Raw genomic sequence first — 55,615 nt, 5'->3', positions numbered from 1 at the left:
CGGCGTGGTCACCGACTCGCTCCGGGTGCCGTATGCCGATCGGATGCTCGTGCGACTGCCTGCCGGTCTCGACCCGCTGCGGGTGGCAGCGGCGGCCGATAATCTGAGCGATGCCTGGCGATCGGTCGCTCCGCAACTCGTCGAAATCCCCGATGCGTCGGTGCTGGTGATCGGCGGCGGCTCCCGCAGCATCGGGCTGTATGCCGCAGGGTTGGCCGTCGCGCTCGGCGCATCGAAGGTCGATTACATCGACGACGACTTTGAGCGGCTCGCGATCGCGCAAGCACTCGGCGCCTCCGCCCGCGAGGTGTCCCGTCGTCGCTGGACATCCGTGTCCACGGCTGTCGACGCGCCGTATGACGTGGCGGTCGAGGCGTCGTCGACCGAGCAGGGCTTGCGAGACGCCGTGCGCGCGCTCGGCCCCGGCGGTGTGTGTACCGCGACCGGCTACTACGTCGGCACCGGGACCAGGCTGCCGGTGATGGACATGTATGCCACGAGCGCGACACTGCAGGTCGGCGTCTCGAACGTCCGTCCACGCCTGCCCGAGCTGCTGGACTTCGTGGCGCGCACCGGATTTCCGGCCGAGCGCGTCACCAGCACGCTGCTGCCGTGGGAGAACGCGCCGGAGGGGTATGACGCGCACACGACCAAACTGGTGCTGCACCGCGAGCCGATCGACCTGACTTCCTGAGGAAGGACGGCGGCCGGAGCGCCACGCTCAGGCGTCGATGCGCTCCCGGTCGAGTTCACGTGCGGAGTCGACGATGAAATCCTTGCGCGGTGCAACGTCGCTGCCCATCAGCAGCTCGAAGACCCGCTCGGAGTTCTCGGCGTCCTTGAGCGTCACCCGGCGCAGGGTGCGGTGGCGCGGGTCCATGGTCGTCTCGGCGAGCTGTGAGGCGTCCATCTCCCCCAGCCCCTTGTAGCGCTGCGGTTGCTTGACCGTGCGGCCCTTCTTCTGGAACTGGGCCATCACCTGCCGCATCTGCTGTTCGGAGTAGGTGTAGACGACCTCGCCCTTGGCGCGTCCCTGCGCGGCGGTCTCGATCCGGTGCAGCGGCGGCACCGCGGCGTAGACCCGGCCCGCCTCGACCATCGGGCGCATGTAACGGAAGAACAGCGTCAGCAGCAGGGTGCGGATGTGGGCACCGTCGACGTCGGCGTCCGTCATCAGGATGATCTTGCCGTAGCGCGCCATCTCCAGGTCGAAAGTCCTACCTGAGCCGGCGCCGACCACCTGGATGATGGCAGCGCACTCGGCATTCTTGAGCATGTCGCCGACGGATGCCTTCTGCACGTTGAGGATCTTGCCGCGGATCGGCAGCAGCGCCTGGAACTCCGAGTTTCGTGCCGCCATACCGGTGCCGAGCGCGCTATCACCCTCGACGATGAACAGTTCGCTGCGTTCGTTGTCGTTCGACCGGCAGTCCTTCAACTTGCCCGGCAGCGACGACGACTCGAGCGCGCTCTTGCGGCGCAATGTCTCCTTCTGCACGCGGGCGTGGATGCGCGCCTTCATCTCGGCGACGACCTTCTCCTGCAGCTGCGTCGACTGCGTCTTGAGGTCTCGCTTGCTCGAGGTCAGCAGGGCCGTCAGCTCACGCTCGACGATCTTGCTGACGATCTGCCGGACCGCCGAGGTGCCGAGCACCTCCTTGGTCTGGCCTTCGAACTGCGGCTCGGCCAGCCGGACGGTGATGACGGCGGTCATCCCCGCCATGATGTCGTCCTTGTCGACCTTGTCGTTGCCGACCTTGAGCCTGCGGGCGTTTGTCTCCAACTGCTTTCGGAAGACCTTCATCAGCGCCTGCTCGAACCCGGCGATGTGGGTGCCGCCCTTTGGCGTGTCGATGACGTTGACGAACGAACGCATCCGCTGCTCGTAGCCGGTCCCCCAGCGCAGCGCGATGTCGACGCCGCAGCTGCGCTCGACGTCGGTCGGTGTCATGTGGCCCTGGGCATCCAGCACCGGCACGGTTTCGCTGAAGGTCGCCTCGCCCTGCAGCCGCCAGATGTCGGTGACCGCCGGGTCGGGCGCGAGGAACTCGGTGAACTCGGAGATCCCGCCCTCGTGTCGGAAGACCTCCTCGACCGGGCCGTCCGCGCCGGGAGTGCCCTCCAGGCCGCGCTCGTCGCGGACCACGAGCTCCAGCCCGGGGACGAGGAACGACGTCTGCCGGGCCCGGCCGATCAGCCGCTCGAAGTCGAACTTGGCATCGCGCAGGAAGATCTGCGGGTCTGCCCAGTAGCGGATGCGGGTGCCGGTCACACCTCGCTTGACCTTGCCGACGACGCGCAACTCGCTGCCCGCGGTGAATGGCGAGAACGGCGAATCAGGGCCCGGCCCGGTCTTGGGGTCGTCGAAGATGCCGGGCTCGCCGCGACGGAAACTCATCGCATAGGTCTTGCCGCCGCGGTCGACCTCGACGTCGAGCCGGGCCGAGACGGCGTTGACCACGGAGGCACCGACGCCGTGCAGGCCACCGGAGGCGGCGTACGAGCCACCGCCGAACTTGCCGCCGGCGTGCAGCTTGGTGAAGACGACCTCCACACCGGAAAGCCCGGTGCGCGGCTCGATGTCAACCGGTATGCCGGCACCGCGGTCGGCGACGGCCACCGAACCGTCGGCATAGAGGGTGACCAGCACGTGGTTCCCGCGGTCGGCGAGGGCTTCGTCGACCGCGTTGTCGATGATCTCCCAGACGCAGTGCATGAGGCCACGACCGTCGGTCGAGCCGATGTACATGCCGGGCCGCTTGCGGACCGCCTCCAGGCCCTCGAGCACCTGGAGGTGCCGTGCGGTGTATTCGCTCTTGGAGGTGGTGGACGGGCTTGCGGTCACTGGTGGCGCTCTCCTGGCTGACGGCCGCGCGGCATCCCGCGCGTTAGTTGGCTTCGAGGCAGGTTAACGCCCGCCACCGACGAAGCCGCGCAGGCGCACGGATTCGTGACCGGATGGGGCTCTTCGGGGGGCGGCCGATATTCGGTTGACGACGGGAGCCCGAACCCGATTAGGTATCTTGATGTCAAGATACTTCTGATGGGGGCACCGTGCGTAGAGCGTTCGAACGAGTCCTGTCCGACGACCCGCTGATCCGGGCGATGTCCTATCAGTCCGTGCTGTCCGCGTTCGGCGAGGGCGCATTCCTGACCGGCTCCGCGGTGTTCTTCACGCAGATCGTGGGCCTCAGTGCCAGTCAGGTCGGTCTCGGCCTCACCATCGGCGGTATCGCGACCTTCCTCGTCGCGGTGCCGCTGGGGAAGCTTGCGGACATCGTCGGCACTCGTCGCAGCTGGATCATCGGCGCCTTCCTGCAGGCGTTGCTCTTCGCCGCCTGGCTGCTGATCGGTGACTTCGCGGGGTATGTCGCAGTCACCGTGGTGCTGGAGCTCGCGCAGGCCTGGATGCGCGCGGGACGCAACGCCTACCGGTTCGACGTCTTCCCCCGCGACGCACGGGTCCGGTCGCTGGCCTACATGCGGGCTGCCCGCAACGTCGGCTACACGCTCGGGGCGCTGGCCAGCGGGCTGGCGCTGGCCGCGGACAACGACACCCTCGTGCGAGTCGTCCCGCTGCTGACCGCTGCCGTTCTGCTGCTCAACACCGTCCTGGTGACCCGGCTGCCCCGGGTGGACAAGCAGACCGCTGCAGCCGGCGCGGAGTCGGCGGCGGGTCCGACGGTGCACCCGACCCGCAAGCGCAACGCCCTGCACAACCGGGGTTTCCTGCTGACCAGCATCTTCGACGGGATCCTCGGCACGCACGGCGTCCTGCTCAACACGGTGATCCCGCTCTGGCTGGTCGAACGCACCGACGCACCCCGCGTGTTGCTGGCATGGCTGTTCGGCACCAACACGGTCATGGCGGTGCTGCTTCAAGTCGTGGCCGCACGGGGCGTTGCCGACACAAGGAGTTCGTTGCGCGCCGAGCGGCGCGGCGCCGCCTGCTTCGTGCTGTCGTGCGTGGTCGTCGCCGTCACCCACGACACCGTGGGCTGGCTGACCATCGCACTGGTCTGGCTCGGCCACGTGACCGTCACCGGCACCGAGCTGTTCCAGTCGGCAGGTCAATGGGGGCTGCAGGCGGAACTGTCCGACCCGGAACGTCGGGGCGAATACCAAGGGGTGGCGCAACTCGGCTTCACCCTCGGGACCGTCTGGGCCCCGGCGGCTTACACGTTCTGGGCGATGAACTGGGGACCGTACGGCTGGCTGCTCATCGCCGCGCTACTCCTGATGGCGGCGTTCGCCATACATCCGGCGGCGCGCAGCGCGGAACGCTATCTCGCGGAGCACGGCGCAGGGGAACTTGACGTGCCTCCCGATCGTCGGACACAGCACGGTCGCCGAAAGGTCACAAGAGTGTGAAGGACGCCACACGCCGGGGATATGTTTCGACGGGAATCCCTACGCGTGATTGACTGTTGACTACTTCGACGACGGAAACCCCCGGGCGACCGGGAGGGACCCGCAACGAGAGGATGATTACCGTGACTACAACAGTTGCCCCCACCCTGACCGCATCCGATCGCTGCGACCGCTGCGGCGCCCAAGCTTTCATCCGTGCACGCCTCAGCTCCGACCAGGATCTGCTCTTCTGCGCCCACCACGGCAGAGAGCACTTGGACAAGCTGCGTGAGATCGCTGACGAAGTGATCGATGAGACTGACCGCCTGCACGAGTCCACGATCGAAGTGTGATCTCCAGCCCTACGACGACCGAGGACGGCGCACCCTGAGAGGTGCGCCGTCCTCGCTTTATTGCGGAGACAGGCTCGGCGTCGCATAGGTTCATCCCGTGGATGCTGTGACCGTGGTGGCCGGTGCGATGATCACCGTCGGGATACTCGGGCTGATCGTCCCGGTGCTACCCGGCCTGCTGTTGTGCCTGGCGGGGGTGCTGCTGTGGGCGTGGGACGTCGACAGTGCCCTGTCCTGGACGATCTTCGGCTGCTGCGTCGCGGTGGCCGCGATCGGTTGGGTCGTGCAGTTCCTGGTGCCCAACCGCCGACTCAAGGCGGCCGGTGTGCCCGGATGGGCGAAGCTCGCCGGACTCTCTGGTGCGGTCGTGGGCTTCTTCGTCATCCCGTATGTCGGAATGTTCATCGGTTTCCCGGCCGGTGTCTTCCTCGCCGAGCAGCTACGCCTGCGAGACGCTCACCGTGCCTGGGCGGCGACCAAGGCGGCCGTGCGGGCGGTGCTGACCAGCATCGGCATCGAACTGGCCGCGGCCGTGCTGGTGTCCTGGATCTGGGTCGCCGGAGTCGTGCTGAACTGATCAACTCGCTCCGATCGAGGGCTGGTGTCCTACCAGCCCTCGCCGCGGCGCCGGTCCCAGCGCTCCTCGAGGCGTTGCATGAAACCGCCCGACGTGCGCGTCTGCCGTCTCGGATGCGCGGTGTTGACCGAGCCGTCATCCTGAACGGTCCCCAGCTCGCGTTGATGGCCCGGTTTGAACGCGTAGGCACCGGCCGCCACCATCACGGCGAACCCGACGACGCCGAGCCAGATCTGGGCGATCGTCATACCGACGATGACCAGCCCAAGTCCTACGACGACACCGCAGACTCCGATCGCGACGCGGCGTCGAAGCCGGCTGCGGCTCGGATGGGCGACCATGTGCGACGCAAACTTGGGGTCCTCCACCTTGAGCGCCTGCTCCATCTGGTCGAGTAGGCGCTGCTCGTGCTCTGAAAGCGGCACGTTGACCTCCCAATGTCCTTCGGTCGCCACCACGCGGCGACCGAGCCCGCCGGCTGATCCCCGACTGATCTCTACACCCAGGATAGTTCGCCGCGCTACCTAGCGGTAGTTGCCCTACGTCCGAAGGCCGGAATCAGCCGATCGGGACGCATGACTCGCAATCCTGGACGAACAGATCAGCACTGCGGATCGGTTGTCTTCGCGCCAGCCTAAACAAGTGGACCGCGTTGCGGTGCGGGAGACGCCAATAATTACGCGACGGTCATGCGTGCCCGGTCGGAGCGACGCACGCGGTGAACGACTCGCCCATCGGCAGCCCGAGATGCGCGAGCACCAACTCCAGGAATATCTCGACCTGGCGCACCAGATCGTCGGCTTCCCGGGTCAGGACGACCACGACGCCACGGTCCAACTGGCCCCGCCGCCGGGCCGTGCCCTCGAAGAACTGGGCCCACTCCGCCAGCTCAGGAGCGACCGCCGGCAGCACCGCCCAGACATTGCGCGGACCCGACCCGGGCGTCCGACGAGCGTCGGCCGCCAGCACTGCTGCCGCGGCTCGCAGGGCTGCCAGGTGCGCCAGCCGATAACGCTCGTCCGCGGCATCGGCGTGACACGCCTGGAGCAGACCGGTGCGGGTGCGATCGATCAGCTCGAGCACGGTGCCCGCCACCGGCGTCGGCGGCGTGGGGTGGACTGATGAGCGCATGTGGCCTCCTCGCGACGAGCGGTAATCGAACTTATGTTCGATGTCAGGAGGGTAATCGGACGCACTGACAACGCGTCCTCGCAGACCGCGTCTAGACCAGGCTGCTCTGCCGCAGGTTGGCGAAGACCTCGAGGGTCGCCGTCGATTTGTTCATGGTCATGAAGTGCAGGCCGGGCGCTCCCTCGCGCAGCAGCCGCTCCGAGTGCTCAGTGCAGATCGCGATGCCCTCCCGGCGCACCGCTGTGACATCCTCGCCCGCGGCCTCGATCCGGGCGACGACATCGGCGGCCAGCGGCTGCCCGTTCAGCTCGGTCAACCGCTGCAACTGACCCACCGCCGTGACCGGCAGCAGCCCGGGAATGATCGGCATCGTGCAACCGCGGGCGACGACCAGATCGCGCAGCCGCAGGTAGGCATCGACGTCGGTGATCATCTGCGTGATCGCGAACGCGGCACCTGCGTCGGCCTTCCGGACCAGCGCATCGGCCTCGTCCTCGAGCGACGCCGACTCCGGATGCTTGTCCGGGAAGGCCGCCACGCCGACGGTGAAGTCACCGAGCGAGCGCACCAGGGACACCAGTTTGTCGGCGTGATCGAGGCCCTCGGGGTGCGCGATCCAGGGCGCCGCGGGACCGCCGGGTGGGTCGCCACGCAGGGCCAGGACGTTGCTGATCCCGACGGATGCGTACTCCCCCACGACCCGCCGCAGCTCGGCCACCGACGACCCGACGCACGTCAGGTGGGCCATCGTGCGCAGCGTGGTCTCCTGCTCGATCCGTCCGGTGATCCGCACCGTCCGGTCGCGAGTGGATCCGCCGGCGCCATACGTCACGGAGACGAAGGTCGGGCGCAGTTGCTCGAGGCGCCGCACGGAGTTCCACAGAACGGCCTCCGCCCGCTCGCTGCGCGGCGGCATGAACTCGAAACTGAAGCTCGGGCCGTCTTCCGCCAACAGCTGCGGGATCGGGCGCCCGGACTTGTCGTGACGCATCGTCATACCGCCCAGCCTACGGACCGGTCAGGCGACTACGCTCGACTCGATCACCATTCGGAAGGACAAACTCTTGCCCACCGCCGACCTTGAGGACCTGCGAGCCCGCGTCCAACGCGCTCTCGACGAGGAGCGCCGGACCCAGGCAGCGATCCTGTCCCCGCTCGGTCCGGAGATGGCCGACCTGCTCGACGCTGTCTTCGCACTGTTGAGCGGCGGCAAGCGCCTGCGCGCCGGCTTCTTCTACTGGGGCTACCGGGCCGCCGGCGGCCCGGACAGCGCCGCGCTCGTGCGCGCTGCGATGTCCCTGGAGGTATTCCAGGCCGCCGCACTGCTGCATGACGACGTCATGGACGACTCCGACGTTCGTCGCGGTATGCCGTCCGCACACCGCAGACTGGCCGACATCCATCGCGAGCGAGGACTGGCCGGCGATCCGGGCCGATTCGGCGAGGCGGGCGCGATCCTGGCCGGCGACCTCTGCCTCAACTGGACCGACGAGATCTACTCGACCAGCGGTCTGCCGGCCGACGAGTTGGCACGTGGCCGGCGCGTCCTGGACACCATGCGCACCCAGCTCATGGGCGGCCAGTACCTCGACGTCGTCGAAGCTGCGCAGACCTGGGACGGCGTGCCCACCGAGGAGCGGATCGAACGAGCTCGCAAGGTGATTCGCTTCAAGAGCGCGAAATACACCATCGAGCACCCGGTGTTGATCGGTGCGACCTGCGCCGGCGCGGACGAAGCGACTCTGTCCGCACTGTCCGATTACGGACTCGCGCTCGGCGAGGCGTTCCAGCTTCGAGACGACCTGCTCGGCGTCTTCGGCGACCCGGAGCAGACCGGCAAGCCGGCCGGTGACGACCTGCGAGAAGGCAAGCGGACCGTTCTCATCGCCTTCGCCCTGCAGGGCATGGATCCGGCTGACCTGCAACGCTTCCGGGCAGTCTTCGGTGATCCGGACATCGCACCGGAGGACGTCACCTGGCTACGGGACCAGTGCGTCCGCACCGGGGCCGTCGACCAGACCGAGAAGCTCATCGCCGCCCGGGCCGACGCCGCCCGCGCCGCACTCGACACCGCGCGGCTCACCGCCGACGGCCACGACGCGCTCGTCGAGCTGATCGACATCTCCACGGCACGCTCGTCGTGAGGTCGGGCACCGACCGGCCAAGGACTGCGGTCGTGGTCGGTGCCGGTCTTGCCGGGCTCTCGGCGGCCTTACACCTACGTGGCGCCGGTGTCGACGTCACAGTCATCGAAGAACAGCCGACACCGGGTGGCCGCTGCCCGGACGCCACGATCGACGGCTACCGGCTCGACCTCGGACCTACAGTTCTGACCGAGACCGACCAGTTGGCAACGGTTTTCGCCGCCGTCGGCGAATCCATGGATGACCACTTGACGCTGCGGGCACTGGACCCGGCATACGTCGCGCATTTCGCGGACGGCAGCACGTTGCCGATGCACTCCGACAGCCGGGTGATGCACGACGTCGTCGCCGGGTTCGCCGGTCAGGAGGACGCCGCGGGCTACGACAGGTTCGTCCGGCACGTGCAACGCCTCTACGACGTGGAGTTCCCCCATTTCATCGATCGCAACCTGGACGGCGTGCACTCGCTGATCGGGCCTGCGCTCCTGCGGCTGGCGGCGCTGCGCGGCCTCGGCCGGATGGACCACCTGATCGCGTCCTTCTTCCGTGACGAGCGCCTCCGACAGGCATTCAGCTTCCAGTCGTTGTATGTCGGAGTGCCCCCGCACAAGGCACGGGGCATGTTCGCCGTGGTCAGCGCCATGGACCTCGTGCACGGTGTCAGTTATCCCGTCGGCGGCATGTACGCGATCGTGCGGGCGCTGGCCGAGGTCGCCGGTGAGCACGGCGTCGACATCCGACTCGGTGAGCGCGTGCATGCGGTCCGAGGCAGCCGCGGCGGCTACGAGGTGGGGACCGACTGCTCCACGGAGTTGACCGACGCGGTCGTGATGACCTGCGAACCCGACCGCGCCACAACGCTGTTCACTGATCCACGGCCGATCAGGTCGGTGGCCGAGCCGTCGCCCAGTTGTGTGCTGCTGGCCGCCGGTGTCCCTGCCGGCCTCCCTGGGGACGGGCATCACCACCTGCATTTCGGAGCGTCACTGCGTGGCGCACTGGACGACATCACCGACGGCAGGCCGATGCGCGATCCCAGTTTCCTGGTGTCGGTGCCGACGCGGACCGACCCGACGATGGCGCCCACCGGCGCGGACGTCATGTACGCGCTCTTCCCGGCGCCGGCCCGTCACGGCCGCGGCATGGAGGTCGACTGGCGGAGCCTGCGCGGTTCATACCGCGATCACATGCTGCGTCGCCTGAGCGCGGCCGGTTACGCCGTCGACGACCTCGTCGGCGAGCAACTGATCACGCCACAGGATTGGGACGACCGCGGAATGCCTTGGGGCACACCATTTTCCAGCGCGCACACGTTCCGGCAGAGTGGCCCCTTCCGACAGGCGAACCTGATCGGGCCGCGGCTCGCGTTCGCCGGCTCGGGCACGACACCGGGTGTCGGCGTGCCGATGGTGCTGATCAGCGGTCGCCTGGCGGCGGAGCGAGTGCTGGCGTGACGGACGACCTGAGGGCCGGTTACGCCGTCTGCCGGGCGATCAACGCACGGCACGGCACGTCCTTCTACCGCGCGACCAGCCTGTTGCCGCCGGCCCGCCGCCCCCACGTCTGGGCGCTGTATGCCGTGGCCCGCCGCAGCGACGACCTGGTCGACTCCCCCGCGGTCGGCTCCGACCCGGCGACGTCGTTGCGCCGGTGGGAGTCCGAGGTCATGACCGCGGTCCGGCGGCAGACCCGGCCGGCCGACCCGGTGCTGCTCGCGCTTCAGCACACGGTGCGCGCGCACGCCATACCGCCGCGGCTGTTCGAGGAGTTCTTCGCCTCGATGCGCCGTGACCTCAGCACCACTCGCTACGCGACCTGGGAGGAGTTGCGCAGCTATATGCGTGGCAGCGCCGCCGCGATCGGTGAGATGACGGCGCCGATCCTCGGCAGCGGTGCGACCGGCCTGCCCTACGCGGCCGCGCTCGGTGAGGCGTTCCAGCTCACCAACTTCGTGCGGGATGTCGCCGAGGACTGGCAGCGCGGGCGAATCTACTTGCCGTTGGCGGACTTCGACGCGTCCGGGTGCACGGAGGACGACCTCGGCGCGTGCGTCGCCACCGGCTCCAGCAGTCCGGAGCTGCGCCGTCTCGTCGCACTCGAGATCGCCCGCGCCCGCGCACTGTATGCCGCCGCCGAACCCGGTCTCGCCGAGGTCGACCCGATCGTGCGGCCCTGCCTGCGCGCGGCTTTCGGCCTCTACAGCCAGATCCTGCGCGAGATCGAGAACTCCGGTTTCGAGGTGTGCCGAGGACGGACGGTCGTCCGACCGGTGCCCCGCGCCATCGTCCTCAGTCGCGCGCTGAGCGGCGGGCGTCCCTGGCGGTCCACCACCGCCAGGACACGATCGTGAGCAGGACCAGCGCGAAACCGAAGCCCAGGTCTTCGACCGGCGCGTAGCAGATGCGCCAATCACCCACGAATTGCTCATGCTTCGACCCGAGGATGGCTGAGTCGTCATACGTGACGATGCGCCGCCCGGTGAGCCACCCGTTGACCGCGAACTGTCCGAGCACCGTGATCACGTAGGCCACCCACCACTGCAGGGTGAGCACCACCCGGGTGCGAACGAGCACCAGATCGACGAGAAGAGCGATCGGGACGGCGATCATCGCCAAGAGGGTGTAGGTCATCGCCTGCGCCGACGCTGCATCAGGGCACCGACCGCCTCGTAGCTGGCGATGGCGGCGAACGGTATGACGAGGAAGAAGAACCATTCCTCCAGCGGAAGACCGAGCAACCGGACGCTCAGCACCTGACCGCCGTCGAAGTGCCACTGGCCCGCGTGGGCCGCCCACATGTCCCAGATCACGAACGGCGTTGCGCCGCAGGCGATCGCGGAAAGGAGTAGGGGCAACCGGTGCATCCGGGTCAGGCGAAAGGCCGGCACGAGTGGCACCGTCAGCGCCAGGCAGGCCACCAGCACCGCGGCATACGCCAGGTGCCTCACCGGATCAGAACGCGAGCTCGGAGGCGCGCTTGCGTACTTCTGCCTTGCGGTGGGCCTGCAACATCGTGATCGGCGAACCCTCGATCGGCAGGGTGGGGTCGATGGAGAACAACCACTCGAGTGCTTCGACCTGCGTGAGACGAGCGTCCAGCAGCACCGTGATGGTGCCCTCGATCCCGGTCAGGAGGTGGTCCTCCTCCACGAAGGCGGCCGGCACACAGAGCGCGTCGTTCGGACCGACCCGGTGCGCGAGCACGACCTTGTCGTCGACCAGTCGCCGCGCCTGCCGCTGGGTCAGGCCCAGTGCTTCGCCGAGTTCGGGGATCGACAGCCAGTCTCCGACCAGGCTCTCCAGGTCGCTCGTCGCATCAGTCACGAGAGCAGAGTCTAGGCGGGGATCGATCTGGCCACGCGAGGCGCCGCGTCATGACAGCCGGGGCCCCCGCGAAGTATTCGGAGGAGCGAACCGAGGGAGAAACTTCCTGGGGTGGCTCGACACGCCTGCTGCACTCGGGTCGGCCACCCCGCAGCCGCGAACAGCTAGCTTGGCCAGCAGTCACATCCGTCACACCTGCCACACCCGGACACCCCCAAGTCCGCCCGGCGAAGGAGACCCATGGCATTCACGACCGGCGCGCCCCCGCTCGCCACGCACGCGATCCACGCGCAGGCAGAGACGCACGCGCAACACACGAAGGGTTCCCAGGACGCAGCCCCGAGGAAGTCGAAGTCGCCCCGGCTGCACCCGCGCCGCGCCACCTCGGTCGCCAAGAAGGCCGTGCGAACCGCATCGCCATACCGGGTGCGACCCGGCGACAACCTCACGGCGATCGCAGCGCGCCAGCACGTCTCGCTCGCGGCCCTGATCAAGGCGAACGGCATCAGCAACCCCAACCGGGTGCTGAGCGGTTCGGTCCTGCGGATCCCGCACACCGCCGCACCCCACCGGGCCGCCCCGAAGAAGAAGCCGGTCGCCCACCAGCCGGCCAAGAAGTCGTCGCACAAGAGCCCGAAGAAGTCCGGCGCGCAGCGCAAGGCCGCCGCCAGGAGCAGCTCGGCGCGCTCCGCGCTGTCCAAGCGGGCGGTCCCGAGCCGCACGCAGACCAAGGCGATGATCGAGAAGACCGCGCGCCGGTACGGCGTCAACCCGCAGCTCGCCCTGGGCATCAGCTGGCAGGAGTCGGGCTGGAACCAACGCGTGGTCTCAGGGGTCAACGCGATCGGTGTGATGCAGGTGCTCCCGCAGTCCGGCGAGTGGGCGTCGTCGATGGTCGGCCACGACCTGGACCTGATGGACACCCAGGACAACATCACCGCCGGCGTCGTCATACTGCGATACCTCACGAGCAACGCCACGAACCTGGACCAGGCCATCGGCGGCTACTACCAGGGCCTCGCCGGCGTGAAGCAGCACGGGCCGTACGAAGAGACGAAACAGTATGTGCGGAACGTCAGGGCCCTCATGGAGCGTCTCTAGAGAGTCATGCAGGGCGCGCCCGGCCACCTGACCGGCGCAGGAGCACGAGGTTCGTAGACTTTGAGTGTGTCAATATCCGCACCATCGCTCGTCGGTCGCACGATCGACGAGCGATACGTCGTCCGCGAGCACCTCGCCGACGGCGGCATGGGTTCGGTGTATGTCGCCCTCGACGAGCGCCTGGACCGCGAGGTGGCGCTGAAGATCATGCGCCCGGACCTCGCGCGCGATGCGGACTTCGTGGCGCGCTTCCGGCGAGAGGCGCGCTCGGCCGCACGGCTGACACACCCGAACGTCGTCGCGGTGACCGACCAGGGCTCCGACGAGGACTACGTCTTCCTCGCGATGGAGCTGGTGCGCGGGCAGACCCTGCGCCAGCTGATCCGCCGTGACGCACCGCTGCCGGTGCGCCAGGCACTGGAGATGATGGAGGGCATCCTGCGGGCCCTCGACGCCGCACACCAGGCGGGACTGGTGCACCGCGACGTCAAACCGGAGAACGTCCTCATCGGCGCGCACGGTGTCAAGGTCGCCGACTTCGGCCTCGCACGAGCGGTCACCACCGACACTCTCACCGGCGATAGTGACGTTCTGCTCGGCACGGCCGCATACCTGTCGCCGGAGCAGGTCGAGAACGGCCGCGCGGACGAGCGCAGCGACGTCTACTCCGCCGGACTGCTGCTCTTCGAGATGTTGACCGGCGAGAAGGCGTTCCCCGGAGACTCCCCCATCAACGTCGCCTACCAGCACGTGCACGGCACGATGCCGCGACCGTCGGAGGCGGTCCCGACCGTGCCGTCCGCAGTCGACGAGCTGGTGCTGCGGGCCACCGCGAAGAACCCCGACGAGCGGCCCGCGAACGCCGGCGCCATGCTGCACGAGCTGCACCTGACCCGCGACCGCCTCGGCTCCGGCGCACTCGACGCGCCGCCCCGGACACAGCCGGCCGACCGAGGCTCCTGTGGAGTGCCGGACGGATGCTCCGGGGACCCCGCGAAGTATTCGGGGGAGCGCAGCGGAGGAGAAACTTCGTGGGGTGGGGAGCACGACACCGGTCCGATGGCGGCGGACTCGACGCAGCACTTCGACCGCGGTGGCCCACCGTCGGCCGGCCGCACCGGCCGGCGGCGCTGGCCGTGGATCGCGGGCATTCTCGTCGTCGTACTGCTGATCGCCGGCGGGCTGGGCGCTTGGGCGTTCACCGCGGGCCCGCTCGGCAAGGTCACGGTCCCGACGGTTGCGGGCGAACGACAGGGGCGCGCCGTCGACGCCATACAGGGCGCTGGACTGCATGCCCGGATACAGCAGGTCTTCTCCGAGAAGGTCGCGCGTGGCGTCGTCGTCTCGGCCAGTCCGCACGCCGGCAACGACGCACGGAAGAATTCCACGGTGACGCTCACCGTCTCCAAGGGCCCCGAGCGTTACACCGTCCCGTCGGTCGTCGGCCGCTCCGAGGCGGCCGCCCGCAACGCCATCGAGAAGGCGCACCTGCGGGTGGGCAAGGTGTCACACGCGTATGACGAGAAGGTCGCCGAGGGAAAGGTCGCCCGCGTCGACCCGAGCGGCGGCAGCGCGCAGAAGCCGAAGACGACGGTGGACCTGGTCGTCAGCAAGGGCAAGCGGCCCATCGACATCGCGGACGTGACCGGGCAGCCGAGCGCCGACGCGAAACAGACGCTCACCGATGCCGGGTTCACTGTGACGTTCGGACCGGAGCAGCACAGTGACACCGTGGCCAAGGGCGACGTGATCAGCCAGGACCCGCCCAACGGCACCGGCCACAAGGGCGACGCGATCCAGCTGGTGGTGTCCAAGGGACCGGTCCTGGTGACCGTGCCCAAGGTGATCGGCATGAGTTCCGGGGCCGCGAAGGAGAAGCTCGAGGGCCTCGGTTTTCAGGTCAAGACGAGCTATCCGCTGCTGGTGCCGGTGCTCTTCCAGGTGCAGGGACAGTCGGTCAAGGCCGACACCCAGGCGCCCAAGGGCAGCACCATCACCATCGACGTCGTCTGAGCGTCCTGTCCCGGCTCCGCTCACGGAGATTCGGAAACGGAGGATGCATCCGATAGGATGCCTAAGTGATTAGCCCCGGTTCCTCCACATCGTCGAAATGACAGGGGCAGTCTCCACTCCCTGGGCCTCGGTCGGTGGCCGCGCTCGGCGCGGCCGGCCCACGCCGCCGGGACCCCGGCGCCCGCGCTCGGAGTGGATCGACTGGTTCATCGCCTCAGATCCCGGTTTCAACCGCCTCCGTATGGCGCTCCAGGTCGTCGTCAGCATCGGGGCTGCGCTGCTGGCCGAGCGACTCTTCGTCGACCTCACCGGAGCACTGCAGCAACCACTGACCGATGCGCTCCCCGCCACCGTGGCCGCACAGGTCGCCGCCGGCAACCACGCCATGCTCGTCATGAGCATGATGGTCGGGGCGATGGTGTGCATGATGGCGACGTTCGCGGCCCCGATGGCCCCGTCCGTGGGCCGCCTTTACCTCACGATCCTGCTGATGCCGGTGCCGATGATCGCCGGTCTGGCCATCGGCCTTGCGACCGGTGCGCACCGCGCCCTGGCGCTCGCCCTGCTGACCGCGATCCTCGCCGGTGGCGCCTACCTGCGCAGGTTTGGACCGTGGGGGTTCTTCGGCGGGCAGTTGCTCTTCATGGGTGACTTCATGGGCTTCTTCCTGGGCAGCCGGGTCGACTTCTCGACCATCAAGTGGCTCGCACCCGAGGTCTGCGTCGGCGCGGTGGTGGCCGCCGCGGCACAGCTGATCCTCTTCCACCCCAGCCGCCGGCGCACGCTGCGCCGGCTCCGACGCAGCTTCGCCAGCCGTGCCCGGGCGCTGGTCGACACCGCCCTCGACGTGCTGGACGATCCATCGGACCGGCGCGCGCAGCGGCGACTCGCGCGTCGCACGGTGCGGTTGAACGAGACCGCTCTGATGGTCGACGCGGCCCTCGGCACACCCGGCGCGCTGCCTGGCGGCCTGACCGCCAGACACCTGCACCAGGTCGTCTTCGACGCCGAGCAGGCGCTCAGCAACATGGCACGGTTCACCGCGACGCTCGCCCGACTCGGTCTGGATCGGGACGACCGCGCGCTGGTGCGTATGGCGCTGACGGCCGTCGGCACGCATGACGCGGTCGGTGCACGCGATGCCGCGGCCAAGCTGTCCGACCGGCTCCACGACCTGCCGGCGGCGTCGACGTCCGACGACGTGTCGCGGCACCGGCGCGTCATACTGCACCGATTCGCGACCAGCGTCACGGACTGGTCGCAGTCGGCCGGTGAGCCGCTCCGTGATCTCGCGGCTGACGACGATCAGGAGTTCACCTCGTCGGTCCAACTCGTCGGTGGGTGGCTGCCGGGCTCGACCCTCGTCAGCGCGAGCGCGTCGAACGAGCGCGGACCGCGTCGGATCGACCGGGTCCGGCTGGCTCCGAACGTGCGGGTCGCGATCCAGATCGGTGTCGCGGTCAGTGGAGCGATCGTGCTGGGCAGTCTGCTGTCGGAGCGGAGGTTCTACTGGGCGGTGATCGCGGCCTTCGTGACCTTCATGGGTGCGAACAACGCGCTGGAGCAGGTCCGCAAGGGACTCCTGCGTGTCTTCGGCACGCTCGTCGGTGTCTTCATCGGGTCGTTGCTCGCACATGCCATCGGGCATCACACCGACCTGGCCATCCTGACGGTGCTCGTCGCCATCGGCCTGGGCATCTACCTGCTGCGGATCAGCTACGCGTTCATGGTCGTCGGCATCACCGTGATGGTGTCGCAGATGTACGTCCAGCTCGGCGAATACTCCGACTTCCTGCTGCGCCTGCGGCTGGAGGAGACCGCGATCGGCGCTGCCGTCGCGATCGTGACGGTCCTTGTGGTCTTCCCGCTGCGTTCCTGGCAGGTCGTGCGGGTGGCCGCCCGAGCTCACGCCGAGGCTGTCCGGGATCTGGCCGACGGTGCGCTACGCCGCGTCACCGGCGACTGCGCGGATGCCGAATTGCGTGCGGCAGCGCGCACTCTCGACGGTGCGCACCAGACGCTGGTCGCCGCGCTCCGGCCGTTGCGCGGTGTGCCGGGACCGGGCAGCGACGTGCATCGCGGGCTGCGATCGGCGGCCGACGCATCCGTCCACCGCGCGCGGATGATGTTGCGCGAGAGTGGGCGGATCGTCGCGGGCGCGACCGGTGGTGACGGCCTTCGGCCGGACGCCGAGCGTCTCGACGCGGCGCGCGACCGGCTCAGCGTCTCGTTGCAGGCGATCGCCGACGCGCTCACCGAGGATCATCGTGCGAGCGACCAGGTCTACACGCGATCCGCGTCGCTCTTCGACGTCATCGCCACCGGCAGAGCCGACGCCGACCAGCTCACGCCGGAGCAGTTGTTGCTGCGCGACGCCCGGCTGCTGGACGAGTCGATGGCGGCGTTCGCCGCGGCGGCGGACCTGCAGGTGCGTGCGCTGGACGCGGCCGCCCTCAACGCCGAGTGATGGTTGGTCAGCGGTGGGAGAGCATCTCCGAGACGAGGAACGCCAGCTCCAGGCTCTGCTGGTGGTTCAGGCGCGGGTCGCACGCGGTTTCGTAACGCTTCTCGAGATCGGCGTCGATGATCTTCTCGCTGCCACCCAGGCACTCGGTGACGTCGTTTCCGGTCAGCTCGACGTGCAGGCCGCCGGGCACGGTGCCCAGGTCACGGTGCACCTCGAAGAAGCCGCGCACCTCGTCGATGATCGAGTCGAACTCGCGGGTCTTGTAACCGGTTGACGACTCGAAGGTGTTGCCGTGCATCGGGTCGCAGATCCACACGACCTTCGCTCCGGTCTCGGTGACCCGCCGCACGATCGCCGGCAGCTTGTCACGCACGTTGCCCGCACCCATCCGGGTGATGAAGGTCAGCCGCCCGGGCTCGCGGTTCGGGTCGAGGCGCTCGATCAGCGAGACGACCTCGTCCGGGTCGGCGGTCGGACCGAGCTTCACGCCGATCGGGTTGTGGATCCGCGCCGCGAAATCGATGTGCGCGTGGTCCAGCTGGCGGGTCCGCTCGCCGACCCACACGAAGTGCCCGGAGACCGCGTAGGGGTTGCCGGTGCGGGAGTCGATGCGGGTCAGCGGCTGCTCGTAATCCAGCAGCAGCGCCTCGTGGCTGGCGAAGAACTCCACGCCGGACAGCGGGGTCGACTCGAAGTCGACGCCACACGCGAGCATGAACTTCATCGCCTGGTCGATCTCGCGAGCGATCGACTCGTACCGCGAGTATGCCGAGTTGGCGATGAAGCCGCGGTTCCACTCGTGCACCTGCCGCAGATCCGCGAATCCGCCTGTGGTGAAAGCGCGTACGAGATTCAGCGTCGAGGACGCCGTGTGGTAGGCGCGCAGCAGCCGCTGCGGGTCCGGCGTGCGCGACTCGGGGTTGAAGTCGAAGTCGTTGATGATGTCGCCGCGGAAGGCCGGCAACGTCACGTCGCCACGGGTCTCGGTGTCATTGCTGCGGGGCTTGGCGTACTGCCCGGCCAACCGGCCGATCTTGACCACGGGTGTGCTCGCGCCATACGTCAGCACGGCAGCCATCTGCAGGATGGTCTTGACCCGGTCGCGGATGTTGTCGGCGGTCGCCTCGGAGAAGCGCTCGGCGCAGTCGCCGCCCTGCAGCACGAAGGCGTCACCGACGGCCGCGGCGGCCAGCCGAGAGCGCAACACGTCGCACTCGCCGGCGAAGACGAGCGGCGGTGCGGCCGCGAGCTCGGCACGCACCCGATAGACCTCGTCACCGTTCGGCCACTGCGGCTGCTGGAGGGCAGGCAGCGTGGGCCATTCGACCTGCTCGCTCAGCAGGCGGGGTACGGAGGTCGCGTCTGGGGTCGTCGTACTCACGAGCCAAGGGTACGGGCGTCAGATGAATATGCCGCGCCCGGTATTACCTGGTGGTCTCCTCAACGCCATCGGCGTCGCCCGAGGCAGGTGCGTCCGGGGTGCTTCCCTCGGCGTCCGCGCCGGCCGCGTCCCCGGTCGACTTCTCGTCCGTCTTGTCGTCCTTGTGATGCTGCAACCGGTCCTTGGCCTGCGTCGCGAGCGCTGCCGCTCCACCACCGATCTCCTTGGCCTTCTGCGTCAACCCGCCCTTCTTCAGCGAGGCCGCGTAGACGTCGACATACTCCTGACCGGTCAGCAGCATGATCTCGTACATCACCTCGTCGGTGATCGAGCGCAGCACGAAGCGGTCGTCCTGCATCCCCTCGTAGCGGGAGAAGTCGATCGGCTCACCGAAGCGGACGTGCGGTTGGACGATCCGGCCGAACAGCTTGCCCTGCGGCGCGATGACGTCGGTGCCGATGACGCCGACGGGGATCACCGGCGCGCCCGACTCGAGCGCGATGCGAGCGAGGCCGGTCTTGCCCTTGTAGAGCCGCCCGTCGGGCGAGCGCGTGCCCTCGGGGTAGATGCCGAAGACATCGCCATCAGACAGGATCCGCAGGCCGGTGGCGAGCGCGCCGGCCGCCGCCGACCCGCTGGAACGGTCGATCGGCACCTGGCCCGCGCCGGAGAAGAAAGCCTTCTGCAAGCGACCCTTGAAGCCGGGCGTGTTGAAGTATTCGGCCTTGGCGACGAACGTGACCCGGCGCGGGATCACCAGCGGCATGAAGAGCCAGTCGGCGACCGACAAGTGGTTGCTGGCCAGGATCACCGGGCCACGCTCAGGGACGTTCTGCGCGCCCTCGACCGTCGGCCGAAAGATGCCTTTGAGCAGCGGGCCGAGCAGCACCCACTTCAGCAACCAATAGAACACCGTGTCTCCTTCGCGCCGAGGGCCTGTCGGGCCACTGGCACCTGAGAATGAACAAAACTGCACTGATCCCGCGTGCAGGATACGGCAGGCAGCACGGCTCACGATCGAGGTGAAACAATGGTGCCCGGACCACCACCCTGACATGCTCAGCGAAGGAACAACGATGGACGTGCTGCCAGGCGCTGAACCCTTTGCCCACGACGGCTCCAGGACCGGCGTGCTCGTCTGCCACGGATTCACCGGCACCCCGCAGAGCATGCTGCCGATCGCACAGCGTTGCGCCGACGAGGGCTACACCGTGCGACTCCCCCGCCTTCCCGGGCACGGCACCAACTGGAAGGACCTAAACCGGACCCGTTGGACCGACTGGTGGTCGGCGATCGATGCGGCATACGCCGAGCTGGAGCGACGCTGCGACCGCGTCATCGCCATCGGCCTGTCGATGGGCGGGACGCTGGCGACCCTTGCCGCACAGACACATCCGTACGGCATACAGGGTCTGGTGCTGATCAACCCGGCCTACACGATGCGCGACATACGGCTCAAGGCCCTACCGGCGCTGCAGCACGTCGTGCCCTCGATCGCCTCGATCGCCAACGACATCAAGAAGCCCGGGTCCACCGAACTCGCCTACGACCGCACGCCCCTGAAAGCGCTGCAGTCCCAGCGGCAGATGTGGGCGCAAGTGACGCGCGACCTGCCGCAGGTGACGCAACCACTGCTGCTGATGCACTCCCCCGACGACCACGTCGTGCCGCCGGAGTGCTCCGCGCTGCTGCTGGCCCGGGTGTCCAGCACCGACAAGACGGAGATCCTGCTGACCGACAGCTATCACGTCGCGACCCTCGACAACGATGCTCCGCTGATCGAGGATGAAACCGTGCAGTTCATCCAGCGGGTCGCCGAGCGGCCGGTATGAGCGAGCGGCGCGAGGAGCCGGACGAGCAGACCGACATCGACCGCCGGTTTGCCGACATCATCTGGAACATCGACCCGTCGTTCACCATCCCGGACACCCCCGCGCCCGTCGAACGCTCTAAGAACGACCGCATGGACGACGACGTGGTCGATGCCTCGGACGAGCTCGCCGAAGAGGATGACCCGGACGACGGCGATGCAGCGGCGCCCGAGTCGACCGCACCGCTCGCCGACCTGCCCGACCAGTGGCGTATGCCGCCCTCAGGCTCGGCATCGTTGCTGGACGACGACGAGGCCGATACGTTCGTCCCGGCTCCGCCGCAACCGTTGCCGAGTGGTGAGGACCTCGGTTTCTGGACCATGATCGGCTGCCTGGTCGGCGGGCCGGCCTGGCTGCTCTACCTCTTCTTCTTCGACCGCTACGCCCAGTCACTGTGGTGGCTGCTGGCCTGTGCGCTCTTCGTCGCCGGAGTCGTGCAGTTGATCATGCGGTCTCCCAAGAACCGCGACGACCTGGATGATGACCACGGCGCGGTGCTCTAGACCCGACCGGGGTCAGCCCTGCAGGGCGCTCAGGTCGAGGTCGACCACCACCGGAAGGTGATCCGTGGCTGCTGCGAGCTTCGTCGCAGAAGTCTCCAATTCCGGTGTCACGCCTAGCAGTTGGGCTGACGCGAAGATGCCGTCGATCCGCTTGTGCGGGTCCTGGGCCGAGTAGGTCGGCGTGTCGGCGGACACCTCCCGCAACTCCCTCGCGAAGTGCCGCCAGGTCCGCCCGGACGGCTCTTCGTTGAGGTCACCGCCAACCACCATCGGCGGGGTCGGGGTGCCCGCCGCTGCCAGCAACGCCTTCGCCTCCGGCAACCGGTCGGCGCCGCGCAGCGACAGGTGCGCGCTGGCAGCGACCAGCGGGCGATGCCCGGGCAGGCGGACGGTGGCCATCCCGTAACCGCGCGGCTCGTCGAACCTGCGCACCGGCAATCGCCCGTGGTGGGCGTCGAGCACGTCCACCCGCAGGCTGGTCATCAGTGTGGTGCTCATCCGGAAGCGCTTGCCGCCGAACCAGGTCAGGCCGAGCTCGTCGGCGAAGGTCGCGATGCGGTGCCCCGACACCGGATGTCGCGGGACCTCCTGCAGTAGCAACACGTCCGGGGCGATCGAGCGGATCACTTCGACCAGCGCGGAGCGGTCGTCCTTCAGCGCACGCACGTTGTATGACGCCACCCGGATGCAGTGCGCGTCGCGAGGCGGAACCGGCATACCTGCGCTCATCGCCCGTTACCTGCGGTTGCGTCGGCCCGCTCGAGGACGGCGGTGCGTGCGAGGTCCGCGGCTCCCACGAAACCCGACTCGTTGCCGAGGGCCGCCTGCACGATGCGCGCTTCGGGCCGATAACCACGTCCGGCGAGGTGTCGGCGGAACGAGTCGCGCGCCGGGTCGAGCAGCATGCTGCCGGCCGCGCTGACGCCGCCGCCGATGACGAAGGCGCCGGGATCGAAGGCGTTCGCCAGGTTGGCCAGGCCGGTGCCCAGCCAGGTGCCGATCTCCGCGAGGAGCTCCTCAGCGGTCGGATCACCGGCCCGGGCCGCCTCGGTGATCATCGGGCCGGTCAACCGACGCGGATCGCCATCGACGCTGGCGGCCAGGTCGTGCGCCAGCGGGGAACCTGCCAGGACCAGCGAACGTGCTTCTCGCACCAGGGCGTTCCCACTGGCGTACTGCTCCCAGCAACCGCGGTTGCCGCACTCGCAGCGGTGTCCACCGGGCATGACCTGCATGTGGCCGAACTCCCCCGCGATGCCGAACCGGCCGCGTTGGATCCGGCCGTTGACCACGATGGCGCCGCCGATGCCGGTGCCGAGGTTGACCATCACGACGTGGGACTCACCCTGCACGTTGCCGAAGCGGTATTCGGCCCAGCACGCGGCATTCGCGTCGTTGTCGACGAACACGGGGATGTCGAGGCGCTGCACCAGTGCCTCGCGCAGCGGCTCGTGGCGCCAAGAGAGATGCGGGGCGAAGACGACGGTCGCACGGTCCGCCGCGACGAACCCGGCCGCACCGATGCCGATGCCGATGACGTCGCTCGTGGCGCGCGCCAACAACTCGTGCACCACCTCGACGATGAGGTCCTCCACGACCTTCGGCTCGGTCGTGCGGTGCGGCGTGTCCCGGCGTACGTGGTCGACCACCGTGCCGGACTCGTTCACCAGGCCACCGGCGACCTTGGTGCCGCCGATGTCGATACCGATGGCGAGGGTGGACCCCGAATCCGTCACTTGCCCATCTCCTTCGCCTGCGCTCCTCGCATGTCAGTCGTCGTCCTCCCCGGTCACCGGGACGTCCACGCCGCCGGAGGTGTCCCGCTCGTCCTTCGTCGGCGCGTCGGCGGTGCGGCGCTGCTGTGCGGCGGTGTGTAGCCCACCGGCCACCACACCGAGCAGGTCGGCGACCCGGTCCAGCAGGTCCGGCTGCACGGCCTGTACGACGCCGGCGAGCCGGCAGACCGGGCACATGCGGCAGACCGCCTCGACTGCCGTCCCCTGTGCGCAGTCACAACCCGCTGTCGATCGGTGGCGCTCCGGGACCGGCGCCGTGTTCGCGGTGGCGTCGTCGCGTGCGCTGTCGTCCACCGTTGCTTCCGCGGCGAGCTTGCTGTTCTGGGCCCACACCGCGAACGCCTCGGCCAGGCGCATCGCTTCATCGGCGACCGATGCGGGTCCGGACTGCTCGTCGCTGGTGTCGGAGGGTTCGTCGGGTGTCACGTCAGGCTCCTGCTCGGGTGGGGCGGAATGCGACATCAAGCATGCCGTCTCGCAGGCGGGCACCCGACGGGTGGCACCGTTGCAATGCCGACGGCAGCTCGAGGAGAGACTGGTGCCCGCAAGCGCTCAACATCAGGCTGTGCTCGGACCAGCGCAGTTTCAAGTCTCGAAAATCGCTCAGCGGTAACGGCATTCGCAGTCGATAGCCCTCGGTCTCCGGGTCCGCCGAGATCCGCAGCGGCAACTCCGGCTCCCAATCGGCGCCATTGATCGCCTGGTCAGCCGCGAGGCGTTGTACGCCGGGCAGCAGGTCGCTCTTCGCGTCGTCCCAGCCGATGACGCCGCGCACGTGGACGCCGCTGAGTCCGACGCCGACGGCCAGGCGTGCGGTCTTGCCGGGGTCGGAGGCGACCAACAGAGCGCCACCGGATCCCCCACAGACCGCGTTGCGTATGACGCGTGCGCGCTGGACGCCGTCCTGTAGATGCGTAAGGAGCGCCGGGCCCGGCCGGCGCCCACCGACCGCCGCGAGCAGTGGCCGAGCGGTGCGCAACCAGCCGGTGCCGACACGGGACAGCCGCAGCAGCGTTCCCGGAAGCGTCCGGGCCAGCCGGGCCAACTCGGGACCGTGTGTGCCGGCATCGATGACGACGGTGTGCTCGGGCCCGACCTCCACCGGAATGGACCACAGGAGGCGCAGGCAGCTCGCCGTGCTCGTGTGCCGCAGCGGATCGATCAGATCGGCCGAGTCGCCCAGCGTTTCGACGAGTCGACGCGCGGCCTCGTCGTCCTTCGTCGTCCGGTGCGCCGCCGCGGTGAGCACCGACGACCGACGACAGCGGGCAGCAGCACCGTCATACGGGTCCGCATCCAGGACGGTGACCGCCCGGCCCTCCCCGGCGAGATGGTCCGCCAGCCGTGCGGCCGTGGTCGACGAGCCCGCTCCACCGGGTCCGGTGACCAGCAGAACGCGTGCCGACATCAGCCCTCGACGCGCTTCTTCAAGCCCTTCAAGGCGGTCTCGATGATGGTCTTCTCGGCCTTCCGTCGGAGCATGCCGATGACCGGGATGCTGAGGTCGACGGTGAGCTCGTAGACGACGTCGGTCTGGTCGTCCGTGCCGGACAGCCGGTAGATGCCGTCGAGCGACTTCAGGATGCTGGACTTGACCAGCTCCCACGACACGACACCGGTGCCGTCCTCGCCGACGTCCCACGTGTAGGCCAGCACATAGGTGTCCTTGATGACACCGGCGTCCAGAGTCAACTGCACCTGCAGCGGCCAGCCCTGCTCGTCCTCACTGAGGACTTCGGCCTTCTTGATCTGCCCGGTCCATTCCGGATAGCTGTCGAAGTCGGCGATCACGTCGAGGACCTCGGCGGGCGGGGCCTTGATCGAGACGGAGGACTTGGTGCTGTCAGCCATGCCGGGAGCCTACCTGTCGGCGCACGTCGGCCGGTCGCTGCGCCGCGAATCATCCCCCGGGGCGGCTCGCTGCGGTTTCGACTCCGACACGTGCCCGCAGGAAAGCCCCGAACGGGCCGCGCTGCGATGCGACGCTCGCGCCGAACGTTGCCGCGAAATCGTCCGCGCCGGCCGTCGGCGCGGCGGACCGGACGAAATCGGTGAACCGCTCGAGACCGAACCGATCGACCAGGAAAGCGCACCAGGCATAAGCCTCCTGGTATGCCGCCTGCGGTGCGGACCTGAAGCGAGCGTCACTCGGTGGGCCGGCCGGCACGCGGCCGGCGCGAACTGCGGCCGCCAGCTGTGGCGCCAGCCGCGCGAGACCGAGCCGCGTCGCGCGGTAGGCGGTGAACTCGGCCGCCCCTTCGACCACCCAGCGCCGGATATCGACAGACGCCGCCTGGTGCAACGCAACGTGAGTCAGCTCGTGGGTCAGGACGACGACTCGCCCCTGCGACGTGACATCGGTGAACAAGGACGGCGCCAACACCACCCGGTCGTCGGCAGTCGTCGTCGCCGCGATCTGCGCGCCGGGCTCGACGGATCCGCCATGCCGACGGAAGCCCTCCTCGTCGGCCGGCACGTCGATGCGTGTGGTCCCGGTCAACACCGACCTGCCCCACACCTGTCGGACACGCCGCCCCGCGGTCTGCGCATCGCGCAGCACCTCCCGCAATCTCGCGTCGGGGACATCACCGGACACCACCACTCGAATGCCGCGCGCGGTGCCCGACACGGTCGCCGAGGTGTGCGCGCCGGCCGACGAGGACGTCGGATCGGCATGGTCCCCACTCGAGGAGCATCCGGCCGCGAGCGCGCCGAACAAGACCCACCCGGCGCAACACGCCGTACGACGTGTGATCGTCCGTCGGGTGGTCTCCTTCACCCGGTCGACCGTAACGGCTTCCAGGGTTCGATCCGTGCGGTGGCCGCCATCGCCTCCTGTGCCGTGATCAGCCCGGCCGACGCAAGGCCGTCGACCGCACGCCGCTCGTCGCCGTCCAGGCGCTGCTCCAGCGGTGCGAGCTGCAGCAACGCGGTCACCATGCACTCGGCGCAGTGCCGGTCACGCACCGGGCAGGTGTCGCAATCGATCTGCATGTCATCACCTCTTCGTCGTCCGTGGTCGATCGATCAACCATTGCCTCGGACGCTAGAGCCGACCTATGACAAGCCCCTCCTCGCGGCGTCTGTGACCATGTCCGTGAGGCGCTGCAGCCGCTCGGTCCGCAGCCGCCACGCCTGCCAGTGCAGCTGCACGTCAGCGACATGGTCACGCACGACCCGCACCAGTTCGCCCCGGTCCAGCCGGTCCCGTGCCTGCAGCACCGGCACCATCCCCCAACCCAGTCCGCCCGCGACCGCGGTGACGAACGACTCCGACGACGGGACCTCGTGGACGGCTCCGGTGGCCACGACGTCCCGCGCCCGCAGGAGCTCGTCCTGCAGGTCGTCGCGCTCGTTGAACCGCACCATCGGCATACCGCTCAGATCGACCGCGCGTCCGCGCCGGTGACGTTCACGGAACTCCGGCGTACACAGGGGCAGATAGCGCATCCGGCCGAGCGGCACCACCGAACAGCCCTGGACCGCAACGGGATCGGACGTGATCGCCGCGACCACGGCACCCGACCGCAGCAGCGCGCTGCTGTGCGCCTGGTCCTCGACCCGTAGATGGAGTGCCACGCCCGGCCAGCCGGCGACCGCTTCCAGTGCGGTGGCGAACCAGGTCGCGAGCGAGTCCGCGTTCACCGCAACCGCGAGGTTCTCGACCCCCTCGCCGGTCAGGCCGAGCTCGGCCCGCGCCTCGTGTTCGAGGGCCGCGCGCTGGCGTCCGAGGCGCAGCAGGACCTCGCCGGCATCCGTCGGTCGCACCGGCGAACTACGTTGCACCACAACGGCACCCACCGCCGCCTCGAGCGCTCGGATCCGTTGGCTGACCGCTGACGGTGTGATGTGCAGCCGGCGGGCCGCTGCCTCGAAGGTGCCTTCATCCGCGACCGCGACGAGGGTCTGCAAGTGTTCGTCCTGCATGAAGCGATGCTAATGCTTCTGTAGAAACTTTCGCTGGCCTTCATCTCGGTCTGCGCCATACGTTGGGCGCACCATGATCAATCCAGCACTCACCGGCCTGTTCACCGGACTGTCCCTCATCATCGCGATCGGCGCACAGAACGCTCTCGTCCTCCGGCAGGGCCTCACGCTGCAGCACGTCGGCTCCGTCGTGCTCGTCTGCATCGCGGGCGACGTCCTGCTGATCAACGCCGGTGTGGCGGGCGTCGGCGCGATCATCAGCAGCCACCCCACCGTCCTGGACATCCTGCGCTGGGCAGGTGCGGCATACCTGATCTGGTTCGGTGTCCGCTCGCTGGCCGCGGCCCGCACCTCGCATGCGCTGACCTCCGGGAAGGTCGCCACCAGAGGTTCGGTGATCGGTGCTGCGCTGGCCATCACCTTCCTCAACCCGCACGTCTATCTCGACACTGTCCTGATGCTCGGCAACGTCGCCAACCAGCAGGGCATCGTGGGCCGCTGGTGGTTCGCGGCCGGCGCGTGCATGGGCAGCGTCGCCTGGTTCGTGCTGATCGGGTACGGCGCCCGGCTCGCTGCCCCGGTGATGAGCCGGCCGATGACCTGGCGGGTGCTCGACGTCGTCATCGGCGTCACGATGCTCACGATCGCCGCGCTGCTGATCTTCGCCTGACGGCGAGCCGGAACGCAGATTGTCATACCCCGCACCTACGTTCGTCGGTATGAACGAGCGCAGCGAGCGACAGTGGGCTCGGGTTGATGACGGCATCCGACGGAGGAGGAGGCCGTCATGAGCGAGCGCAGCGAGCGACAGTGGGCTCAGGTTGATGACGGCATCCGACGGAGGAGGAGGCCGTCATGACGATGCCGGCACCGATCCAGTCGACGTTCGACGACCTGGGCACCCCCCTCGCCGACGTCACGTTCGTCGTGCTCGACCTGGAGACCACCGGCGGCAGCCCGACCGAGTGCGAGATCACCGAGATCGGAGCAGTCAAGGTCCGCGGCGGGCAGGAGCTGGGTGAGTTCCAGACCCTCGTCAACCCCGGCGAGCCGATCCCCGCGTTCATCTCGGTGCTGACCGGCATCACCGATCCGATGGTGGCCAACGCGCCGTTCATCGGCGAGGCGCTGTCGGCGTTCCTGGAGTTCATCGGCGACGCGGTGCTGGTCGCCCACAACGCCCGTTTCGACATCACGTTCCTCAAGGTCAACTGCGAGCGGCTCCAGCTCCCCTGGCCGGGCAACGCCGTGCTCGACACGGTGCACCTCGCGCGCCAGCTGGTCACCCGCGACGAGTCGCCCAACCACAAGCTCTCCTCCCTCGCACGGGTCTTCAGCACCCGGGTCACGCCCGACCACCGCGCCCTGCACGACGCCCAGGCGACCGTCGACGTGTTGCACGGTCTGATCGAGCGCGTCGGCAACCTCGGGGTGCACACGTTCGAGGAGCTGCGGTCCTACACGTCGCGGGTCACCCCGGACCAGCGCCGCAAGCGTTTCCTCGCCGAGGGGCTGCCGTCGGCACCGGGCGTCTACGTCTTCAAGGACGAGCGCGGCGAGGCCCTCTACATCGGCACGTCGATCGACATCAAACGCCGGGTCCGCAACTACTTCACCGCGAGCGAGCAGCGCACCCGGATGGCCGAGATGGTCCGGCTGGCGACATCGGTCACCCCGATCGTGTGCCACACGACCCTGGAGGCCCAGGTCCGCGAGTTGCGGCTGATCGCCGAGCACAAACCCCGCTACAACCGCCGCTCGCGACACCCCGAGCGGACGATGTGGCTCAAGCTGACCGCCGAGGCGTTCCCGCGCCTGTCGATCGTGCGGACCATGCGCGACGACGGCGCCACCTACGCCGGGCCGTTCACCTCGCGCTCGGTGGCCGAGCAGGCAGCCGCGGCGGTGCACGAGGTGGTCCCGCTGCGGCAGTGCACCGCGCGCCTGTCCCGCAAGGGCACCGGCTCCGCCTGTGCACTGGCCGAGATGGGACGGTGCGGCGCGCCGTGCGACGGCCGCCAGTCACCGGACGACTACGCCGAGATCGCCGACCGGGTCGCGTCCGCCCTGGACGGCGACGGCCACCAGGTGATCGACGCCCTGAGCCAACGGCTGCGCACGCTGGCCGCGGACCAGCGCTTCGAGGACGCCGCGGCGGTGCGCGACCGGATGCTCGCCCTGGTCCGGGCAGCCGCTCGCACCCAACGTATGACGCCGCTGGCGATCAGCCCGGAGATCATCGCTGCGGCCCCCACACCCGCGGGCGGCTGGGAGTTCACCTGCGTCCGCTACGGCCGGTTCGCCGGCGCCACCGTGTGTCCACCGCGGACCGACCCCAGCGGATTCATCGCCGCGCTGCGTGAGAGCGCCGAGCACGTCGAGCGGCCCGAGGTCGCCGTTCCGGCGGCGACCCACGAGGAGACCGAGAAGATCTTGCGCTGGATGGAGCAGCCGGGTGTTCGCATCGTCGACATCGACGGTGTCTGGATCTGCCCGGTCGGGGGCGCCGCCGGCGCCCAGGCATCGCTGGACGAGACGATCAACGACCGCGCTGCCGTCCCGGGTTTCGAGGAGTCCAGCGCATGGCGCGGACATCGGCGAGTGACCGCCTGACGTGTGCCGGCGAAATATCCCGGAGGGAGTGTCTCCCCGCGAAGTATTCGCAGGAGCGGGTCGGTGACTAAGCTCAGGGCATGATTTCTGCGATCGTGATGATCAAGGCCGATGTGCACCGCATTCCCGAGGTGGCACAGGAGATCTCCGAGATCGACGGCATCGCCGAGGTCTACAGCGTCACCGGTGACGTCGACCTGATCGCGGTGGCCAAGGTCGGCCAGCACGAGGACTTCGCCGATGTGATCGCAGACCGGCTCAACAAGGTCGAGGGTGTGCGCGACTCACAGACGCACATCGCCTTCCGCACCTACTCGAGCCGTGACCTGGGCGCAGCGTTCGCGATTGGTCTCGACGACTGAGTCCTCGGCCCGACCCTTGACCGAAGCGGCTCAGCCGCGCACGTCCTCGGTCGCGGCCGCCCATCGGTCGACGACCGCACTCGCCGCACCGGAATCGATGGCGTCGCGTGCCCGGGCGATGCCCGCGTCCAGCGCCGCGTCGATCCCGTCATACGCACCGAAGCGCCCCGGACCGTCACCACCGGCCACCACCGCGAGTGCGAGCCCCGCGTTCAGCAACACCGCGTCGCGGACCGAGCCCGGTGCCCCGGCGAACAACTCCCGCGCAACGGCAGCGTTCCGCGTGGCATCGCCGCCTCGTAGGGCTTCGATGCCCACCAGTTGTATGCCGTGCTCGCGCGGATCGATCGTGTGCGCGCTGACGTGCCCGTCCGCGACCCAGTGCACTGTCGAGGTGGTCGTCACCGTCACTTCGTCCAGACCGTCGTCGCCCCGCGAGACCGCTGCGTTGCGGCCACGTTCGGCGAACACCCCGGCCATCAGCGGCAGGATCAGTGGATCCGCCGCGCCGATCGATGCGAACTGCGGCGCAGCAGGATTCGTCAACGGGCCGAGCACGTTGAACGCGGTGCGAATGCCGAGCTCGCTACGGGTCGGCGCGGTGAAGCGGAACGACGGGTGGAAGGTCTGCGCGAAGCAGAAGGTGATGCCCGCTGTCCGCGCGACGTCCGCCACCTGCTCGGCGTTGAGGTCCAGCCGCACCCCCAGCGCTTCCAGCACATCGGCCGCACCGGATTTCGACGACGCAGCACGGTTGCCGTGTTTGACCAGAGTCACCCCCGCGCCGGCGCAGACGATCGCCGACATCGTCGAGATGTTGACCGTGTGCGCCCCGTCGCCGCCGGTCCCGACGATGTCCAGGGTGACGCCCGGGACCTCGATCGGCACCGCGTGCCGGATCATCTCGTCCGCGAGCCCACGCAGTTCGTCGACTGTCTCGCCCTTGGCACGCAGCGCGACCAGGAACCCGGCGATCTGTGAGCCGGTGGCCTCACCGGACATGATCTTGTCCATCGCCCACCCCGCCTGTGGCGCAGTGAGGTCCGTCCCGTCCAGCAACGCGTTGAGCAGTGCCGGCCAGGTCGTCTCGGATGCCATGTCGGCGCGTCGCTCAGGCGGTGGCGCCGCGGCGCATCAGGTCGGCGATCGCCGCCCCGATCGTCAGCGGGTCGATCGGGTGCGGGACGGCAGCGTCACACTGCGACCACACCGCGAGCCAGCCGTCGGAGGGCCGGCCGGTCAACACCAGCACCGGAGGGCAGTCGAAGACTTCGTTCTTCAGCTGGCGACACAGGCCCAGGCCACCGAGCTTGGCGGCTTCGCCGTCGAGGATGAGCAGGTCGTAGTGCTCCTTGTCGACAGCGTCGACAACCGCTGCGGGTGTCGCGCACTCGCGCCAGCTGGTGATCTCGACATCCTTGGACGGCCGTCGGCCGACACCCAGTCGGACGGCGTCGCGGGTGGCGATGTCGTCGCTGTAGAGCAGGACGGTCAGCTGGTGCACGCCACCGGACGTCTTGCCCGCCGGAACCACTGCGGAGGATGCGCTCATAGCTCCGAATGCTACTGGTCCGGCCGGGCACGATCGACAGCAGTCGGGCGTTCAACGACACGACGACAGCCGTATGACGCGACCTTTCACCCGGCCCCGACCCGGCAACAGGCGCAGTTTGGGCAGATGCACTGGGAAGAAACGGAACTCGCCCAGAAGTTCAATCTGGACAGTCGGGGGGTCGCCCGCGCATGTCTGCCCCGATGGGGCCATAATGGCGGACGTGGCGACCGCAACGACGGCTCATACGAGCGATTCCCGGATCCCGGCAGGGCATGGACCTGTCAGCAGACCCAATCTGACGGCAGTCGGCACCATGGTGTGGCTGGCCAGCGAGCTGATGTTCTTCGCGGGGCTCTTCGCGATGTACTTCACGATTCGCTCCGTGGCCGGCCCACTGTGGGACGAACGCACCAGCCATCTCGAGGTCGGCTTCGCCTTCGGCAACACGTTGATCCTGGTGATCTCCTCGATCTGGTGCCAGTTCGGTGTCTTCAAAGCCGAGGCCGGTAAGTCGCACCGCGACGGCAAGCTGTGGCAGCTCGGTTCCTGGGGCATGCGCGAGTGGTATGTCCTCGCCTTCCTCTTCGGTGCCATCTTCGTCTCCGGCCAGGTCTTCGAATACTCCAACATGTTCGCCGAGGGCATCTCGCTGGACTCCGACGCCTACGGCTCGATGTTCTACATGACCACCGGCTTCCACGCGCTGCACGTGACCGGCGGTCTGCTGGCTTTCCTGATGATCATCGGCCGCACGTTCACGGCCAAGAAATTCACGCACCATCAGGTGACCGGCGCGATCGTCGTCTCCTATTACTGGCACTTCGTCGACGTCGTCTGGATTGCACTGTTCGCCACGATCTACCTCCTCAAGTGACGGACGGCGTGCTGAAGATGTCGACCACCCATCCCTTCAACGACGACAGGACGACTTCGTGAGTTCACTCGTTGCCCGCCGCCGGCACCCGGCAGCGATTGCGATCGTGTTGCTTCTCGGCCTCATCATCACCGGTGGCCTCTATGCCGCGTTCGCACCCAAGAACGCTGACGCAGCCAGCAGCAACACCCAGACCGCTGCCGCCGGCCACAAGCTTTTCTTGTCCAACTGCGCGTCGTGCCACGGGCTCGACGGCGCCGGCGGTGACGGTGGACCGTCGCTGGTCGGCGTCGGAGCCGCAGCCGTGGACTTCCAGGTCGGCACCGGACGTATGCCGCTGGCGAACCCCGGGGTGCAGGCCGAGCGCGGCAAGCCGCAGTTCAACGACAAGGACACCGCAGCGCTGGCCGCCTACGTGGCGTCGCTCGGCGAGGGCCCGTCGGTGCCGTCCTCCAGCCTCACCCAGGGCGGTGGCGACATCGCCAAGGGTGGCGAACTGTTCCGCGTCAACTGCGCGATGTGTCACAACTTCGCCGGCTCCGGCGGCGCACTGACCCGCGGCAAGTTCGCACCGAACCTGATGGACGTCTCCGGCAAGCACATCTACGAGGCGATGCTGACCGGTCCGCAGTCGATGCCGGTGTTCAACGACTCCAACCTGTCGGCGCAGGACAAGAAGGACATCATCTCCTTCCTGCAGAACGTCAAGGCCGAGTCCAGCCCGGGTGGATGGAGCATGGGCAACCTCGGCCCGGTCCCCGAAGGACTGTTCGCGTGGACGATCGGCATCGGCATGCTGATCCTGATCGCCGTCTGGCTCGGTAAGAAGGCAGCCTGATGACTGACGACAACGAAGCTTCGATCTCGAAGGAGCCGGCCGTGAGCCACAACGAGTCCGGCCACGCCGTCGCGACCCGCCACGACGACCACGCACTGCCCGAGCGGTTCGAGAACCCCGGCCTGCCGGATCACGTGCACCGCCAGGGCGACAACGACGAGGCCGCGGCCCGCCGCAGCGAGCGACAGGTCGCGACGCTGTTCGGGCTGTCGATGCTCGCGACGGTCCTGTTCGTCGTCGCCTACGCCGTGATCGGCAAGGACGACAACGTCACGCTCCCTATCCTGGGCAAGGTGCACGCGCTGCACGTCGCACTCGGCGTGACGCTCGCGGTGTCCATGCTCGGCATCGGTCTGGGTGCGATCCACTGGGCCAAGACGCTGATGTCCGACGAGGAGGTCGTCGAGGAGCGCCATACGCTGCGCTCGAACGACGATGCCCGTGCCGACTTCGTCAAGGTGATGTCGGACGGTGCCGACTCCGCGCAGATCAAGCGTCGCCCGCTCATCAAATACAGCCTGGGTGGTGCGCTCGGCCTCTTCGCCGTCCCGCTCGGCCTGCAGCTTGTCGGTGGCCTCGGCCCGTTCAAGGGTGATGTCGAGGACCTGCGCACGACCCTGTGGGACACCGAAGTGCCGGTGCTCGGCGCCGATGGCAAGCCCGAGATGAAGAACGGCAAGCCGGTCACCCGCCCGCGCCGCCTGATGCGCGATCCCGACGGCACCGCGATCCGGCTGTCCGACGTGACGTTGGGCTCGGTCTTCCACGTGCTGCCCGAGGGCATCAACGACACCGAGCACCCGATCAATCAGAAGGTCAAGGCGTCGGTCATCCTCATCTCGCTGCAGGAGGACCGCATCAAGAACACCCGTGAGCGGGACTGGGGCATCAACGGTGTCGTCGCCTATTCCAAGATCTGCACGCATGTCGGCTGCTCGGTCGGCCTCTACGAGCAGACCACTCACCACCTGTTGTGCCCGTGTCACCAGTCCACGTTCGACCTGACCGAGGACTGCAAGGTCATCTTCGGCCCCGCGAAGCGTCCGCTGCCGCAGTTGAAGATCGACGTCGATGACGAGGGTTACCTCTACGCGCCGCACGGCTTCGATCAGCCGGTCGGCCCGAGTTTCTGGGAGCGTGGCTGATGAGCGAGCAGACCAAGGCCCGCAGCACCGCTGACGCGTTGCGCGCGGACGACAAGAAGGACGCACCGGCCGCTGCTGGCGGCGGCCCTGTCGGCGCCGTCGCCAACTGGATGGACGAGCGCACCGGCTCCGCCAAGGGCATCAGCTACCTGATGAAGAAGGTCTTCCCGGACCACTGGTCGTTCATGCTGGGTGAGATCGCGATGTACTCGCTGGTCATCCTGCTCATCAGCGGCACGTTCCTGACCTTCTGGTTCGTGCCCAGCATGGGTGAGACCGTCTACAACGGCCCCTACGTCCCGCTCAAGGGCACGCAGATGAGTGAGGCCTTCGCCTCCACCGTCCGCATCTCGATGGACGTCAAGGGCGGTCTGCTGATCCGCCAGATCCACCACTGGTCGGCACTGATCTTCGTCGTGTCGATCGCGTTGCACATGTTCCGCGTCTTCTTCACCGGCGCGTTCCGCAAGCCTCGCGAGATCAACTGGATCATCGGCCTCCTGCTGGCGATGCTGGCCATGGTCGAGGGCTTCCTCGGCTACTCGCTGCCCGACGACCTGCTGTCCGGCACCGGTATCCGCGCCATGCAAGGGTTCATCCTGTCGATCCCGGTGATCGGCACCTACATCAGCTACATCCTCTTCGGCGGTGGCTTCCCGGGGCAGGACATCATCCCCCGGTTCTTCACCCTGCACGTGCTCCTGCTGCCGGCCATCCTGGTAGGTCTGTTCACCGCGCACATCATCCTGGTGATGGTGCACAAGCACACCCAGTACCCCGGCCCCGGCCGCACCAACAAGAACGTCGTCGGCTTCCCGATGATGCCGGTCTACGCGGCCAAGGCCGGTGGCTTCTTCTTCGTGGTCTTCGGCATCACCGCGCTGATCGCCGGGCTTGTCTCGATCAACCCGATCTGGATGTACGGCCCCTACGAGCCCACCATGATCACGGCCGGCTCGCAGCCGGACTGGTACATGGGCTTCGCCGACGGTGCGCTACGACTGTTGCCCGGCTTCCTGGAGTTCAATCTCTTCGGGAAGACCTGGAGTTTCAACATCATGATCGGCGCGATCCTGATGATCCCGATCCTGTGGACCATCATGGGTCTCTACCCGTTCATCGAGAAGTGGGTCACTGGCGACAACGAGGAGCACCACATCCTCGACCGGCCGCGCAACCGGCCCACCCGGACCGGACTCGGCATGGCCGCGATCACCTTCTACGGCATCCTGTTCGCCGCCTGCGGAAACGACATCATCGCCATCAAGTTCCACCTGTCGATCAACGACATCACCCGGGCCTTCCAGATCGGGCTGATCGTGATGCCGATCATCGTCTTCTGGGTGGTCAAGCGAATGTGCCTGTCGCTGCAGCGCTACGACCGAGATCTGGTCCTGCACGGCCGCGAGAGCGGTCGCCTGGTCCGGACTGCCAAGGGTCGCTTCTTCGAGGCCCACGAGGACTTGGACGACTACGAGCGCTGGGCGCTGGTGGCCTACGAGTCCCCCGCCCCGGTGGACCTGGAGTCCGCGACCGACGAGAACGGCGTACGCCGCAAGAGCGCCCGCAAGGACCGTTTGCGGGCCCGTGTGTCGCACTACTACTTCAAGGACCGCGTCGAGCCCGTCACCCCGATGGAGTTGGCGTCGGCACACCACGATGGCCAGGCCGGCGAGCAGATCGAGTCTCATCCCGACGAGGCTGAGTCCGGTCACATGCACGGCGGCGCCGAGGAGATCGGGGCGGCACACGCCTACGGTCACCCGTCACCGCACGACAAGCAGGACTGATCGGCGGGCCCTCCCCGGAGGGCGGCCACCTCAGTGCCGAGAGGCCCACGCGCACACACTGTGCGGGTGGGCCTCTCGGCATACTCGGCTGCGACTCTAAGCTGTTGCTCCACTGCAGTTCTCGACAGGCACAGGAGTCTCCGCATGCCCATCGCCATGAGTCGTGAAGATTTCGAGGACGCGGCCGCCGACGCCATGGACACCATCCCGCAGGACCTGCTGGATCGGCTGGACAACGTGGCGATCACCGTCGAGGACGAGCCGCAGCCGGGCAGCGTCCCTGGACTGCTCGGCCTGTATGTCGGTGTCCCCCTCACCCAACGTGACTCCGGCTACGGACTCGGAAACCTCCCCGACCGCATCTACATCTACCGGGGACCGCTCACCCGCTACTGCCACACGCGCGACCAACTGCTGCACCAGATCCGGGTGACGGTTCTGCACGAGATCGGCCATCACTTCGGCATCAGCGACGAGCGACTGCACGAGCTCGGCTGGGGCTAGCGCGGTGCGTGAGCCTCCTTTCTGATTCCCTACATCAGGCCAGACGTTGGTCGAGCCAATCGCACCAGTCGAGTCGCGCCCGCTGTGAGCGGATGCCCATCTCCACGGTCGCCCGGGTCGCGAACACCGGCGCCGTCGGATCACTCGCTGCCGGTTCACTGTCGAACTCCGCGGCGAAGCGTTCGTAGAGGGCGAGCCGTTCGGTGCTGAGGCGGCGCACCCGGCCCACGACCGCACGCGCCGCCTCCCGTTCCAGCAGCCACAGGGAGGACACCCGCAACAGTGTCGGATCGCGTTCAACCGTCGGCTCCGGCTCGGTCGCGAGCCACTCCACCAGCGCACGTCGACCGTCGGCCGTGAGTTCGTAGCGTTTCGTCGGGCGCGGGCCGGCGCCTCCGACAACGGTGTGCCGCACGTGTCCGTCCCGCTCGAGCCGGGCCAACTCGGGGTAGATCTGACTGTGTTTGGCGGCCCAGAAATAGGCGAGATCACGATCCATCAGTCGGGTCAGCCGATAACCGGTCGTCGGTTCACGAGCGAGCAGCCCGAGCAGAGCGTGGCCAAGTGCGGATATCACCCACCCAGCCTAGCGGAGTTATGTCAAACTCGACATATGAAAGTTCTGACATACATGACCTTCGGCGTCGTGCTTCTGCTCGGCGCGTGCTCCTCGAACTCAGCCGATCCGGGCTCATCCCGCGCGAGCACCACAGCCAGCTCCCACAGCCCCAGCTCGACGACCTCCACGGCCGACTCCCCCACTGCGGCCGCCGCACCGACCGAGGTGGGGCCGGCCCGGTGCGGTGATGCTGTCGGTGTGAAGCCGCATCCGTTCACGCTCGCGGTCGCGGGTGCCAAGCTTCCGGCAGCCACTTTGGGCACCGGGGCGGACGTCGCCGTCCTGCTCCATCAGACCGATGGCGACGGCGCCTGCGGGTGGTTTCCGGTCGCCGGAATGATCGCCTCGCAGGGGGTCCGGGTACTCGCATTCGACCTGTGCGGCTACGGGGCGACGACCTGCACCAGCACGACGTCGCCCGCGCTCCAGGTACGCGCTGCGGTCCGCTGGGCGCGATCCCATGGCGCTCGTCACGTCACGGTGGTCGGCGCGTCGATGGGTGGCTCCGTCGCGCTCGGCACCGCCGCGAAGACCGCACCGGACGCTGTCGTCGACTTGTCCGGCCCGATGACCTGGGAAGGCGTCACCGGCTCAACGGCTGCAGCTCGCGCCCTGCGGGTCCCGCTGCTCGGGGCGGTGGCCGACGGTGACCCGAGCACCGACTCCGCGGCCCTGCGTCGTGCGGTGCTGTCCAGCCCTGCCAAGCACCGATTCGTGACCGCGCCGGACGGGCACGGCATCGAGATGCTCGCGTCGTACAAGAACGGCAAGGACGTGCCGACTCCCTTGTTGCGCACCGTCGTTCGGTGGATCAAGGGCGACTATTCGTGAGTGCTGCGACGCGAAGCGGCCCGCCATACATCATGTGTATGGCGGGCCGCTCGGTAAGGCCTGGAAAGCGCTGCGCGGGGTGACTCAGATGGAGTGCTCTCCGTGGAAGTACTCGAAGACCCAGCCGATCGAGGCCAGCGCCACGAACGGCACGGCCAGCATCACCAGCCACCAGCCGAACGCCAGGCCGAGAGCAACGATCGCCAAGGACGCACCGAGGAACAGCGGCCACCAGGAGTGCGGGCTGAAGAAGCCGTAGTCCCCCTCGACATCGCTCTGCTCCCCCATCGGGTCGTCGTCCGGACGCAGATCGATCTTGCGACCGGTCCACCACAGGAAGCCCGCGATCAGCGCGCACAGTCCGGCAGACAAGTAGAGGCCGACCGAACCAACCGGCTCGTCCCAGCTGCTGAAGTGGCCGTAGATCGATCCCATCACGGCAAAGAAGACGCCAATGATGAGGAACATCTTGAATTCGACCTTCATGGCGAGCCTCACTCACCCTTCCCGGGCTCGTCGCCCATGAATGCTTGGTCACCACGGTCCGCCGGCCCCACCAACTGGGCGAGCGTGTCCTCGGAGGCCGCGACACTCCAGGAGGCTGCCTCGGGGTGGTGCAGGTCGAACGCGGGGCGCTCCGAACGGATCCGTGGGATCGAGTCGAAGTTGTGCCGCGGCGGCGGGCAGGAGGTCGCCCACTCCAACGAGTTGCTGTAACCCCAGGGGTCGTCGACCTCGACCATCGGCGCCGTGCGCCAGGTCTTCCAGACGTTGTACATGAACGGCAGCATCGAGATGCCGAGGATCAGGGCGCCGACGGAGGAGATGTCATTCATCCACTGGAAGTCGTCGGCCGGCAGGTAGTCGGCGTAACGACGCGGCATACCCTTCACACCCAGCCAGTGCTGGATCAGGAACGTCATGTGGAAGCCGATGAACAGCAACCAGAAGTGGATCTTTCCCAGGCGCTCGTCGAGCATGCGACCGGTCAGCTTGGGCCACCAGAAGTACCAGCCCGCGAACATCGCGAAGACGACGGTGCCGAACACCACGTAGTGGAAGTGCGCGACCACGAAGTAGGAGTCGGTGAGGCTGAAGTCCAGCGCCGGGCTGGCCAGGATGACACCGGTCAGACCACCGAAGAGGAAGGTCACCAGGAACCCGATCGCCCAGAGCATGGGTGTCTCGAAGGTCAGCGACCCGCCATACATCGTCCCGACCCAGTTGACGAACTTCACACCCGTCGGCACCGCGATCAGCATGGTCATGATGGCGAAGAACGGCAGCAGCACCTGGCCGGTGGCGTACATGTGGTGCGCCCACACGCTGACCGACAGGGCCGCGATCGAGATGGTCGCGAAGACCAGGGTCTTGTAACCGAAGATCGGCTTCCTGGAGAAGACCGGAATGACTTCGGAGATGATGCCGAAGAACGGCAACGCGATGATGTAGACCTCGGGGTGCCCGAAGAACCAGAACATGTGCTCCCAGAGCATCGCGCCGGCGGTCGAGGCGTCGAAGACGTGCGCGCCCATGATGCGATCGGCGCCCAGGCCGAACAACGCCGCGGCCAGCACCGGGAACACGACGAGCACCAGGATCGAGGTGATCAGGATGCCCCAGGTGAAGATCGGCATCCGGAACATCGTCATACCGGGTGCACGCATGCACACGATGGTGGTGATGAAGTTGACCGAGCCGAGGATGGTGCCGAAACCGGCCAGCGCGAGACCGAAGACCCACAGGTTGCCACCTGCGCCGGGGCTGTAGGTGGCGTTGGACAACGGCGCGTAGGCGAACCAGCCGAACGAGGCCGCACCCTGCGGGGTCAGGAAACCGGCGCTGGCGATGAGGCCACCGAAGAGGTAGAGCCAGTAGGCGAACATGTTCAGCCGCGGGAACGCCACATCGGGCGAGCCGATCTGCAGCGGCATGATCGCGTTGGCGAAGCCGGCGAACAGCGGTGTCGCGAAGAGCAACAACATGATCGTGCCGTGCATCGTGAACAGCTGGTTGAACTGCTCGGGGTTGTCGACGATCTGCAGGCCGGGCGAGACCAGCTCGGCGCGGATCATCAGCGCCAGCACGCCGCCGATCAGGAAGAACGCGAAGGAGGTGATGAAGTAGAGGTTGCCGATGACCTTGTGGTCGGTCGCGGTGATCCACTTGACGAACGTGCGTCCGGGGTGGCGGGTGCGAACCCGTACGGCCGAGCGCGAGTCGCCGGTGTCGCCCGCGTCCCCGACGCGTGGAGTGGCGATGCTGGCCATTACTTCGCTCCTTCGGTGACGATGTCAGAGCCCGTGACGCCGTTGGGGAGGTACTGCTGCATCTTCTTCTGGTCCTTCGCCTCGATCGCGGAACCCTCACGAACGAGCGCGTTGGACAGGAAGCCGACGTTGCCCCTGTCACGCAGCTGCTGCATCTTCTTGTTGTAGTCGGACTGACTGACGACCTTGACGTTGAACAGCATCTGCGAGTGGTAGGCGCCGCACAGCTCGGCGCACTTGCCCTGGTAGGTGCCGATCTCGGTCGGCGTGACCTGGAACTTGTTGACCTTGCCGGGGATGATGTCCATCTTCTGCAGGAACTGGATCACCCAGAACGAGTGGATGACGTCCCGTGAGGTCAGCACGAACTCGACCTTGCGGTCGACCGGCAGGTAGAGCGTGGGAATGGTGGTCTCGGGGTCGGGCGCGCTCATGTCGGCCTGCACACCCGCGTCATACACCTTGGCGTTGACGTAGTTGAAGTCCCACGACCACTGCTTGCCGACGACGTTGACCGTGACGGCCGGCTTCTGGCTGGTGTCCAGCATCTTGTTCTCCATCTGCACGGTCTTCCCGAAGAAGACCGCGACCATGAAGATCGGCACGACCGTGAAGAGGATCTCGATCGGCACGTTGTAGGCAAGCTGCGGCGGGAGACCGACATCGGTCTTCTTCCGCCGGTAGCGGATCATGCAGTAGACGATCATCGCCCACGTGATCACGCCGACCACCAGGGCCCATACCCAGGCCGAAACCCAGAAGTCGGTGATCTCCTTGCTGAGACTGGTGACCCCCTTGGGCAGGTAGCCGCGCTTTTCGACGGGGGTGCAGCCGCTCAGCAGCATGACGCTGGCGGCGATCAGTCCGCCGAAGGCGATCTTGCTGCGCCGCCGCCCGCCAGAAGCCTGGGAGCGGCGCGCGGATTCCACGAGGGGTTTGTCAGATCCGGGCACATGCAGACTCTATCCCAGGCGTATTCGAAGTCGACGTCAGGGCAGGCCTGTTGGAGGCATCAATTCGACTGTCCCAACGACCAACTCACGACGAACGTGCCCGAGACCGGCCCCGACACGAGTCACTTCCCCGCCGACCGGACCGAGCGCGTGTCTCTACAACCTGTCGAACGGTCAGGATGGGCCTGGCGTGTCACTCCAGCACGACGGCAACGGCACGTCTGCCGCGAGCGCCACCCGACGCAGGTAGTCCCGGCGCGGGATCTCCCGCACACCGAGTGTCGCGAGGTGCTCGGTCTGCCACTGGACGTCGATCAACCGGCGCTCGTCGCCGTCGCCGAAGACGAGCTCGGTCAGGCCCCAGACGGCTACCTTCCCGGCATCGGTCGCGCGGTGGAACATCGACTCCGCCGCGAAGACGCCTCCGGTGCACACGCCGTAGAGCCCTCCGACGAGCGCCCCACCGTCGTCCCACGTCTCGATCGAGTGCGCCCAGCCGAGCCGGTGCAACTGCTCGTATGCCGCCCGGACCTCGGGGGTGATCCACCGACCCGGCCGCGACGGGTCACCGCATGCCTCGACGACATCGCCGAACGCGAGGTTGTAAGTCACGCGGTAGCGGTGCCGTGACCGCCGTAGCGAGCGTGACACGTGGAACTCACCCGGCAGCAGCACGCCGCGGCGGACCGGCGACCACCAGCCGATCGGGCGCCGACCGTCGTCGCCGATGCCCATCGGAAACATGCCGGCGCGGTATGCCGCCAGCAGTGTGCCCGGTTGCAGGTCGGCACCGACCGCGATCAGGTCCTGCGCGACGTCGTCCTGCTGCTGCTCGTCGAGATTCCACCGGCTCGGGGCGGGTTCGACGGGCACGGCGGTGTCGGTGGATCAGCCGCGCGGGCAGTTCAACAGCGGCTCGACGGTGGCGACGGTCTTCTCGCCATACGACTGACCCAGCCGGGTGAGGAAGTCCTGCTTGCGCAGGATGTACTCCTGGGTGCCGACCGTCTCCAGCACGTAGGTGGCCAGCATCGACCCGATCTCGGCGCAGGTGCGCAGGTCGAGCTCCCAGGTCAGGCCGGCCATGAAACCGGCGCGGAAGGCGTCGCCGACGCCGGTCGGGTCGACGCGGCCGACCTCGCGGGCGACCGGGACCTCGATCGGGTCCTCGCCGCGACGCAGGATGACGGCGCCGTCCTTGCCCTTGGTGATGACACGGGTGCCTACCTGCTCGAGGATCTCGTCGGCGGACCAGCCCGTCTTCTGCTCGGTCATGTGCGCTTCGTACTCGTTGGTGAACAGGTAGTCGGCGCCACTGATGAGATCGCGGATGAAGGGGCCGTCGGCGAAGGCGAGCTGCTGGCTCGGATCGGCGATGAACGGGATACCGCGCTGGCGACACTCCACCGTGTGGCGGCGCATCCCCTCCGGGTCGGACGGGCCGACCATGACCATGTCCAAGCCCCCGAGCCGCTTCGCGACCGGCTCGAGCTCGATCTCGCGTGCCTCACTCATCGCACCGGCGTAGAAGGTCGCGATCTGTGCCATGTCGTCGTCGGTGGTGCACACGAAGCGCGCGGTGTGCTTGGTCTCGGACACGTAGACCGACTCGCAGTCGACGCCGTGCCGCTCCAGCCACGATCGGTAGTCGGCGAAGTCCTCACCGACCGCGTCGACCAGGACTGGATGGAGGCCGAGGTTCGCCATACCGAAGCAGATGTTGGCTGCCACTCCCCCTCGCCGGATCTGCAGATCGTCGGCGAGGAAGGACAACGAGAGCTTGTCCAACTGCTCGACGACGAGGGAGTCGGCGAAGCGACCCTTGAAGGTCATCAGGTGATCGGTGGCGATGGAGCCGGTCACAGCGATTTTCATGGGACCAACCTAAACGGCGCCGGTCCCGCTCGGTGAGGGGACACCGACCGAATACGGATGCGTCACTCGGCCCCGGCCCTAGACTCCCGGCCATGACCGATGCTGTCGCCGCTCTCCAGGCCGCCGTTGGGCGCCGCACCGTCGTCGGGGAACCCGACGTCGACGCCGAGTTCGACGGGCTGCACGAGGATCTCCGGTCCCACTTCCCGAGACTGTTCGAGGTCTGCGAGCAGGTCGAACTGCCCGATCACGCGCTGTTGCTGCGGTGGCCGGGCGAGCGCCGTGACGCCGCGGACCAGCGACCGATCGTCCTGATGGCCCACCAGGACGTGGTACCGGTCAATCCGCGCGACGAGTGGACGCATCCGGCATACGACGGCGAGGTCGTGGACGGCGTCATCTGGGGTCGCGGCACGCTGGACTGCAAGGGCTCGCTCGTGGCGATCTGCGCGGCGGTCGAGGAACTCCTCGCCGAGGGCGTGCGACCGGAGCAGGACGTGTGGCTGTCGTTCGGCGCGGACGAGGAGGTGCACGGCACCACCGCTCCCGCAGCGGTCGAGGCTTTGCGCGAACGCGGGGTCGAGCCGTGGCTGGTGCTGGACGAGGGAGGTATGGCGGTCAGCGGCGCCTTCCCCGGTGTGTCCGAGCCGCTCGCGGTGATCGGGCTTACCGAGAAGGGCGTTGTCGAGGCCGAGCTCATCGCACGTGCAGAGGGTGGCCACGCGTCGATGCCGCCGAAGAACAGTGCGCCGGCGAAACTCGCCCGCGCGATCCTCACCCTGGAGAAGCACCCGGCACCCGCCCAGTTGCCGGAGCCGGCGATCGCGATGCTCCAGCGGGTCGCGCCGCACGTCCACGGTCCGTTCGGCGCACTGGTCAGCAGGGCAGCGACGTTGCGCCGTCCGCTGTCGAAGATCTTCGCGCGGCTGGGCCCCGCCACGGCTGCCATGGCTCGCACGACCTACGCGATCACCCAGCTCAGCGGCGCGCCTGCCAACAACGTGCTGGCGACGACCGCAACTGCCGGCGTCAACCTCCGGGTCGCCGTCACCGAGACCGCCGAGGAAGCGATCGACCGGGTACGCACCCTGGTCGGTGACGACATCGAGGTGGTGGTGCACAGCGCCTACGACCCGAGTCCGGTGGCGGACCTGGGCGACGCGTTCGAGTTGCTCGAGCGGACCACCCGGGAAGTGATGCCGGACGTGGTGCCGGTCCCGTATGTCGTGATGGCCGCCACTGACGCCCGGCACTTCCAGCAGGTCTGGCACAACTGCTATCGCTTCAACCCGTTCCGGATGAGCGAAGCGCAGCGACAGAGCCTGCACAGTGTCGACGAGCACTTGACGGTGGACTCGTACCTCGAGGGGATCCGCTGGTACCGCGCGCTGCTGCAGGGTCTCTGAGGGACGACCGGTGCCCTGCAGCGGCGCCCTGCTGCAATCGCCCCGAATGGTCGCTTACCAGCGGGTATGGCGCCATACCCGCTGGTAAGCGACCTTTCGGGGCATGTGCTGCGCCGCGGAGGCGACGGGTGACAGCCCCGCACAAGGCGACAGCACGACCAGCCGACGGCCGCGAAAGCGACGACCAGAACAGACGGAGGGCGTCAACGAACTCGTTCGTTGACGCCCTCCGTCTGTTCTGCGAGGAGCTGCAGCAGAAAACTCAGCTGAAGCTGTCGCCGCAGGCGCAGGAGCTGCCTGCGTTGGGGTTGTCGATGGTGAAGCCCTGCTTCTCGATGGTGTCGGCGAAATCGATCTTGGCGCCGTCCAGGTAGGGAGCGCTCATCCGGTCGATGACGACCTCGACACCGCCGAAGTCGCGCACCAGGTCACCGTCGAGCGTGCGCTCGTCGAAGTAGAGCTGGTAGACGAGGCCCGAGCAACCGCCGGGCTGCACGCCGACGCGCAGTCGCAGGTCGTCGCGACCTTCTTGTTCGAGCAAGCTCTTGACCTTGCCGGCGGCGATCTCGGTCAGCTCGACGTTGTGGGTCTCGGTGGTCGTAGAGGCGTTGGTGTCGACGCTCATTGCATCAAGTCCTTCTCGTTGCGGTCGAACGGTGGTGGTCAACAGCGCCAACACGGGGTCCATCGATCTTGTTCCCGTGGGGCACGCCGGCCGACGTTCTGCGGTGCCTGTCCCTCCAGGGTACGTCCTGCCGGTCAGGTCGCTGACCAGGTGCCCGCCACTCGGCGTGCCAGTGCCGCGAGCGCCGCGCGCGGTTCAGCGTCCATCCGGCGGCGCAGGCTGTGCGGGTCCGTCAGCGGGTATGCCGCGGATGCCCCCAACGACATGGTCTCGCGGCGTCCGACGTCGAGACGTTCGGCGAGCACGATGGCGGGCGTCGCAGCCGCAGTAGCTGCCTGCACCGTTGTCGCCACCGTGTCGTAGGCGAGGCTGCGCCAGTCGAAGATGCGCGTCGCCACGACGACGAGGTCGGCGGCCGCGACGTGCCGGTCGAGCCCGACGATCTCGGCGAAGAAGTCGGCGCCGGGCAGCATGCGTGCTCCCAGGATCCCCAGGGCGAAGCCGACGCCGCCGCCGGCGCCGCTGCCGGGGTCGCGGTCGAGACGGTGGACCTTCCCGGTCAGCAGGTCCGTGCGTGGCGGCAGGATGCGACGTACCTGCGCGACGAACTCGCCGATGCACGCCTCGGCATCCTGTGCTTGTTGTTTGGTCCAGCCGAGGGTGTCGACGGCGGTGGCCGACGCGCCCTTCAGACCGAGCAGTGCGATGTCCTCCTTGTATGCCGCCACGAGCTCCACACCATGGGTGCGTTCGACGGCTTGTGGCAGCGCCAGCGCGAGGTCGGCGCTGCGGCCGAGTGCGTGCATCAGACCAGCGCCGCCGTCGACGCCAGCGGCGTCTCCGACGCCGACGACGATCCGTTTCGCGCCCGCGTCGACCGCGTCGGCAATCGCGGCACCCAGCGGGCCCGAGTCACCGCCGCCTGTCAGTGCCGCACCGTCGAGGTAGTGCGCGTCACCGTGGCACAGGTGCGAATGCGACTGAGCTTCCTCAGGATCGACGTTCAAGGAAGCCGCGACCGTGGCGACGAAACCCTGGCCCCCGGACGAGAATGGCACCGCCACGACTTCCGCCGTCGGTTGTCGTTCCTGCCATCCGCTGGCGATCGCGGACGTCACGTCCGCCGCCGCCAGATCGCCCCAGTGGTCACCACAGATCAGAACGCGCACCGCACCATTGTGACCACCACCGACCCGCATCACCCCAGCAGGAGGCGAGCTCCCCCAGCGAGGCAGCCGAGCGACGACAGGAACATCAGTGACCACCAGATCAGGCCGGGCACTCCGGTGATGCGGGCGAGCTGGTCAGGATCGGACTGCGGGGCCACGCCGGCGTGCCGACTGCGCTGCAGGTCGATGAGCGACCACGGTCCGGCGAGCAACAGGAACCAGCCGATCGTCTGCGCGATGGCGGTCTGCGCCGTCGGGTCCAACCACCAGGTCACGGCGAACAGCCCGACACCGCTGACCAACACCACGCACAGGCCGTAGAGGTTGCGGATCTGCAACAGCAACAAGGCGAGCGCGACGAGCAACAACCACAACGTGCCGACCGCGTGGCCGCTGTGCACCCCGGTCGAGAGCAGCACTCCCAGCACGGCGGGGCCGACATACCCCGCAAGCAGGGTCAGCACCATCCCGACTCCGGTAGGCCGCCCCTTGGAGACGGTGAGGCCCGAACTGTCCGAGTGCAGCCGTATGCCGGCGAGGCGGCGCCCCACCAGCAACGCGACCAGGCCATGTGCACCCTCGTGGACCACTGTGACGAGGTGTCGCGTCATGCGCCATACGGGAGACCAGAGGATGCACGCCGCGGCGACCAGCGCCAACAGCAGCGTGCCGCGCTGGTCCGGAGCAGGCGTGATCGCGGTCGCACGGTCCCACCACTGGTCCATGTCCTACTGAACGCCCGTCGTCACGAAATCGCGCCCCGTGGCGTCCCTCCGATGGTGTCCAACCACAGATCGGCATACCGACGCCCGTCGATCTCCAGCGCGACGTCGATCATCGCGTCGGCGCGGCCGTGCGGGTCGTGGTCAAGGTCGCCGCTCCAATCGCGAACATCGACGATCGTGCGGCCGCGGGACCAAGTGCCCGCCAGCTCGACACGCACCGGAAGCTCGGTGGTGCCGATGCCTTCCGGGTCGATCACCGCACACACCGCGCCGGCGTCACCGATCGTCGCCTCATCGGATCCGAAACGCTCGCACTGGAATTCGACGAGTTCCCCGGCTAGACGGGTCGCATCCGTCCCCGAGGACACGAGCTGTCGCGCTTCGGCCCGGCTCACCTTCGGTTCGTAGAAGACGTCCAGCCCGTACATCGTCACGGGTATGCCGCGCTCCGCGGCCACGTCGAGCACGATGGCCGTCGCCTCCGGGTCGTGGAAGACGTTGAACTCCGCCGATGCGGTGGCGTTGCCCCGCTGGGCGGCACCTCCCATGAACACGATCCGGCCCACGCCTCGCAGCGCGTCCGGGTAGGTGCGAGCCAGCAGCGCGACGTTGGTCATCGGAGCGGTGGGCACCAAGGTGACCGGCTCGGGCGCCGAGCCCAGCACGTCCCGCAGCAGCTCGACGGCGTGCCTGGGGTCCGGCTGACGATCGGTGTGCACCCAGTCCAGGTCGCCCATCCCGTCGTCGCCGTGCACGTGCCGTGCATGCACCGCCCGCTCGATGAGCGGCCGCTCGGCGCCACGACCGACCGGCACGTCCTCTCGGCCGGCGATCTCCAGCACTGCCAAGGTGTTTCGCGTGACCTGTGCGACATCGGTGTTGCCGCCGACGCAGGTGACCGCACGTAGCTCGATCTCGGGATGCAGCGCCGCGAGCAACAGCGCGCACGCATCGTCCACACCGGTGTCCACGTCCATGACCACAGGAATCCTCCGCATGGCATCGACGGTATCGCCGTCACGATTCGGCAACGCCCACGACGTCGTGGAACCGGGGCGCGCCCGCCTGCCTCGGATATGCAACGTCCCCGATGAGAGGAACAACGACGATGGTGGTCGGTCCGTGGCTACGCCGGATTGTCCAGGTCACGGTGGCCGCGCTCGTGGCGACGATGGGTCTGTTCACGGTGACGCCACCTGCGGAGGCCTGTGCGTGCGGCGGAATGGTCCACGAACCAGGCAGATCCATGACCGTCATCGGCGAGACCGCATTGGTCACGCGGTCCGCCGGGCGCGAGACCATCGTGATGTCGCTGTCGGCTCGTTCCGACGCCACCCGCGCCGGGCTGCTCGTGCCGACACCGAAGCCGGCAACACCGACGCTGGCCGACCGGAACCTCTTCACTGACCTGGAACGACAGGCTGCGCCGCGCAAACGAGTGCGCCACCACCTCTTCGGCCCGCCGGCGATCTTCGGCGACGGGTCGGACGGGTCCGACGTCAACTACTCCGCGGGCGCTCCTTCGTCAGGCGTCCGGGTGCTCGACACGGTCGACCTCGGGCCGTTGGAAGCCATCAGCCTGACCGCGAGCGATGCGGGCGATCTGCACGCCTGGCTGGACAAGCGCGGGTTCGTCATGTCGCCGCAGTTCGAGGCGCTCGTGACGCCATACCTCGATCGGGGTTGGGCATTCACCGCGATGAGCCTGACGGCGGAGGGCAGGTCGTTGTCCGGTGGCCTGCCACCGGTCAGCCTGTCCTTCAAGAGCGACCGACTGGTCTACCCGATGCGAATGTCACGTGGTGCCAAGGAAACTCAGCAGGTCCGGACATACGTGCTCGCCGCCCACCGGGTCTCACGGACCGACCCGACGGCCGGCCGGGGTGAGATGCAGACGGTGTACGCCGATCGGGTGCGGACCTCGCTGGTGACCTCACCCGACCTGAGGCGACTCAGCGCCGAGAATCCCTGGCTGACCGAGATCACGCAGTCGTTCGACCGGCCGGCTCAGCAGGTGCGCAGCGACTTCACCTTCGCCCGCGCGGCGCACGACACACCGGTCATCCGCTACACCTACGACGATGAATACTTCATCCCCGTCGACGTCGCGGTGCTCCTGGTGCTGCTGGTCGGCGGGATCTCCGGTGGCGTGATCGTGCTGCTTCGCCGACGTCAGCGCACCAGCTGACCGTCCGGACCGACCGCCGGGTTGTTGGCCTGCGGCACTCGCTCGGCGGCGGCGATCTCGCCGGGCGCCGTGCCGTCGCCGAACGGTGATCCGCCGAGCGACTCGCGGTCGTGCGGATCCGACCAGTTGGTCAGATCGGGTCCCGCCGGGACGATCCCGGCCGGGTTCACGTCGCGGTGCACCTCGTAGTAGTGGTGCTTGATCTGCGAGAAGTCGACCGTGTCGCCGAAGCCCGGTGTCTGGAACAGATCTCGGGCGTAGGCCCACAGGGCCGGAAACTCGTCCAGCTTCTGCCGGTTGCACTTGAAGTGCCCGTGATAGACCGGATCGAAGCGCACCAGGGTCGTGAAGAGCCGGACATCGGCGCAGGTGAGGTGCTCCCCCATCAGGTAGCGCTGTCCCGTGAGTCGCTCCTCCAACCAGTCGAGGGCGGTGAAGAGGCGGTCGTATGCCGCGTCATACGCCTCCTGGGTCCCGGCGAACCCGCACCGGTAGACGCCGTTGTTGACCTCGGTGTAGATCCGCTTCATCACCGGCGCCATCTCCTCCCGGAGGCCGACCGGCCACAGGTCGGGTGCTCCCTCGCGCTGGAACTCGGTCCACTCGGTCGCGAAATCCAGTGTCATCTGGGCGAAGTCGTTGGTGACGACACCACCGGTCGGCACGTCCACGACCGCCGGCACGGTGATGCCGCGCGGGTAGCCGGGAAAGCGCTTCTCGTAGGCGTCCTTCAGCCGCGGGATCCCGAGGACCGGGTCGAGGCCGCCCTCGTCGAGGTCGAAGGTCCAGCTGTCCGAGTCGTGCGTCGGTCCGCACAGCCCGAGCGAGATCACGTCCTCCAGGCCGAGCAACCGGCGCACCATGATCGCCCGACTGGCCCACGGACATGCTCGCGCGGCGACGAGGCGATAGCGGCCGGCTTCGACCGGCCAGCCATCGCTGCCATCCTTCGTGATGCGGTCGTTGATGTAGCGCGTGTCGCGCTCGTATGTCGGTTCGACGTAGCTGCCCTGTGCCATGAGATCGACGTTACCCGGCGTACCCGGCGTCGAGGCCTCGTGCCTGCCAGCGAGCGAGCCCGGCACGCACAGCGTCCTCCGGCCAGTCCGCACCAGCTGCTTCGACGATCTGGCGGCCCTCGGTGCGGATCACCCGCTGGACCTGCTGCATGGCATCGATCACCGACTCCTCGTCCGCCGCCGGCACCGGCAACGACGCGAGCCGATCCCGTTGGGGTCCGGTCAGTTTCGCCGACCACTGCTTGACTCCCATCGGGGGCAACGGCTGGTTGGACTCGACATACAACTGGTAGAGGAAGGCGCGGTAGTTGTGGACGGCCTCCTGGCCGAGCAGCCAGTCCCGTCGCGCCACCACCGCGTCCGGGAAGATCGCCAGCTGGCGTGCGAACTCCAGCGCGACCGCCTCCATGCGTCCGGTGTCGGGTGCGTCCGGCGCTCGGTCGACAGTGGGCAGTGCGGTGCGTTCGGGTCGTCGGTCGAAGACCGGCACCCGGTGGTGGTATGGCGTCCCGGCGATGTCCGAAGCCGCTTCGAGCACGACGTCGACGCGCAGTCCGGTCGGGGTCGTCAGTGCGAAACTCCCTGGCAGACCGGGCATCTCGTAGCTGATGACCGGCTCGAGGAACGCCCAGGTCGAGTCAGACGCAGCGCCGAGATCGACCTTCGCCGCATCAGCGACGGTGACGATCAGGTCGAGGTCGCTACCCGCATCGGCCACGCCGCGACCGAGCGAGCCACTGAGCCACAGTGCGACGATCCGGGCGTCCGCCGCGAGATCGCAGACGACTCGGTCGAGCACCTCGGCATACCCGGGCGGCAGCGGTGCGAGAGCCGCAGTGACCCCATTATTCATTTTGCCTCGGCGAGCCTCGCCAGCAGCAGCGCCTCGGCCAGGCAGACCCGCTCGAACTCGCCCAGGTGGAGGCTCTCGTTGGCGCCGTGCGCACGAGTGTCCGGGTCCTCCACACCGGTGACCAGGATCGCCGCGTCGGGGAACTTCTCGGCGAACGCCGCCACGAACGGGATCGACCCGCCGACACCCATGTCCACCGGCTCGGTGCCGTCCCAGGCGTCCTGGAACGAGGACCGCGCGGCGGTGTAGATCGGCCCGTCCGCGTCGGCATCGAAACCGGCGCCCTCGTCGTCGAGCGTGATTTCGACCTCGGCGCCCCAGGGTGTGTGGTCGGTCAGGTGCTTGCGCAACAGGTCGTATGCCGCTCGTGGGTCCTCCGACGGGGCGATGCGCATCGACACCTTCGCGCGAGCGCTGGGCACCAGCGTGTTGGACGCGACGTCCACCGCGGGAGCGTCGATGCCGATGGTGGTGATCGCCGGCCGGTTCCACAGCTGGGACAGGAACGGGCCGGTGCCCATCACCTGCACACCGTCGAGCAACCCGCTCTCCTCACGCAGCCGCGCTTCGTCGAAGTCGAGATCAGCGGCGTCACCACCCACCAGACCTTCGACCGCGACATCGCCCTTCTCGTCGTGCAGCGAGGCGAGCAATCGAACCAGTGCGGTGAGTGCATCGGGCACCGGCCCACCGAACATGCCCGAGTGCACGCTGTGGTCGAGCGTGCGCACCGAGACGACAACGCGGATCATGCCGCGCAACGACGTGGTCAGCGCCGGGACACCGATCTTCCAGTTGGACGAGTCGGCCAGCACGATGGCGTCGGCGGCCAGCTTGTCGCCGTGCCGCTCCAGGATCGTCGCCAGCGAGTCGGATCCGACCTCCTCCTCACCCTCGACGAATACATTGACGCCGCACGGCGGCCGCCCGCCGTGCGCGCGCAACGCAGCGACGTGCGCCATCACACCGGCCTTGTCGTCGGCGGCGCCGCGGCCGTAGAGCCGGCCGTCGCGTTCGGTGGGCTCGAACGGCGGGGTGTCCCAGTCCTTGTCGTCGCCGGGCGGCTGCACGTCGTGATGCGCGTAGAGGGTGATCGTCGGTGCGCCCTCGGGCGCGGCGAGCTTGCCGATGACAGCGGGACGACCGCCTTCACGGACGATCTCGACGTCCAGGCCTTCGTCACGCAGCAACTGCGCGACGGCGTCCGCACTGGTGTCGACGTGCGTCTGGTCGAACGAGTCGAGCGACACGCTGGGGATGCGCGTCAGCGCTTCGAGATCGGCCCGCACGGCGGGCATCAGCGCACGCACGGTCGCGCGGAGGTCGGACTGATTCTGCGGAGTGGAGTTCTCGGTCACCACGCCACGGTATCGGTCGGACTTCTCACCTTGTGGCGGTCATCACGTCGTCGTCCTGACCCGTAGACTGTGCGACGTGTTCGGCCGCAACAAGACCTCAGCAGACTCCGATGTGACCTCGGAGCCCTCCGTGGACCTCGACAAGGGGACCACCACGACGCCGGGACTGACGCCCAAGAAGGGACGGCCGACCCCGACGCGCAAGGAGCGGGAAGCCGCCCGCCGCAAGCCACTGGTCCCGGTCGATCGCAAGGCCGCCAAGCGCGAGTCGCGCGACGAGGCACGCAAGCAGCGTGTCGAGCAGCGTGAGGCATTCGCGCGCGGCGACGAGAAGGCGCTGCCACCGCGGGACAAGGGCCCGGTCAAGGGTTTCATCCGCGACTACGTCGACTCGCGGCGCAACTTCGGTGAGATCCTGCTGCCGCTGATGCTGGTCGTGCTGGTGCTGACGATCCTGCCCAACCGCATGCTGCAGATGATCGCGTTCTTCCTCGTGTGGTTCGTCGTGGTGCTGGGCATCATCGACGCCACTCTCATGGTGCGTCGCATCAAGGCGCAGATCCGCGAACGCTTCCACACCGAGCCGCCGCGCGGCACTGCGTCATACGCGGTGATGCGGGCGTTCCAGCTGCGCGCCGGCCGCCGGCCGGGCCCGCGCGTCAAGCGCGGCGACTCGATCTAACGCAGTCAATTGGAAAGGGGGCTGGTGCCCACGGCACCGGTCACCCGCCGTCCGAGAGCAGCATCGGGCCGTAGACCCGAGTGTCGTGACGGTGCAACGTCACTGCGGCGACGCCGCCGGCGAACAATGACCGCCACTGCTCCCCCAGCCAACTCTCGGCGTCGCTCTGCGTCGGGAAAGCCGTCGTCACCAACTCGACCCCGCTCACCGGGGTCCCGTGTGCGTCCTCGTAGGTCCAGCGCCAGCCATCAGTCATACTCGCGACCCTAATCGGCACCGCGGACAGTGTCCGCAGGATGCGGGCAGCGAAAACCCGCTGGCCTCCCCCGAAGAGACCAGCGGGCTCGCACCCCGGGTGCCCCCACCTCACCCGGTGGCTCCCTATGCGGACTTCACCTCGCTGTGGGTCATCCGCCAGATGCCGACGCTCATCGGCAGCGCCAGCCAGATCAGCAGTGAGACGAACAGTTTCGGCCAGTCGTCGCCCTGCATCGAGCCGTCATACAACGGCGAGAGCGTGCGGTTGGTGTCCGCCCACTTCGCAACGGACTCCGACCACGAGAAGCTGCCCAGGATCGACCAGAGCGTCGGCAGGATCAGGAATGCCACGATCGCGCCCGGTGTGTTCTGGATCAGCATGCCGAAGGCGACACCGATCGACATGTAGAGCAGCTGACCGACGACGACACCGAGCAGCACCTGCCAGCCGAGGCTCCAGGACTGTTCCCCACCACGCAACGCCCCGGCGAGTGCGGTGAATGCCACCGAGCTGATCAGCGCGAGCGCCACGCCGGCGATGCCCAACACGAGCGCAGCACTCCACTTGGCGTAGGCGACCCGCGAGCGGCGGGGCTCCAGGGTGAACGTCACCAGACCCGTCCGCTGCGACCACTCCGAGGTCACGGCCAGCACCCCGAGCAACGGCAGGACCATCTGCAGTGGCAATGACGCGAGACTCAAGAAGTCGGTCAGGTCCTTGTCCTCGCTCGGCTTCCCGCTGAAGACTCCGATGAGCCCGATCGCGATGACCAGGGCCGCCACTACGAGCACGAGCACGCGGCCCGCCCGGGTGTCGGTCAGCTTGCGCAACTCGAGCGACACCAGTCGCGAGACTGGTATGCCGGCGCCGGCATCCGTCAAGCGGGACGGCATCGGAATGTCCTTCTCCTTGGTGGGTGCAGCGGTGCTCATGCGGCAACTCCTTCCCGGGCGTCCGAGGCCGTCAGTTGCAGGAACATCTCCTCCAGGCCGGCCGACCCTGCTTCACGCAGCTCGGTCAGGACGACCTGCTGCTGCAGCGCGAGCTGCCCGACCGCGCGCGGCGCGGCGTCGGTGTGTATGCCGCCACCGTTGACCGGCGTCGCCTGGAAACCGCCGACCTCCAAGGCGGTTGCCAGGCGAGCGTCGTCGTCACTGCGGACCGTCGTGCCGGCCGCGGACATCAGCTCGGCCTTCGAACCGCTGGCGACGATCTTGCCGCGGCCGATGACGACGAGATCGTCGGCGACGACCTCGATCTCGTGCAGCAGGTGGGACGAGAGCAGGACCGTGCCGCCCTCGTCGGCGAAGCCGCGCAGCAGGCTGCGCATCCAGCGGATGCCGGCCGGGTCGAGCCCGTTGGCCGGCTCGTCGAGGATCAGCACGCGCGGGTCCCCCAGCAGGGCATGGGCGATGCCGAGCCGCTGCCGCATCCCGAGCGAGTAGTTGCGCAACCGGCGCCGTGACTCCGTCCGTGTCAGGCCGACCAGCTCGAGCATCTCGTCGACCCGACGCCGGTCCAGCCCCATCATGATCGCGCCGAGAGTGAGGATCTCCCGGCCGGTCCGCCCGTTGTGCTGGGCGGAAGCGTCGAGCAGCACGCCCACCTGCCGACCCGGGTTGCCCAGCGCGGCATACGGCTTACCGAGCACGGTGGCAACACCGCTGGTCGGTGGCGTCAACCCGCAGATCATCCGCATACACGTCGACTTGCCTGCGCCGTTCGGTCCGAGGAATCCCGTGACCGTCCCGGGTCGCACCGAGAAGGACACGTCGTCGACGGCGGCATACGCTCCGTAACGGCGGGTGAGGTTCTCTACTTCGATCATGACCCCCACGGTGCCGTGTCGACCGGTCATCGCACATCGGCCGCGCGAATGAACCTGTCTCCTACTTTGGTATGGCGATCGCTCTACTCCCGGCTCTCCTGAAGTAGCCGCTCGGGCCCTTACGCTGACGATCGTGTCCCTCGCCCTGCCCGGCATCAGCCGCCGCCGTCATGTCTGGGGTGAGGTATGGCGCGAGTTCGTCGCGGTCTGTCTCGGCGGTCTGCTGCTGGCCGCGCAGATCGCGGATGGTGTCCAGGGCTACCGCCAGCCGGGAACCTGGATCGCCGTCGACGTGACCGTCGGTGTGGTCGCGCTGGTGCTGCTGCAGTGGCGCCGT

At 68.1% G+C, this 55,615-nt stretch carries 60 protein-coding genes (2 of these 60 cut by a window edge); 25 read left to right on the top strand and 35 right to left on the bottom strand.

The window, feature by feature from the left end:
* Positions 1–694: the 3' portion of an alcohol dehydrogenase catalytic domain-containing protein gene (locus tag IEX71_RS04180; protein ID WP_188835651.1), read on the top strand. It extends 458 nt beyond the left edge of the window; the window shows 694 of its 1,152 coding nt (coding positions 459–1,152); its start codon lies beyond the left edge, outside the window; the stop codon is at positions 692–694.
* A gap of 27 nt (positions 695–721) precedes the next feature.
* On the opposite strand, the gene IEX71_RS04175 is transcribed toward IEX71_RS04180, so the two are convergent.
* Positions 722–2,845 carry a DNA gyrase/topoisomerase IV subunit B gene (locus IEX71_RS04175; protein ID WP_188835650.1) on the bottom strand — a complete coding sequence of 708 codons (2,124 nt, stop codon included), beginning with the start codon at positions 2,843–2,845 and terminating at the stop codon, positions 722–724.
* Between the two features lie 209 nt (positions 2,846–3,054).
* On the opposite strand from IEX71_RS04175, the gene IEX71_RS04170 reads away from it, so the two are divergent.
* The 3 genes from IEX71_RS04170 to IEX71_RS04160 all read left to right on the top strand — a co-directional run bounded on the left by IEX71_RS04170 (position 3,055) and on the right by IEX71_RS04160 (position 5,280).
* Positions 3,055–4,371, top strand: a complete 1,317-nt coding sequence (locus IEX71_RS04170) for an MFS transporter (RefSeq protein WP_229749447.1) — start codon at positions 3,055–3,057, stop codon at positions 4,369–4,371.
* Between the two features lie 113 nt (positions 4,372–4,484).
* Positions 4,485–4,703 (top strand): DUF7455 domain-containing protein, encoded by a 219-nt coding sequence (locus tag IEX71_RS04165; RefSeq protein ID WP_373284547.1) that lies wholly within the window; start codon positions 4,485–4,487, stop codon positions 4,701–4,703.
* 97 nt (positions 4,704–4,800) lie between these two features.
* The gene (locus tag IEX71_RS04160) at positions 4,801–5,280 is read left to right on the top strand and encodes a DUF456 domain-containing protein (RefSeq protein ID WP_229749446.1); all 480 of its coding nucleotides are present in this window, start codon (positions 4,801–4,803) and stop codon (positions 5,278–5,280) included.
* A 29-nt stretch (positions 5,281–5,309) separates the two neighbouring features.
* Here IEX71_RS04160 and IEX71_RS04155 read toward each other — a convergent pair whose 3' ends face one another.
* The 3 genes from IEX71_RS04155 to IEX71_RS04145 form a co-directional block, all read right to left on the bottom strand.
* Positions 5,310–5,705 carry an SCO2097 family morphological protein gene (locus IEX71_RS04155; protein ID WP_188835648.1) on the bottom strand — a complete coding sequence of 132 codons (396 nt, stop codon included), beginning with the start codon at positions 5,703–5,705 and terminating at the stop codon, positions 5,310–5,312.
* Between the two features lie 262 nt (positions 5,706–5,967).
* Positions 5,968–6,411: an SAV_6107 family HEPN domain-containing protein gene (locus IEX71_RS04150; RefSeq protein WP_188835647.1), complete on the bottom strand. Its 444-nt coding sequence runs from the start codon at positions 6,409–6,411 to the stop codon at positions 5,968–5,970.
* Positions 6,412–6,502: 91 nt separating this feature from the next.
* Entirely contained in the window at positions 6,503–7,408 is a 906-nt protein-coding gene (locus IEX71_RS04145; protein WP_229749445.1) for a methylenetetrahydrofolate reductase, read from the bottom strand.
* A gap of 67 nt (positions 7,409–7,475) precedes the next feature.
* Between IEX71_RS04145 and IEX71_RS04140 the strand changes: the two genes are divergently transcribed.
* From IEX71_RS04140 to IEX71_RS04130, 3 genes are read left to right on the top strand one after another with little or no spacing between them, the layout of a single operon-like run.
* Positions 7,476–8,555, top strand: a complete 1,080-nt coding sequence (locus IEX71_RS04140) for a polyprenyl synthetase family protein (RefSeq protein WP_229749444.1) — start codon at positions 7,476–7,478, stop codon at positions 8,553–8,555.
* Between the two features lie 32 nt (positions 8,556–8,587).
* Positions 8,588–10,009 carry a phytoene desaturase family protein gene (locus tag IEX71_RS04135; RefSeq protein ID WP_229749443.1) on the top strand — a complete coding sequence of 474 codons (1,422 nt, stop codon included), beginning with the start codon at positions 8,588–8,590 and terminating at the stop codon, positions 10,007–10,009.
* Positions 10,006–10,905 carry a phytoene/squalene synthase family protein gene (locus IEX71_RS04130; protein WP_188835645.1) on the top strand — a complete coding sequence of 300 codons (900 nt, stop codon included), beginning with the start codon at positions 10,006–10,008 and terminating at the stop codon, positions 10,903–10,905. Before IEX71_RS04135 ends, IEX71_RS04130 begins: the two co-directional genes overlap by 4 nt.
* Here the strand turns inward: IEX71_RS04130 and IEX71_RS04125 are convergent.
* Genes IEX71_RS04125 through IEX71_RS04115 form a run of 3 tightly spaced genes read right to left on the bottom strand, consistent with a single transcriptional unit; the run spans position 10,844 to position 11,878 of the window.
* Positions 10,844–11,185: a lycopene cyclase domain-containing protein gene (locus IEX71_RS04125; RefSeq protein WP_188835644.1), complete on the bottom strand. Its 342-nt coding sequence runs from the start codon at positions 11,183–11,185 to the stop codon at positions 10,844–10,846. The two genes, IEX71_RS04130 and IEX71_RS04125, sit on opposite strands and share 62 nt — an antisense overlap.
* Positions 11,182–11,502 carry a lycopene cyclase domain-containing protein gene (locus tag IEX71_RS04120; protein ID WP_188835643.1) on the bottom strand — a complete coding sequence of 107 codons (321 nt, stop codon included), beginning with the start codon at positions 11,500–11,502 and terminating at the stop codon, positions 11,182–11,184. The genes IEX71_RS04125 and IEX71_RS04120 overlap by 4 nt, the downstream gene beginning before the upstream one ends.
* Positions 11,503–11,506: 4 nt before the next feature.
* Positions 11,507–11,878 (bottom strand): Rv2175c family DNA-binding protein, encoded by a 372-nt coding sequence (locus IEX71_RS04115; protein WP_188835642.1) that lies wholly within the window; start codon positions 11,876–11,878, stop codon positions 11,507–11,509.
* Between the two features lie 240 nt (positions 11,879–12,118).
* Between IEX71_RS04115 and IEX71_RS04110 the strand changes: the two genes are divergently transcribed.
* The 3 genes from IEX71_RS04110 to IEX71_RS04100 all read left to right on the top strand — a co-directional run bounded on the left by IEX71_RS04110 (position 12,119) and on the right by IEX71_RS04100 (position 17,459).
* Entirely contained in the window at positions 12,119–12,979 is an 861-nt protein-coding gene (locus IEX71_RS04110; RefSeq protein WP_188835641.1) for a LysM peptidoglycan-binding domain-containing protein, read from the top strand.
* Between the two features lie 66 nt (positions 12,980–13,045).
* Positions 13,046–14,992 (top strand): Stk1 family PASTA domain-containing Ser/Thr kinase, encoded by a 1,947-nt coding sequence (pknB, locus tag IEX71_RS04105; protein ID WP_188835640.1) that lies wholly within the window; start codon positions 13,046–13,048, stop codon positions 14,990–14,992.
* A 97-nt stretch (positions 14,993–15,089) separates the two neighbouring features.
* Positions 15,090–17,459 carry an FUSC family protein gene (locus tag IEX71_RS04100; protein ID WP_188835639.1) on the top strand — a complete coding sequence of 790 codons (2,370 nt, stop codon included), beginning with the start codon at positions 15,090–15,092 and terminating at the stop codon, positions 17,457–17,459.
* Between the two features lie 7 nt (positions 17,460–17,466).
* Here the strand turns inward: IEX71_RS04100 and IEX71_RS04095 are convergent, their stop codons facing one another.
* Together IEX71_RS04095 and IEX71_RS04090 are read right to left on the bottom strand one after the other, a co-directional pair.
* A complete protein-coding gene (locus IEX71_RS04095; RefSeq protein WP_373284554.1) occupies positions 17,467–18,801 on the bottom strand; it encodes a class II 3-deoxy-7-phosphoheptulonate synthase in 1,335 nt (444 codons plus the stop codon).
* Positions 18,802–18,883: 82 nt separating this feature from the next.
* The gene (locus IEX71_RS04090; RefSeq protein WP_188835638.1) at positions 18,884–19,753 is read right to left on the bottom strand and encodes a lysophospholipid acyltransferase family protein; all 870 of its coding nucleotides are present in this window, start codon (positions 19,751–19,753) and stop codon (positions 18,884–18,886) included.
* 163 nt (positions 19,754–19,916) lie between these two features.
* On the opposite strand from IEX71_RS04090, the gene IEX71_RS04085 reads away from it, so the two are divergent.
* Entirely contained in the window at positions 19,917–20,672 is a 756-nt protein-coding gene (locus IEX71_RS04085) for an alpha/beta hydrolase (RefSeq protein ID WP_188835637.1), read from the top strand.
* Entirely contained in the window at positions 20,669–21,214 is a 546-nt protein-coding gene (locus tag IEX71_RS04080) for a hypothetical protein (protein ID WP_188835636.1), read from the top strand. Before IEX71_RS04085 ends, IEX71_RS04080 begins: the two co-directional genes overlap by 4 nt.
* 12 nt (positions 21,215–21,226) lie before the next feature.
* On the opposite strand, the gene IEX71_RS04075 is transcribed toward IEX71_RS04080, so the two are convergent.
* From IEX71_RS04075 to IEX71_RS04040, 8 genes are all read right to left on the bottom strand, one after another.
* Positions 21,227–21,931, bottom strand: a complete 705-nt coding sequence (locus IEX71_RS04075) for an endonuclease/exonuclease/phosphatase family protein (RefSeq protein WP_188835635.1) — start codon at positions 21,929–21,931, stop codon at positions 21,227–21,229.
* A gap of 8 nt (positions 21,932–21,939) precedes the next feature.
* On the bottom strand, positions 21,940–22,950 hold the full coding sequence (locus IEX71_RS04070; protein ID WP_188835634.1) for an ROK family glucokinase: 1,011 nt from the start codon (positions 22,948–22,950) through the stop codon (positions 21,940–21,942).
* Between the two features lie 33 nt (positions 22,951–22,983).
* Positions 22,984–23,436, bottom strand: a complete 453-nt coding sequence (locus IEX71_RS04065) for a hypothetical protein (RefSeq protein ID WP_188835633.1) — start codon at positions 23,434–23,436, stop codon at positions 22,984–22,986.
* Position 23,437: 1 nt separating this feature from the next.
* A complete protein-coding gene (locus tag IEX71_RS04060) occupies positions 23,438–24,418 on the bottom strand; it encodes a hypothetical protein (protein ID WP_188835632.1) in 981 nt (326 codons plus the stop codon).
* Complete coding sequence (locus IEX71_RS04055; RefSeq protein ID WP_188835631.1) at positions 24,418–24,861, bottom strand: SRPBCC family protein; 444 nt, start codon at positions 24,859–24,861, stop codon at positions 24,418–24,420. Before IEX71_RS04055 ends, IEX71_RS04060 begins: the two co-directional genes overlap by 1 nt.
* 49 nt (positions 24,862–24,910) lie before the next feature.
* On the bottom strand, positions 24,911–25,789 hold the full coding sequence (locus IEX71_RS04050) for a gluzincin family metallopeptidase (protein ID WP_188835630.1): 879 nt from the start codon (positions 25,787–25,789) through the stop codon (positions 24,911–24,913).
* Positions 25,786–26,004: a hypothetical protein gene (locus tag IEX71_RS04045; RefSeq protein ID WP_188835629.1), complete on the bottom strand. Its 219-nt coding sequence runs from the start codon at positions 26,002–26,004 to the stop codon at positions 25,786–25,788. Before IEX71_RS04045 ends, IEX71_RS04050 begins: the two co-directional genes overlap by 4 nt.
* Before the next feature lie 63 nt (positions 26,005–26,067).
* Positions 26,068–26,937: a LysR family transcriptional regulator ArgP gene (locus IEX71_RS04040; RefSeq protein ID WP_188835628.1), complete on the bottom strand. Its 870-nt coding sequence runs from the start codon at positions 26,935–26,937 to the stop codon at positions 26,068–26,070.
* 73 nt (positions 26,938–27,010) lie between these two features.
* Here IEX71_RS04040 and IEX71_RS04035 point away from each other — a divergent pair, with 73 nt between their 5' ends.
* The 3 genes from IEX71_RS04035 to IEX71_RS04025 all read left to right on the top strand — a co-directional run bounded on the left by IEX71_RS04035 (position 27,011) and on the right by IEX71_RS04025 (position 29,912).
* Positions 27,011–27,607 (top strand): LysE/ArgO family amino acid transporter, encoded by a 597-nt coding sequence (locus IEX71_RS04035; protein WP_188835627.1) that lies wholly within the window; start codon positions 27,011–27,013, stop codon positions 27,605–27,607.
* A gap of 185 nt (positions 27,608–27,792) precedes the next feature.
* Positions 27,793–29,550, top strand: a complete 1,758-nt coding sequence (locus IEX71_RS04030; RefSeq protein ID WP_188835626.1) for a DEDD exonuclease domain-containing protein — start codon at positions 27,793–27,795, stop codon at positions 29,548–29,550.
* 80 nt (positions 29,551–29,630) lie between these two features.
* Positions 29,631–29,912 carry an Lrp/AsnC family transcriptional regulator gene (locus IEX71_RS04025; RefSeq protein WP_188835625.1) on the top strand — a complete coding sequence of 94 codons (282 nt, stop codon included), beginning with the start codon at positions 29,631–29,633 and terminating at the stop codon, positions 29,910–29,912.
* Positions 29,913–29,942: 30 nt separating this feature from the next.
* On the opposite strand, the gene trpD is transcribed toward IEX71_RS04025, so the two are convergent.
* Positions 29,943–31,010 carry an anthranilate phosphoribosyltransferase gene (gene trpD, locus IEX71_RS04020; protein ID WP_188835624.1) on the bottom strand — a complete coding sequence of 356 codons (1,068 nt, stop codon included), beginning with the start codon at positions 31,008–31,010 and terminating at the stop codon, positions 29,943–29,945.
* A gap of 13 nt (positions 31,011–31,023) precedes the next feature.
* On the bottom strand, positions 31,024–31,464 hold the full coding sequence (locus IEX71_RS04015; RefSeq protein WP_188835623.1) for a response regulator transcription factor: 441 nt from the start codon (positions 31,462–31,464) through the stop codon (positions 31,024–31,026).
* A 214-nt stretch (positions 31,465–31,678) separates the two neighbouring features.
* Between IEX71_RS04015 and ctaE the strand changes: the two genes are divergently transcribed.
* From ctaE to IEX71_RS03990, 5 genes are all read left to right on the top strand, one after another.
* A complete protein-coding gene (gene ctaE / locus IEX71_RS04010) occupies positions 31,679–32,341 on the top strand; it encodes an aa3-type cytochrome oxidase subunit III (protein WP_188835622.1) in 663 nt (220 codons plus the stop codon).
* A gap of 58 nt (positions 32,342–32,399) precedes the next feature.
* Positions 32,400–33,179 (top strand): cytochrome bc1 complex diheme cytochrome c subunit, encoded by a 780-nt coding sequence (qcrC, locus tag IEX71_RS04005; RefSeq protein WP_188835621.1) that lies wholly within the window; start codon positions 32,400–32,402, stop codon positions 33,177–33,179.
* On the top strand, positions 33,179–34,324 hold the full coding sequence (gene qcrA, locus IEX71_RS04000) for a cytochrome bc1 complex Rieske iron-sulfur subunit (RefSeq protein WP_188835620.1): 1,146 nt from the start codon (positions 33,179–33,181) through the stop codon (positions 34,322–34,324). The genes qcrC and qcrA overlap by 1 nt, the downstream gene beginning before the upstream one ends.
* Complete coding sequence (gene qcrB, locus IEX71_RS03995; protein WP_188835619.1) at positions 34,324–36,114, top strand: cytochrome bc1 complex cytochrome b subunit; 1,791 nt, start codon at positions 34,324–34,326, stop codon at positions 36,112–36,114. Before qcrA ends, qcrB begins: the two co-directional genes overlap by 1 nt.
* Positions 36,115–36,258: 144 nt before the next feature.
* Positions 36,259–36,618: a metallopeptidase family protein gene (locus IEX71_RS03990; protein ID WP_188835618.1), complete on the top strand. Its 360-nt coding sequence runs from the start codon at positions 36,259–36,261 to the stop codon at positions 36,616–36,618.
* Positions 36,619–36,652: 34 nt separating this feature from the next.
* Here IEX71_RS03990 and IEX71_RS03985 read toward each other — a convergent pair whose 3' ends face one another.
* On the bottom strand, positions 36,653–37,195 hold the full coding sequence (locus IEX71_RS03985; protein ID WP_229749442.1) for a PadR family transcriptional regulator: 543 nt from the start codon (positions 37,193–37,195) through the stop codon (positions 36,653–36,655).
* Between the two features lie 36 nt (positions 37,196–37,231).
* On the opposite strand from IEX71_RS03985, the gene IEX71_RS03980 reads away from it, so the two are divergent.
* Positions 37,232–38,068, top strand: coding sequence for an alpha/beta hydrolase family protein (locus IEX71_RS03980; protein WP_229749441.1), 837 nt, complete (start codon positions 37,232–37,234; stop codon positions 38,066–38,068).
* Positions 38,069–38,152: 84 nt separating this feature from the next.
* On the opposite strand, the gene IEX71_RS03975 is transcribed toward IEX71_RS03980, so the two are convergent.
* The 5 genes from IEX71_RS03975 to IEX71_RS03955 form a co-directional block, all read right to left on the bottom strand.
* Complete coding sequence (locus IEX71_RS03975; RefSeq protein ID WP_188835617.1) at positions 38,153–38,554, bottom strand: cytochrome c oxidase subunit 4; 402 nt, start codon at positions 38,552–38,554, stop codon at positions 38,153–38,155.
* Positions 38,555–38,562: 8 nt separating this feature from the next.
* Entirely contained in the window at positions 38,563–40,338 is a 1,776-nt protein-coding gene (ctaD, locus tag IEX71_RS03970; protein ID WP_188835616.1) for an aa3-type cytochrome oxidase subunit I, read from the bottom strand.
* Positions 40,338–41,291, bottom strand: coding sequence for an aa3-type cytochrome oxidase subunit II (gene ctaC / locus IEX71_RS03965; RefSeq protein WP_229749440.1), 954 nt, complete (start codon positions 41,289–41,291; stop codon positions 40,338–40,340). Before ctaC ends, ctaD begins: the two co-directional genes overlap by 1 nt.
* Positions 41,292–41,465: 174 nt before the next feature.
* Complete coding sequence (gene aat / locus IEX71_RS03960) at positions 41,466–42,164, bottom strand: leucyl/phenylalanyl-tRNA--protein transferase (protein WP_188835615.1); 699 nt, start codon at positions 42,162–42,164, stop codon at positions 41,466–41,468.
* 15 nt (positions 42,165–42,179) lie between these two features.
* Positions 42,180–43,166, bottom strand: a complete 987-nt coding sequence (locus IEX71_RS03955) for a carbohydrate kinase family protein (protein WP_188835614.1) — start codon at positions 43,164–43,166, stop codon at positions 42,180–42,182.
* A 92-nt stretch (positions 43,167–43,258) separates the two neighbouring features.
* Here IEX71_RS03955 and IEX71_RS03950 point away from each other — a divergent pair, with 92 nt between their 5' ends.
* Positions 43,259–44,572, top strand: coding sequence for a M20/M25/M40 family metallo-hydrolase (locus tag IEX71_RS03950; protein ID WP_188835613.1), 1,314 nt, complete (start codon positions 43,259–43,261; stop codon positions 44,570–44,572).
* A 262-nt stretch (positions 44,573–44,834) separates the two neighbouring features.
* Here the strand turns inward: IEX71_RS03950 and IEX71_RS03945 are convergent, their stop codons facing one another.
* From IEX71_RS03945 to IEX71_RS03930, 4 genes are all read right to left on the bottom strand, one after another.
* Positions 44,835–45,197, bottom strand: coding sequence for a HesB/IscA family protein (locus tag IEX71_RS03945; RefSeq protein ID WP_188835612.1), 363 nt, complete (start codon positions 45,195–45,197; stop codon positions 44,835–44,837).
* 134 nt (positions 45,198–45,331) lie between these two features.
* Positions 45,332–46,366, bottom strand: a complete 1,035-nt coding sequence (locus IEX71_RS03940; RefSeq protein WP_188835611.1) for a glycerate kinase — start codon at positions 46,364–46,366, stop codon at positions 45,332–45,334.
* A gap of 29 nt (positions 46,367–46,395) precedes the next feature.
* Positions 46,396–47,091: a M50 family metallopeptidase gene (locus tag IEX71_RS03935; protein WP_188835610.1), complete on the bottom strand. Its 696-nt coding sequence runs from the start codon at positions 47,089–47,091 to the stop codon at positions 46,396–46,398.
* A 20-nt stretch (positions 47,092–47,111) separates the two neighbouring features.
* Positions 47,112–48,089, bottom strand: coding sequence for a nucleoside hydrolase (locus IEX71_RS03930; RefSeq protein WP_188835609.1), 978 nt, complete (start codon positions 48,087–48,089; stop codon positions 47,112–47,114).
* 92 nt (positions 48,090–48,181) lie between these two features.
* On the opposite strand from IEX71_RS03930, the gene IEX71_RS03925 reads away from it, so the two are divergent.
* Positions 48,182–49,279 carry a DUF2330 domain-containing protein gene (locus tag IEX71_RS03925; protein WP_188835608.1) on the top strand — a complete coding sequence of 366 codons (1,098 nt, stop codon included), beginning with the start codon at positions 48,182–48,184 and terminating at the stop codon, positions 49,277–49,279.
* Here the strand turns inward: IEX71_RS03925 and IEX71_RS03920 are convergent.
* The 3 genes from IEX71_RS03920 to IEX71_RS03910 are packed head-to-tail and all read right to left on the bottom strand — an operon-like array spanning position 49,264 to position 52,509.
* Entirely contained in the window at positions 49,264–50,298 is a 1,035-nt protein-coding gene (locus IEX71_RS03920) for a glutathione S-transferase family protein (protein WP_188835607.1), read from the bottom strand. The two genes, IEX71_RS03925 and IEX71_RS03920, sit on opposite strands and share 16 nt — an antisense overlap.
* 10 nt (positions 50,299–50,308) lie before the next feature.
* Positions 50,309–51,151: a nucleotidyltransferase family protein gene (locus IEX71_RS03915; protein WP_188835606.1), complete on the bottom strand. Its 843-nt coding sequence runs from the start codon at positions 51,149–51,151 to the stop codon at positions 50,309–50,311.
* Positions 51,148–52,509 (bottom strand): dipeptidase, encoded by a 1,362-nt coding sequence (locus tag IEX71_RS03910; RefSeq protein ID WP_373284546.1) that lies wholly within the window; start codon positions 52,507–52,509, stop codon positions 51,148–51,150. Before IEX71_RS03910 ends, IEX71_RS03915 begins: the two co-directional genes overlap by 4 nt.
* A 76-nt stretch (positions 52,510–52,585) precedes the next feature.
* Here IEX71_RS03910 and IEX71_RS03905 point away from each other — a divergent pair, with 76 nt between their 5' ends.
* Positions 52,586–53,191 carry a DUF3043 domain-containing protein gene (locus tag IEX71_RS03905; RefSeq protein ID WP_229749439.1) on the top strand — a complete coding sequence of 202 codons (606 nt, stop codon included), beginning with the start codon at positions 52,586–52,588 and terminating at the stop codon, positions 53,189–53,191.
* A 40-nt stretch (positions 53,192–53,231) separates the two neighbouring features.
* On the opposite strand, the gene IEX71_RS03900 is transcribed toward IEX71_RS03905, so the two are convergent.
* The 3 genes from IEX71_RS03900 to IEX71_RS03890 form a co-directional block, all read right to left on the bottom strand.
* Positions 53,232–53,447 carry a hypothetical protein gene (locus IEX71_RS03900; RefSeq protein ID WP_188835604.1) on the bottom strand — a complete coding sequence of 72 codons (216 nt, stop codon included), beginning with the start codon at positions 53,445–53,447 and terminating at the stop codon, positions 53,232–53,234.
* Positions 53,448–53,572: 125 nt separating this feature from the next.
* A complete protein-coding gene (locus IEX71_RS03895) occupies positions 53,573–54,382 on the bottom strand; it encodes an ABC-2 transporter permease (RefSeq protein WP_188835603.1) in 810 nt (269 codons plus the stop codon).
* Positions 54,379–55,278 carry an ABC transporter ATP-binding protein gene (locus IEX71_RS03890; RefSeq protein ID WP_188835602.1) on the bottom strand — a complete coding sequence of 300 codons (900 nt, stop codon included), beginning with the start codon at positions 55,276–55,278 and terminating at the stop codon, positions 54,379–54,381. Before IEX71_RS03890 ends, IEX71_RS03895 begins: the two co-directional genes overlap by 4 nt.
* A gap of 133 nt (positions 55,279–55,411) precedes the next feature.
* On the opposite strand from IEX71_RS03890, the gene IEX71_RS03885 reads away from it, so the two are divergent.
* On the top strand, positions 55,412–55,615 hold the 5' end (the start) of the coding sequence (locus tag IEX71_RS03885; RefSeq protein ID WP_188835601.1) for a sensor histidine kinase. Its footprint extends 999 nt past the window's final position; the window shows 204 of its 1,203 coding nt (coding positions 1–204); it begins with the start codon at positions 55,412–55,414; its stop codon lies beyond the right edge, outside the window.

This window comes from Flexivirga endophytica (assembly GCF_014640635.1).
GTDB classification, from domain to species: domain Bacteria; phylum Actinomycetota; class Actinomycetes; order Actinomycetales; family Dermatophilaceae; genus Flexivirga; species Flexivirga endophytica.
Note: the sequence above shows the minus strand (reverse complement) of the source record. Positions and strands in the feature narration are given on the sequence as shown.

What these genes read in the sequence shown, in the direction of transcription:
- IEX71_RS04165 (WP_373284547.1), top strand. Translation starts at nt 4,485, where the DNA reads ATGATTACCGTGACTACAACAGTTGCCCCCACCCTGACCGCATCCGAT.
- IEX71_RS04150 (WP_188835647.1), bottom strand. Translation starts at nt 6,411, where the DNA reads ATGCGCTCATCAGTCCACCCCACGCCGCCGACGCCGGTGGCGGGCACC.
- IEX71_RS04145 (WP_229749445.1), bottom strand. Translation starts at nt 7,408, where the DNA reads ATGACGATGCGTCACGACAAGTCCGGGCGCCCGATCCCGCAGCTGTTG.
- IEX71_RS04125 (WP_188835644.1), bottom strand. Translation starts at nt 11,185, where the DNA reads ATGACCTACACCCTCTTGGCGATGATCGCCGTCCCGATCGCTCTTCTC.
- IEX71_RS04110 (WP_188835641.1), top strand. Translation starts at nt 12,119, where the DNA reads ATGGCATTCACGACCGGCGCGCCCCCGCTCGCCACGCACGCGATCCAC.
- IEX71_RS04100 (WP_188835639.1), top strand. Translation starts at nt 15,090, where the DNA reads ATGACAGGGGCAGTCTCCACTCCCTGGGCCTCGGTCGGTGGCCGCGCT.
- IEX71_RS04085 (WP_188835637.1), top strand. Translation starts at nt 19,917, where the DNA reads ATGGACGTGCTGCCAGGCGCTGAACCCTTTGCCCACGACGGCTCCAGG.
- IEX71_RS04080 (WP_188835636.1), top strand. Translation starts at nt 20,669, where the DNA reads ATGAGCGAGCGGCGCGAGGAGCCGGACGAGCAGACCGACATCGACCGC.
- IEX71_RS04075 (WP_188835635.1), bottom strand. Translation starts at nt 21,931, where the DNA reads ATGCCGGTTCCGCCTCGCGACGCGCACTGCATCCGGGTGGCGTCATAC.
- IEX71_RS04060 (WP_188835632.1), bottom strand. Translation starts at nt 24,418, where the DNA reads ATGTCGGCACGCGTTCTGCTGGTCACCGGACCCGGTGGAGCGGGCTCG.
- IEX71_RS04055 (WP_188835631.1), bottom strand. Translation starts at nt 24,861, where the DNA reads ATGGCTGACAGCACCAAGTCCTCCGTCTCGATCAAGGCCCCGCCCGCC.
- IEX71_RS04045 (WP_188835629.1), bottom strand. Translation starts at nt 26,004, where the DNA reads ATGCAGATCGATTGCGACACCTGCCCGGTGCGTGACCGGCACTGCGCC.
- IEX71_RS04040 (WP_188835628.1), bottom strand. Translation starts at nt 26,937, where the DNA reads ATGCAGGACGAACACTTGCAGACCCTCGTCGCGGTCGCGGATGAAGGC.
- IEX71_RS04035 (WP_188835627.1), top strand. Translation starts at nt 27,011, where the DNA reads ATGATCAATCCAGCACTCACCGGCCTGTTCACCGGACTGTCCCTCATC.
- IEX71_RS04030 (WP_188835626.1), top strand. Translation starts at nt 27,793, where the DNA reads ATGACGATGCCGGCACCGATCCAGTCGACGTTCGACGACCTGGGCACC.
- IEX71_RS04025 (WP_188835625.1), top strand. Translation starts at nt 29,631, where the DNA reads ATGATTTCTGCGATCGTGATGATCAAGGCCGATGTGCACCGCATTCCC.
- trpD (WP_188835624.1), bottom strand. Translation starts at nt 31,010, where the DNA reads ATGGCATCCGAGACGACCTGGCCGGCACTGCTCAACGCGTTGCTGGAC.
- IEX71_RS04015 (WP_188835623.1), bottom strand. Translation starts at nt 31,464, where the DNA reads ATGAGCGCATCCTCCGCAGTGGTTCCGGCGGGCAAGACGTCCGGTGGC.
- ctaE (WP_188835622.1), top strand. Translation starts at nt 31,679, where the DNA reads ATGGCGGACGTGGCGACCGCAACGACGGCTCATACGAGCGATTCCCGG.
- qcrA (WP_188835620.1), top strand. Translation starts at nt 33,179, where the DNA reads ATGACTGACGACAACGAAGCTTCGATCTCGAAGGAGCCGGCCGTGAGC.
- qcrB (WP_188835619.1), top strand. Translation starts at nt 34,324, where the DNA reads ATGAGCGAGCAGACCAAGGCCCGCAGCACCGCTGACGCGTTGCGCGCG.
- IEX71_RS03990 (WP_188835618.1), top strand. Translation starts at nt 36,259, where the DNA reads ATGCCCATCGCCATGAGTCGTGAAGATTTCGAGGACGCGGCCGCCGAC.
- IEX71_RS03980 (WP_229749441.1), top strand. Translation starts at nt 37,232, where the DNA reads ATGAAAGTTCTGACATACATGACCTTCGGCGTCGTGCTTCTGCTCGGC.
- IEX71_RS03975 (WP_188835617.1), bottom strand. Translation starts at nt 38,554, where the DNA reads ATGAAGGTCGAATTCAAGATGTTCCTCATCATTGGCGTCTTCTTTGCC.
- ctaD (WP_188835616.1), bottom strand. Translation starts at nt 40,338, where the DNA reads ATGGCCAGCATCGCCACTCCACGCGTCGGGGACGCGGGCGACACCGGC.
- IEX71_RS03955 (WP_188835614.1), bottom strand. Translation starts at nt 43,166, where the DNA reads ATGAAAATCGCTGTGACCGGCTCCATCGCCACCGATCACCTGATGACC.
- IEX71_RS03950 (WP_188835613.1), top strand. Translation starts at nt 43,259, where the DNA reads ATGACCGATGCTGTCGCCGCTCTCCAGGCCGCCGTTGGGCGCCGCACC.
- IEX71_RS03945 (WP_188835612.1), bottom strand. Translation starts at nt 45,197, where the DNA reads ATGAGCGTCGACACCAACGCCTCTACGACCACCGAGACCCACAACGTC.
- IEX71_RS03935 (WP_188835610.1), bottom strand. Translation starts at nt 47,091, where the DNA reads ATGGACCAGTGGTGGGACCGTGCGACCGCGATCACGCCTGCTCCGGAC.
- IEX71_RS03930 (WP_188835609.1), bottom strand. Translation starts at nt 48,089, where the DNA reads ATGCGGAGGATTCCTGTGGTCATGGACGTGGACACCGGTGTGGACGAT.
- IEX71_RS03925 (WP_188835608.1), top strand. Translation starts at nt 48,182, where the DNA reads ATGAGAGGAACAACGACGATGGTGGTCGGTCCGTGGCTACGCCGGATT.
- IEX71_RS03920 (WP_188835607.1), bottom strand. Translation starts at nt 50,298, where the DNA reads ATGGCACAGGGCAGCTACGTCGAACCGACATACGAGCGCGACACGCGC.
- IEX71_RS03915 (WP_188835606.1), bottom strand. Translation starts at nt 51,151, where the DNA reads ATGAATAATGGGGTCACTGCGGCTCTCGCACCGCTGCCGCCCGGGTAT.
- IEX71_RS03900 (WP_188835604.1), bottom strand. Translation starts at nt 53,447, where the DNA reads ATGACTGATGGCTGGCGCTGGACCTACGAGGACGCACACGGGACCCCG.
- IEX71_RS03895 (WP_188835603.1), bottom strand. Translation starts at nt 54,382, where the DNA reads ATGAGCACCGCTGCACCCACCAAGGAGAAGGACATTCCGATGCCGTCC.
- IEX71_RS03890 (WP_188835602.1), bottom strand. Translation starts at nt 55,278, where the DNA reads ATGATCGAAGTAGAGAACCTCACCCGCCGTTACGGAGCGTATGCCGCC.